Origin of the sequence: Tsukamurella ocularis (genome assembly GCF_965138335.1) — a bacterium.
GTDB classification, from domain to species: domain Bacteria; phylum Actinomycetota; class Actinomycetes; order Mycobacteriales; family Mycobacteriaceae; genus Tsukamurella; species Tsukamurella ocularis_A.
In genome coordinates this window covers 54694-110138 of record NZ_CBCSDV010000013.1, presented here as the reverse complement: position 1 = coordinate 110138, position 55445 = coordinate 54694, and the positions used below count along the sequence as shown (strand labels likewise).

Below are 55445 nucleotides of genomic sequence, written 5' to 3'. Positions count from 1 at the left end.
GGTGATAACGGCGAAACCGTTGACCGACAGCGTCGAGGCCGGATGGGCGGAGGCCCTCGCACCGGTGGCCGCGGAGATCGCCGCGATGGGCGACTTCCTGCGCGGCGAGATCGCGGAGGAGCGGGGATACCTGCCCGCCGGCGCCGACGTGCTGCGGGCCTTCCGGCAGCCCTTCGACGACGTGCGCGTGCTCATCGTCGGACAGGACCCGTACCCCACGCCCGGTCACGCCGTGGGGCTCTCCTTCTCCGTCGACCCGGCCGTGCGGCCGATCCCGCGGAGCCTGCAGAACATCTACCGCGAGTACTGCGACGATCTCGAGCTGCCGATGCCCGCCAACGGCGACCTCTCGCCGTGGTCCGAGCAGGGCGTGCTCCTGCTCAACCGCGTCCTGACGGTGCGCCCGGGCACGCCCGCCTCGCACCGCGGGAAGGGCTGGGAGAAGGTCACCGAGTGCGCGATCGACGCGCTCGTCGCGCGCGACGCACCGCTCGTCGCCATCCTGTGGGGCCGCGACGCCGCGTCGCTCGGCCCGCGGCTGGGCGACGTCCCGCGCATCGAATCGGTGCACCCCTCACCGCTGTCCGCGTCGCGGGGCTTCTTCGGCTCCCGGCCCTTCTCGAAGGCGAACGCGGCTCTGGTGGAGCTCGGTGCGGAACCCGTCGACTGGCGCCTGCCGCACCTGGCTCAGGTGCGCTGACGCCACGACGCGGCGGTCGTATCCGCGTACTCGGGCGCCGGTCGACGGAGACGCCGAAGGCCCGCGACCGAGGAGGTCACGGGCCTTCGACGGAAACTCTCGCGTACTAGCCGCGAACGACCTTGCCGGCCTTGATGCACGAGGTGCACACGTTCAGGCGCCGGGTCTGGCCGGGCGCGACCTGGGCGCGCACGGTCTGGATGTTCGGGTTCCACCGGCGGTTGGTACGCCGGTGCGAGTGCGAGACCGACTTACCGAAGCCGGGGCCCTTGTCGCAGACGTCGCAGACGGCAGCCATAGTCGTGTACTCCTCGTATCGTTGAAAACCAGTGCTTCGCCCCGCCGGTCGCGGACGTGAAAGATCACGCTCGGACGCGAGGCAACCCTGCAAGCATAGCCGAGCCCGGCGGCGGAGCCAAACCGCTCCGGGGCCCGTACCGGGAGAGCGCGCCTACTAGGCTGGCAGCTGTGACGGGACCGAATGCGGAGGACGGCCGCGTGGTGGTGGCGTGGCTGCGGCGCGCCGTCCTCGGACTCGAGCGCGCCGTCGATGAGATCAACACCCTCAACGTCTTCCCGGTCGCGGATGCGGACACCGGTACGAACATGCTGGTCACCCTCCGGGCCGCGGCCCGCTCGGCGGAGGAGGCGGACCGGGACGAGGGACCGCACGCCGTGGCCAGGGCGACGGTCGCGGGAGCGGTCGCCGGCGCGCGCGGCAACTCGGGCGTCATCGTCTCGCAGATCATGCGCGGACTCGCCGCGCAGCTCGGCCCCGACGCGGACCTCACCGCCCAGGGGCTGGCCACCGGCCTCCGCAACGCGACGGACCTGGTGACCACGGCCGTCGCCGACCCGATCGAGGGCACCATCCTCTCCGTGCTGCGGGCGGCCGCCGACGGGGCCGGTGCCGCCCTGGCGGGCGGCGGCGACCTCGCGGGCTGCGCCCGGGCCTGCGCCGACGCGGCCTTCGACGCCCTCCTCCGCACCCGGGACCAGCTCGCGGACAACGCCGCCGCGGGCGTTGTCGACGCGGGCGGCCGCGGGCTGCTGGTGCTGTTGGACGCACTCGTCGAGATCACGTCCGGCGCTGCGCCCGAACGCCCGCGGTTCGGCCGGCAGATCGCACCGCACGTCCAGGTCCACGTCGATGCCGGCCACGGCCACGCGCACGGGCCGCACGACGACCCGCCCCGCGGCCCCCATGCCGACTACGAGGTGATGTATCTCCTGCCGGACGCCACCGACGCGGCCGCGACGCGGCTGCGCGGCGAACTGCAGTCCTTCGGCGATTCGGTGGTCGTGGTCGCGGCCGCGGACCCGGATCCGGTCGCGACGTGGTCGGTGCACACGCACACCACCGAACCGGGCCGGGCCATCCAGGCGGGCCTCGCGCACGGCAAGCTCCGCAGCATCGCCGTCAACGTCCTGCAGGAGACGGGGCACACCGAGACACCGCTGCAGGCGCTCCTGGACGCGCCCCGCGCCATCGTCGCGCTGGTCTCAGGCGACGGCGCGGCGGAACTGTTCGCCGCCGCGGGCGCGGAGGTGATCCGTTGCGACACCGGGATGACCCATGCCGAGCTGCTCGCCGCGCTGCACCGGTTCGAGGGGCGGGAGGTGCTGCTCATGCCCAACGGTGCGCTGCCCACCCCGGAGCTCCTCGCGGTGGCGGCGCGGTCGCGCGAATCGGGGGTGCTGGTGACGCTGCTGCCGACCTCGTCCATGGTGCAGGCGATCGCGGCGCTGGCCGTCCACGAGCCGAACGGCCACGCCGCCGACGACACCTACTCGATGGCGGAGGCCGCCGCGGGGGCGCGGTGCGGTTCCGTGGTGGCCGTCACCGAGGACGCGCTGACGATCCTCGGGCCCTGCGGCCCCGGCGACTACCTGGGGATGGTCGGCGGCGAGGTGGTGGTTCTCGAGGAGGACCAGTACTCCGCCGGCGAGGCCCTCGCCGAGCTGCTGCTGGCGACCGGCGGCGACATGGTCACGGTGCTGCTGGGCGACGCCGGCGACGGCGACTTCCCCGATCGGGTCAGCGCCGCCCTCCGCCCGGATCGTCCGGAGGTCGAGGTCGTCGGTTACGTCGGCGGGCAGACCGCGAGCGTGATGGAGATCGGCGTCGAATGACCGCTGCGCGCACCCTCACGCTGCAGACGCCGCTCGCCGAGGCCGTCGACCCCGAGATCGCCGAGGCGGCGACGGCCGAGCTCGGGCTCGCCACCGTCGGCGACCTGCTACGGCACTTCCCGTTCCGGTACGAGGGCGGTGCCGTCGAGGACGACGGGACCCGGCGCTCCGAGCCGCGTATCGGCGACGACATCGTCGTGATCGGGACCGTCACCGCGATCACCCCGCCGCGGGCCCACCACCGCGGCAAGAAGATGTTCAAGGTGCAGGTGGTCAACAAGGTCCGGGCCTACGACGTGACCTTCTTCAACTACCTGCCCAAGCCGATCCAGCCCGACCGGCAACTGCTGCTGATCGGCCGGCTCGGCGAGTTCAACGGCAAGCTCCAGCTGACCCATCCGGAATGGCTCGTCCTGCCGGACACCACGATCACCTCGGCGGAGGCCCTCGCCGCCAACGAGGCGGGCTCGACCAAGGCCGGCTCGAAGCGGCTCAAGTTCGCCGACCTGAGCCTGCTGATGCAGCCGACCGTGCCGATCTACCACGGCACGAAGAACATGCCGACGTGGCTCATCCTGTCGCTGGTCGACAGCGTGCTCAAACGCCTTGCGCCGGTGCCCGAGTCGTTGCCGCCCGCGTTCCTCGCGCTGCACGGGCTGATGAGCCTCGACGATGCGGTGCGCGCCGCGCACAAGCCCGACGGTCGCGCGCAGGCCGACCGGGCGCGGCGTCGCCTCGCCTTCGACGAGGCCGTCGCCATCGAGACCGCGCTCGCGCGCCGGGCGCACGACGTCGGCATCGTCGGGGCGCCGCCCCTGCACACGCCCGACGGTCCGCTGCAGGCGGGGCTCCGGGAGCGGCTCCCGTTCTCGCTCACCGCGGGTCAGGAGGGCGTGCTCGCCGAGATCCTGGATGACATGGCCCGCGACCACCCGATGACCAGGCTGCTGCAGGGCGAGGTCGGCTCCGGCAAGACGCTCGTCGCGCTGCTGGCGATGCTTGCCGCGGTGGATGCCGGCCACCAGGCGGTGCTCCTGGCCCCCACCGAAGTCCTGGCGACGCAGCACCTCCTGTCGATCACGACGATGCTCGGCGATCTCGCCGAGGCCGGTCAGTTGGGTGCGGCCGAGGAGGCGACGACGGTGACCCTGCTGACGGGCTCGATGACCGTCAAGCAGCGCCGGGCGGCGCTGTTGCGCATCGTCACCGGCGAGGCCGGCATCGTGATCGGCACCCACGCGCTGCTGGAGGACACCGTCGAGTTCTTCCGGCTGGGCCTGGTGGTGGTCGACGAGCAGCATCGGTTCGGCGTGGAGCAGCGCGACCGGCTGCGGCGCAAGGGCACCGGCGAGAGCACCGACGACGACTCCATGCCCCACCTGCTCGTGATGACGGCGACGCCGATCCCGCGGACCGTCGCTCTGGCCCAGTTCGGCGACATGGCCACGTCGGTGCTGCGGGAGCTGCCGCGCGGGCGGCAGCCGATCCAGACCTCGGTGGTCCCCGAGGACCGGGAGGCATGGGTCGCGCGGGCCTGGGCGCGGGTCGACGAGGAGGTCCGCGCGGGGCGACAGGTCTACGTGGTGTGCCCGCGCATCGGTGACGACGCCACCGGCGAACAGGCCAAAGCCGGGTTCACCGACGAGGACTACGACTTCGACAAGCCGCCGTCGGCGCCGAAGGCGCAGGCACGGAACTCTTCCCGCGACGATCCTGACGAAGAGGAAGCGAAGCCGAAGACCGTCTCGGCGATCGAGATGTACGACCAACTCGCCGCCGGTCCGCTCGGCGAGCACCGGATCGCGTTGCTGCACGGCCGCCTCCCCGCCGAGGAGAAGTCCGAGATCATGGCGGCCTTCGCCGCCGGCGAGATCGACGTGCTGGTCGCGACCACCGTGATCGAGGTCGGCGTCGACGTCGCGAACGCCACCACGATGGTGGTGCGCGACGCCGACCGCTTCGGCATCAGCCAGCTGCACCAGCTGCGCGGCCGCGTCGGCCGTGGCGGCCTGCCGGGACTCTGCCTGCTCATCACCGCCACCGGGTCCGAGCGCACGCTGGAGCGGCTGAACAAGGTCGCCGAGACCGTCGACGGTTTCGCGCTGGCGCAGCTCGACCTCGAGTACCGCGGCTTCGGCGACATCCTCGGCGTCGATCAGTCCGGCCTCGCACGGCGCCTGAGCTTCCTCGATCTCGCGCAGGACGGCGACGTGCTCGCCGCCGCCCGGGACCTCGCCTACGAGATCGTCGGCGAGGACCCGGATCTCGAGCGCCACGAGGCCCTGCGGAGCATGAACGAGGTCATCCTCGGCGGCGACCGCGGCGACTACCTCGACAAGGCGTAAGGCGGCGAAGCGACCGGCTCAGCGTGCCGCGAAGACGGATGCCAGCTGCCGGCCCCAGAAGTCGACGACCTGCTCGCGCCGGGCCTCGTCGTCGGAGAGCAGGTCCGCGAGGCCGAGGCCGCGGGCGAGGTCGAGCGTCGCCTGCACCGCGCGGCGGGCCTCGTCGTCGTCCCGGTCCACGCCGAGCAGGCGCATGGCGAGGGCGAAGACCTCGCGGGAGTGCTTGTTCTCGAAGGGCAGCATCCGCTCGCGCAGGGCGTCGTCGCTCGCGGCGGCCGTCCACACGTGCAGGGCGGCCTTGAACAGGTCGTCCGTGTAGTACTCGACGATGAGCCGGGCCACCGCGTACGGGCGGTCGGGGCCGGCGGGCACCGCCGCACCCGCCTGCGCCACCTGCGCGAGCCGCTGCTCGCCCATGTACTCCAGCGCGGCACTGATCAGGTCCTCCCGCGTGGGGAAGTGGTGCTGCGCGGCGCCGCGCGAGACCCCCGCCTGCCGCGCCACGCTGCCCACCGTGGTGGCGGTCCACCCGCGTGCGGCGAGCGACGCGATGGTGGTCTCCAACAGGCGCTGCCGGGTCTCCCGGCTGCGGGACTGTTGGGGGGCGCGGATGGGCGGGCGGAGGGGAGTCATCGGATGCAGCCTATTCCGCCGCTACCGGTTCGGCCCAGCTCGGCGCGCGCTTCTGCAGGAACGCGGTGATCCCCTCGACGGATTCGGCGGAGCCGAACAGCCGCGCGGACTGCTCGCCGAGGGCGTCGGCACGCTCGTCGAAGGAGCGCAGCACGTCGTGCCACAGGATCTGCTTCGTCTCGCGCAGGCCCTGCGGGCTGCACAGCTGCAGCTCGGCGAGCTGCTCGGCGACCGCGGCCGCGGGATCCGCGACCGCCGCGGTGATGAGGCCGTACCCGGCGGCCTCGGCACCGTCGAACTTGCGGCCCGTGAGCAGCAGGGTGGAGGCGACCCGGGAGGGCAGGTGCGGCAGCAGGACCAGCGAGACCATCGCCGGTGCCACGCCGATCCGCGTCTCCGTGACCGCGAACGACGCCCCGGGCCCGGCGAAGACGAAGTCGCAGGAGCCGATGAGGCCGAAGCCGCCGGCCCGGACGTGTCCGTCGACCTGGGCGATCACCGGCTTCGGGCATTCGATGATGCCGCGCATGGCACCGATCATGGCCAGCGTGCGCGACTTCGGGTCCGAGCCGGCGCCGTTGGCCGCCGCCTCCTTGAGGTCCGCGCCCGCGCAGAACGTCGTGCCGGTGTGCGTGAGCACCACGGCGCGGGCCGCATCGTCCGCGGCCGCCCGCTCCAGGCCGGCGCTCAGGTCGGCGAGCAGCCGCTGCGAGATCGCGTTCCGGTTGTGCGGGCTGTCGATCGTGAGATACGCCGCACCGCCGCGCGTCTCGTATCGGACCAGGGAGTCGTCGGTCATCGAGCGCCTCCTAGTAGCTCTTGGGCAGGCCGAGCGAGTGCTCGGAGATGAAGTTGAGCACCATCTCGCGGCTGACCGGGGCGATCCGGAACAGGCGCGAGGCCACCAGCATCTGCGCCAGGCCGTACTCGGTGGTGAGGCCATTGCCGCCGAGCGAGTGGATCGCACGGTCGACGGCCTTCGCGCCGGCTTCGCCGCCGGCGAACTTCGCCATGTTCGCGGCCTCGGCGGCGGCGAACTCCTGTCCCGCGTCGTACAACGTCGCGGCCTTCTGCAGCATCAGCTTCGCCAGCTCGGTCTCCACCTTCAGCTCGGCGAGCGGGTGGGCGATGGCCTGGTGCGCGCCGATCGGCACCTTGAACACGGTGCGCTCCTTGGCGTACGCCACCGCGCGGTCGATCGCGTAGCGGGCCGAGCCCACCGAACCGGCCGCGGCCATGATGCGCTCGGGGTTGAGCCCGGCGAAGAGCTGCGCGATGGCGGCGTCGGGCTCGCCGACGAGCGCCTCGGCCGGCAGGCGCACGTCGTCGAAGAACAGCGTCCACTGCGACTCCGGCAGGCCCACCTCCATGGGGATCTTCGTCTTCTGCAGGCCGGGGGAATCGGTGGGCATGAGGAACAGCGCGGGGCGCAGCTTGCCGGTCTTGGCGTCCTCGCTGCGCGAGACCACGAGGATCACGTCGGCCAGCTCGATACCGGAGATGAAGGTCTTCTGGCCCGAGATGATCCAGTCGGAGCCGTCGCGGCGTGCGGTGGTGGTGATCCGGTGGCTGTTGCTGCCCGCGTCGGGCTCGGTGATGGCGAACGCGGCGATGGTCTCGCCGGAGGCGATGCCCGGCAGCCAGCGCTGCTTCTGCTCCTCGGTGCCGAACCGGGAGATGATGGTGCCGTTGATGGCGGGGGAGACCACCAGCATGAGCAACGACGAACCGACTGCGGCCAGCTCCTCGCCGACGATGCCCAGCTCGTACATGCCGGCGCCGCCGCCGCCGTACTGCTCGGCGATGTTCACGCCGATGAGGCCGAGGTCGCCCGCGGCCTTCCACAGCTCGGTCGGGCCCTCGCCCGCGGCGATCTTCTCGCGCATGTACTCGGGGCCGAACTTCTTACCGAGCTCGGAGACGGTCGTGCGGAGCGCCTGGCGCTCCTCGGACTCGATGACGTCCATTGCGATGCTCATGTGTTCCTACTCCTGGTCTTCCAGCACGGCGACGACGGCGCCGGCATCGATGTTCTGGCCCACCTCGACGGCGATGGAGGTGATCACGCCGTCGGCGGGGGCGGAGATGGCGTGCTCCATCTTCATCGCCTCCATCCACAGCACGGGCTGCCCGGCGGTCACGGAATCGCCCTCCTGCGCGCCGATCCGGGTGATGACGCCGGGCATCGGGGCGAGCAGTGAGCCCGCAGCCGCGGCGGCGTCCGCCGAGGGCAGCGGGTCGACGAGCGTCAGCGTCGCAGCGCCGCGCGCCGTCTCCACCTCCACCACGGTCCGATCGCCGGGATAGGCGGTGACGGCGACGGTGCGCCGGATCCCGTCGCGCTCGACGGCGACCGTCGCGCGGTCACCGTCGTCGACGACGGTCGCGACCTGCCCGCCGTCGGCGCGGAACTCCCGCTCGTCGGCGGTGCGGAACTCGGGCACCAGAGTTCGCGAGCCGAGGTTGCGCCAGCCGGGCGCGACGTGCGGCAGCGGGCTCGCGGCGGCGCCCCGTCGATCCAGCACCGCTCCGGCGGCCGAGGCGGCCTCCGTGAGCTCGGCCTCGTCCAGCAGGGGTGCGGCCAGGCGTTCCAGCCGCTCGCCGGTGAGGAAGTCGGTCGCGAAATCGCCGGCCTTGAAGTCGGTATCGGCGAGGATCCGCACCAGCAGGTCGCGGTTCGTGGTGACGCCGTGGATCACCGACTTGCGCAGCGCGGCCTCGGTGATCGCGAGTGCCTGCGCGCGGGTGGGCGCGAAGCCGATCACCTTGGCGAGCATCGGATCGTAGAAGACCTCGACGACGCTGTCGCGCGGGGCGAGGGCGCTGTCGAGCCGGATGCCGGGGCGGTCCGGCCCCGAGAACTCACTCACGACGCCCGGCACCTCGAAGCGGTGCACGGTGCCCGCGGCGGGGCGCCAGTCGTTGGCGGGGTCCTCGGCGTACAGCCGGGCCTCGATGGCCCAGCCGCGCGTGGCGGGCGGCTCGGTCGACGGCAGCGGCAGGCCGGCGGCCACGTCGAACTGCAGGCCCACCAGGTCGAGGCCGGTGGTGGCCTCCGTGACCGGGTGCTCCACCTGGAGGCGCGTGTTCACCTCGAGGAAGAAGAACTCGCCGGCGTCGGTCGCGAGGAACTCGACGGTGCCGGCGCCGGTGTAACCGATGGCCTTGGCGGCGTTGGCCGCCGCCTCGTACAGGGCGGTGCGCATCGCCGGGTGGCGCTCGACGAGCGGCGACGGGGCCTCCTCGAGCACCTTCTGGTGCCGGCGCTGGATCGAGCACTCGCGCTCGCCCACGGCCCAGACGGTGCCCTGCGAGTCGGCCATCACCTGGACCTCGATGTGCCGACCGCGCTCGAGGTATCGCTCACAGAAGACGGTGCCGTCGCCGAACGCCGACTTCGCCTCGCGTTCCGCCGCGTCCAGGTTGTCCTGCAGCTCGGCGCGGGTGCGGACCACGCGCATGCCGCGGCCGCCGCCGCCGGCGGAGGCCTTCACGAGCACGGGGAAGTCGCTGTCGGACACCTGGTCCGGGGTGAGGTTCGTGAGCATCGGCACGCCGGCCTCGGCGAGCCGGGCCTTCGCGGCGACCTTGGACCCCATGGCGGTGATGGCCTCGGGGGAGGGGCCGATCCAGACGATGCCGGCGGCCTGCACCGCGGCGGCGAACTCGGCGTTCTCGGAGAGGAAGCCGTACCCGGGGTGGATCGCCTGCGCGCCGGTGGCCTTCGCCGCGGCGATGATCTTCTCGCCCTGCAGGTACGTGTCGGCGGGGGACTCGCCGGGGAGGCGCACGGCCTCGTCGGCCTCGGCGACGTGCGGCGCGTTCGCGTCGGGGTCGGAGTAGACGGCCACGGCACGCAGGCCGCGGGCGTGGGCCGCCGCGATGACGCGCCGGGCGATCTCGCCGCGGTTCGCGACGAGGACGGAATCGAACGAAGTCATGCTTTCCTCACATCCGGAAGACGCCGAAGGCGTCGGTGCCGTGGACGGGGCCGTTGTTGATGGCCGAGAGGGCCATGCCGAGCACCGTGCGGGTGTCGCGGGGGTCGATGATGCCGTCGTCGTAGAGCATCCCGGACATGAAGGCCGGCAGGGACTCCTTGTCGATCTGGCTCTCGATGGCCGTGCGCATGCCGTCGACGAAGGCGGGATCCATGGCCTGGCCACGGGATGCGGCGGAGGCCGCGGCGACCTCGGTGACCACATCGGCGAGCTGCTTGGCGCCCATGACCGCCGAGCGCGCACTGGGCCAGGAGAACAGGAACCGGGGGTTGAAGGCGCGGCCGGCCATACCGTAGTGACCGGCACCGTAGGAGGCGCCCGCGATGAGCGACAGGTGCGGCACCTCCGAGTTGGAGACGGCGTTGATCATCATCGAGCCGTGCTTGATCATGCCGCCGCGCTCGTACTCCGCGCCCACCATGTAGCCGGTGGTGTTGTGGATGAACAGCAGTGGCGTGTCGTAGCGGTTCGCCAACTGGATGAACTGCGTGGCCTTCTGCGCCTCCTCGGAGAAGAGGACGCCACGGGCGTTGGCGAGGATGCCGATGGGGTAGCCGTGCAGGTCGGCCCACCCGGTGGTGAGCGACCCGCCGTAGAGCGGCTTGAACTCGTCGTAGTCGGAGTCGTCGACGATGTGGGCGATGATCTCCCGCGGGTCGAAGGGGATCTTCAGATCGTCCGGGACGATGTCGAGCAGACCCTCGGCGTCGTAGCGCGGGGGCTTGACCAGGCTCGACGGTGCCGTGCCCTGCTTGCGCCAGTTGAGCCGCTTGACGATCGAGCGAGCGATCCGCGCCGCGTCCAGCTCGTCGCTGGCCAGATAGTCGCCGAGACCCGAGGTGCGCGAGTGCATCTCGGCGCCGCCGAGCGTCTCGTCGTCGGAGATCTCGCCGGTCGCGGCCTTCACCAGGGGAGGACCCGCCAGGAAGACCTTGGAGCGCTCCTTGATCATCACGACGTGATCGCTCATGCCGGGGATGTACGCGCCACCCGCGGTGGAATTGCCGTACACGACGGAGATCGTGGGGATGCCCGCCTTCGACAGCTGCGTGAGGTTGCGGAACATCGCACCGCCGGGGACGAACACCTCCTTCTGCGTGGGGAGATCGGCGCCGCCGGACTCGACCAGCGAGAGCACCGGCAGGCGGTTCTCCTTCGCGATGTCGTTGAGGCGCAGCGACTTGCGCAGCGTCCACGGGTTGGACGTGCCGCCCTTGACGGTGGGATCGTTGGCCACGACCATCACCTCGACACCCTCCACCACGCCGATGCCGCCGACGAGGGAGGCGCCCACCTGGAAGTCGCTGCCCCAAGCGGCGAGCGGCATCAGCTCGAGGAACGGGGACGCCGGATCGAGCACGCTGTCGATGCGCTCCCGGGCCGTGAGCTTGCCGCGCTGACGGTGCCGCTCGACGTACTTCTCGCCGCCGCCCGCCAGGGCCTTGTCGAACTCGGTCGTGAGGTCGGCCAGCTTGTCGAGCATGGTCTTGCGGTACGCGGCCGCGTCGGGGGCCGGGGTGCTGCGGAGCACCGTCATGAGTGTGTTCCTTTGCCTTCGTCGGTGGCGGAGCGGGGTGCCTGGGTGGGGGATCACTTGTAGCCGAGGCGGTTGGCCGCGAGCGTGGTGAGGATCTGGGTGGTGCCGCCGCCGATGCCGAGGATGCGGACGTCGCGGTAGTGCCGGGACACCTCGTACTCGGACATGTAGCCGTGGCCGCCGAAGAGCTGCACGGCCTCGTTCGCGACCCATTCGCCGCACTCGACGGCGGTATTCTTCGCGAAGCAGGCCTGGGGCACGAGCTCGGCGGCCGCCGCCGGGCCGCCGGATTCCAGCGCCTCGGTGTACAGGTCGGCGACGTGCCGGCTGTAGACGCGGGCCACCTCGATCCTGCGCCGCATCTCGGTCACGGTGTTCTGCACGGCCTGCCGAGTGATGAGCGGCGCGCCGAAAGTCTCGCGGCCACGCACCCAGTCGAGCGTGAGGTCGAGGCAGCGCTGCGCGTGCGAGTAGGCCTGCACCGCGAGCGCGAGGCGCTCGGTGACGAACGCCGCGCCGATGAGGAGGAAGCCGCTGCCCTCGGGGCCGATGAGGTTCTCGGCCGGCACGCGGACGTCGGTGAAGGAGAGCTCGGCGGTGTCCGAGGCGTGCCAGCCCATCTTCTTCAGCGGGGCACTCACCTCGAAACCGTCCAGGCCCTTGGGGATCACGAGCAGGCTGATGCCGCCCGCCCCGTCGCCGCCGGTGCGGACCGCGGTGACGACCCAGTCGGCGCGGATCCCGGACGTGATGAAGGTCTTGGCGCCGTTGACGATGTAGTGATCGCCGTCCTTGCGCGCGGTGGTCGTCAGGTGGCCCACGTCGGAGCCGCCGCCCGGCTCGGTGATGGCGAGCGAGCTGATCTTCTCGCCGGCGAGGACGGGTGCGACCCACTTCTGCTTCTGCTCGTCGGTACCGGCGAGGATGATGTGCGGCACCGAGATCCCGCAGGTGAACAACGAGGCGAACAGGCCGCCGGAGCCGCCGGCCTCGTGCATCGCCTCGCACACGATGAGCGCATCGCGCGGGTCACCGCCCCCGCCGCCGACCGACTCGGGGAACGAGACGCCGAGCAGGCCGAGATCGCCGGCCTTCTTGTGGAGCTCGCGGGGCAGCAGGCCGCCGGCCTCCCAATCGTCGAGGTCCGGCAGGATCTCGCGCTCGGTGAACGCCGTCACCGTCTTGCGCAGCGCGAGCCGCTCCTCGGACTCCCACAGGCCGGTCATGCGATCTCCTTCGTGCTGTGGCTCGCGGGCAGCAGCCCCGCGGGCAGGTCGATGTAGCGGCCACGGAGCCACTCGCCGACCCCCTTGGCCTGCGGGTCGAACCGGTAGCCGTGCGCGACGCCCTTCCCGAGCAGGTCCTCGATGACGAAGTTGAGGGCCTTGAGGTTGGGCAGCTCGTAGCGCCGCACGGGGAGGTCCGCGGTCTCCGGAAGGAGTTCCCGCAGAGCCTGTTCGGTCAGATTACTGCGCAGCCATTCGTAGGCCGCGTCGGACTCCGCCCAGACGCCGACGTTGGCGCTGCCGCCCTTGTCGCCGCTGCGCGCGCCGAAGACGGTCCCGAGCGGGACGCGGACCGTCGGGCCGGCCGGGATCGTGCCGTCGTCGCCGGGCTGGGAGGGGTCGACGGCGAGCTCCTGGACCACGTCCGGTGGCGCGATCTCGACGACGGTGCCGTCGGGCCGGTGGGCCCGGTGCGGGACGTCGCCGTTGGGCACGTACACGGCCCGGTACACGCCGTACGGGCCACCACTCGACGGCGGCGCCATCGGGGAGGCGCCGGGGTAGGTGGCGAGCGCCAGTTCCACGGCGGCGGAGCTGAAGGCGCGGCCGACGCGGTTCGGGTCGGCGTCCCACGCCACCGCGGTCAGGGTGGCCGAGGCGGCCGCCTCGGTGGGCGCATCGGGGTGGTCCGTGCGCGCGAGGCGGAACTGCAGGTCCGCCGGCGCGCCGCCGCTGCGGTCGAGCGCGTCGCGGAGCTGTGCCTCCAGTAGCGCGGCCTTGCGCTCGACGTCGATGCCCGTGAGCAGGAAGGCGATCTCGTTGCGGAAGCCGCCCAGCGTGGTGGTCGCGACCTTGGTGGTGGTCGACGGTGCCTCGCCGCGGACGCCGCGCACGGTGACCCGGTCCGGGCCGTCCTGGGCGAGGGTCATCGAATCGAGCCGCAGCGTGACATCCGGGTTCGCGTACCGCTGGCCGGTGACCTCGTAGAGCAGCTGCGCGGTGACGGTGCCGACCTCGACGACGCCGCCCGTGCCCGGCTGCTTGGTGATGGCGAAGGAGCCGTCGGCGGCGATCTCGGCGATGGGGAAGCCGGGGTGCAGCAGCTGCTCGATCGGGTGCCGGTCGAAGAAGGCGTAGTTGCCGCCGGTGGCCTGGGTGCCGCACTCGATGATGTGGCCCGCGGCGACGGCGCCGGCGAGCGCGTCGAAGTCGGTGCGCTGCCAGCCGAACTCGGCGATGGCGGGGCCGAGGATGACGGAGGCGTCGGTGACGCGGCCGGTGATGACGATGTCGGCGCCCGCAGCGAGGCAGTCGGCGATGCCGAAGGCGCCGAGGTAGGCGTTGGCGGTCACCGCGTTGGGCACGCCGAGCTCGGCGGACCGGGCGAGGAGATCGTCACCGTCGACCCAGCCGACCTTGAGGTCGGTGCCGGACTCGGCGACGGCCTTCTCGACGGCGGCGGCGAGGCCGCCCGGGTTGAGGCCGCCGGCGTTGACGACGACCTTGGTGCCGCGCTCGGCGAGCAGGCCGAGGTGCGGGGTCAGGTGCCGCAGGAAGGTCTTGGCGTAGCCGAGGTCCGCGTCCTTGAGGCGGTCGCGGCCGAGGATGAGCATGGTGAGCTCGGCGAGGTAGTCGCCGGTGATGTAGTCGACGCGCGGCCCGGCGAGCATCTCGCCGATCGCGGCCGCGCGGTCGCCGTAGAAGCCGGAGACGTTGGCGATGCTGATGGTGCGGGTCATGGACGTCCCTCCTGCGGGGCGCGGCCGGCGCCGGGGGCCCCGGCGAAGCATTGCGCGATGGTGAGCCAGTGCGCGGCGTCCGCGCCCGTGGCGACGAGATCGGTATCGGCGACGTTGACGCGCTGGGTCGCGAGCCGGCAGAAGTCCTCGAGCGAGCCGTTCACGTGCTGTGCGGCGTCGCCGGGGCCGAAGCAGACCTCGGAGCCGTCGGCGGCGACGAGGAAGACGTCGAAGGGTTCGGAGGGCGGCGTCTCGCCGTTCACGGTGTACGCGAAATCCCGGGTCTTGTAGGCGATCTTGGCGACGTGGGGAAGCGCCTCGGGGGTGTCGAGCTCGGTGCCGGCGGCGTCGGCGATGTCGAGGCCGTGCGCCCAGGTCTCCATGAGGCGGGCGTTGGCCATGGTGGCGGGCCGCATGGGCGGGCCGAACCAGGGGAGCGGCGTGCCGGGATCGGCCTCGCGGAGCGCGACGGCGAGGGCGGCGCGGGCGCGATCCCAGCGGGCGCGAAGGTCGGGGTCCGCGGCCAGCTCGGCGGCGCCGGCGTCGACGAAGCCCATCGGGTCCTGCATCGCGTCCCTCAGGATCGCGGCGAAGCCGTCGGGATCGGTCGCGGAGACGAGCGAGACCTCGTCGGTCCAGGCCAGGTGGGCGACCTGATGGGCGACGGTCCAGCCCTCGGCGGGCGTGGAGATCGACCAGTCGGGGAGCGAATCCGCGATGGCGGCGACGGCGGCCGAGGTGGACTCGAGCGCGTCGAACACGGGGGCTGAAGTGGGCACGCCCACACTCTGTCAGCCGGTGACGAAAAAAACAAGCAGCAATGCTTGTTTGCCTATCCAGGTCTAGGTGACGGTGATGTTGAAAAAACGACGAATCTGTTGACATGTAGCCGGCGCGCTGAGATGCTTCCAACGCACACGGCGAAAATACGACGTGCGTGTCGATATCAGGCGTTGAGGAGCCTCATGGCCAACAGTTCATCTCTCTCCGATTCCCGCCGCCGGTACGCGGTCGTCGCGGTGTGTTTCGCCGCGATCGTGTACGACGGCTACGACCTGATCGTGTACGGGTCGACCATCCCGGCGGTACTCGCGTACGAGCCGTGGGGCCTCACCCGCGCCGAAGCGGGGGCCATCGGGAGCTATGCGCTGATGGGCATGTTCTTCGGGGCGATCCTCGCCGGCACTCTCACCGATCGGTTCGGTCGGCGGAAGCTGTTCATCGGGTGCCTGGTCTGGTACTCGGCGGCGATGATCGCGGTCGCGCTGGCGCCGACCCCCGCCCTCCTCGGAGTGTTCCGCTTCGTCGCGGGCCTCGGGTTCGGCGGAGTGGCGCCGGTCGCGATCGCGCTCGTGGTCGAGGTGGCGCGTCCGCGGGAGAAGAACCTGCTCAACGCGCTGATGCTCGCGGGCCTCCCGGTCGGCGGGATCATCGCAGCCCTGTGCGCGCTGTGGTTCGGGGACGCGATCGGGTTCCGTGGACTCTGGGCGATCGGGGCTTCGGCCCTGGTGTTGGTCGTGCCGGTGGCCTGGAAGGTGATCCCGGAGACGGCTCCGGCGACCGCCCACTCCGGACACGCGGCCCGTGGGGCGGAGGGGGAGCCCGGCGTGGTGCGCCGGCTCGGGTCCGGGTCCGCAGCGGTTGCGCTGAGCCTGTTCGCGGTCGCCAACTTCGCGGGCTTCCTACTGGTGTTCGGGCTCAACACCTGGTTGCCCGAGATGATGCGCAAGGCCGGCTACAGCCTCGGCTCCGCCCTGACTTTTCAGGTGCTGCTCAACGTCGGGGCGGTCGTCGGCGGCGTCATCGGCGCCGTGCTGGCCGACCGGTACGGGAACCGGATCGTGGGCGCCGTGTACTTCGTGGTCGCCGCCTGCGCGATCGGCGGGATGGCGATGATGCCGGGTACCGCCGTGATGTACGTCGTCGTGCTGTTCGCGGGCGCGGGTTCGATCGGCACACAGATCGTGCTCTTCGGCTACGTAGCCACGTACTACCCTGCGGAGGTGCGCGCATCCGCGCTCGGGATCAGCACCGGGATCGGCCGGCTCGGCGCAGTGACCGGCCCGCTGGTGGGCGGTGTGCTGCTCACCGCGGGCGTCTCGTTCGCGGGGATCGCGGTGATGTTCGGAGCGGTCGCCGCCGCGGGCGGGGCGGCTTGCCTCCTGGTTCCGCGTCGCGGCGAGGAGGTCGGTGTGCCGGTCGTGCCCGCGCGCGCCGTCGGGGCGTAGTCCGCCGGCCGTGTCAGGAGCAGCTCTTCGCGGCCTGGTCGACGACGGCCGCGGAGGAGCGGTCGACGGACAGGCCGTACTCGCGGGCGACGAAGGAGAACTGGCGCGCGTACTGGCAGTGGAAGCGCTCGTTCGACGGCATCCAACGGCCCGGCGGAGAGTCGCGCTTGTTCTCGTTCGCCGGACCGTCCACCGCGACGAGGTTGCGCGGGTCGTTGGCGAACGCCGCGCGTTTCGCGTCGTCCCACGACCACGCACCCATGTCCCAGGCGTAGGCCAGCGCGATCACGTGGTCGATCTGGACCTTCGCGGAGGTCTTCGCGCCGCGCTCGAAGCGGATGGTCGTGCCGCCGTACGGGTCGGCCAGTACGCCCGTCGCGACGGCCCGGGGGCACGCCGAGGTGCGGACGTAGGTCTTGTCCTTCAGGTCGCGGTCGAGCACGTCGTTGCGGGTGTCGCAGCCGTTGTGCCCGAGCGGCGCCGACTGGTCGTCGGTCCACGCCTTCCCGAAGGCGGCGCGCCGGTAGGGCTGCGGGGCGCGTTCGCGGGCGGCGACGATCCGGACGCCGGCGAGCGGCGCACCGTCGGACATCGTGGTCGAGGGGTCCGCCGGGCCGGCGCCGGGCTCGGCGCCGGACCGGTCCAGGTACGCCCCGATCGCGACGAAGACGGCCGTGGACGTGACGAGGACGAGCGCGAGCCACGACCGCCTGGACAGGCTGCGAGTGGTTCTCCGGCGGGACACGAGCGCAACGTAACACCGGCCACCGACGATTCCTGCGGCCCCGTATTCTCGGACCATGAGCACGCCCACCGCCTCCGACGCCACCGCCGACGCCGAACTGCAGGCCGCGACCGCCGCGGTCGAGGAGGCGGCCCGCGCCGCCCGCGCCGCCTCGAAGCAGCTGATCACGCTGACCACCGAGCAGAAGAACACCGCGCTGCACGCCGCCGCCGACGCCCTGCTGGCGAACAAGGAGCGCATCCTCGCGGCGAACGCCGAGGACGTCGAGCGCGCGCGTGCCGCCGGCACCGAGGAATCGCTCATCGACCGGCTCGCGCTCACCGAGGCCCGGGTCGACGGCATCGCCTCCGGCCTGCGCCAGGTCGCCGGCCTGCCGGACCCCGTCGGGAACGTCCTGCGCGGATCGACCCTGCCCAACGGCCTCGAGCTGCGGCAGGTCGCCGTGCCGCTCGGCGTGGTCGGCATCGTCTACGAGGCGCGGCCGAACGTCACCGTCGACGCCTTCGGGCTCACCCTCAAGTCGGGTAACGCCGTGCTGCTGCGCGGGTCCAGCTCGGCGGCCTCGTCGAACGCGGCCCTAGTGGCCGTGCTGCGCGAGTCCCTGGCGGCGAGCGGCATCACGCCCGACGCGGTCGCGCTGCTCTCCGCCGACTCCCGCGCCAGCGTCACCGCGCTGATCCGTGCCCGGGGCCTCGTCGACGTGGTCATCCCGCGCGGCGGCGCCGGGCTCATCGCGGCCGTGGTGCGCGACGCGACCGTGCCCACCATCGAGACCGGCACGGGTAACTGCCACATCTACGTCCACCCCGCCGCCGACCTCGACATGGCGGAGGAGATCGTGCTCAACGCCAAGACCCGCCGCCCCAGCGTGTGCAACACCGTCGAGACCGTGCTCGTGGATCGCGCGCTCGCCGACACCTTCCTGCCCCGCCTGCTCGGCACCTTCCAGGCCGAGGGCGTGATCGTGCACGGCGACGAGACCGGCATGGTGCCCGCCACCGAGACCGACTGGGCCGACGAGTACCTCAGCCTCGACATCGCGGTGAAGCTCGTCGACGGGCTGGATCAGGCGATCGAGCACATCGACCGGTACGGCACCGGGCACACCGAGGCGATCGTCACCGGCGACCTGGCCGCTGCGCGCGCCTTCACCACCCGCGTCGACGCCGCCGCCGTCATGGTCAACGCCTCCACCGCCTTCACCGACGGCGAGCAGTTCGGCTTCGGCGCCGAGATCGGGATCTCGACGCAGAAGCTGCACGCCCGCGGCCCGATGGGCCTCCCGGAACTCACCTCCACCAAGTGGATCGCGTGGGGTGACGGGCACGTCCGGCCCCGGTAATCCCGACCCCGCTCACACCCGGCGCGCGGCCCGGTAGGTTGTCGCCATGGCAATCAACGAGTCCCTCGAATTCGACATCGACGCCCCGGTCACGCTGGTCATCGACACGCTCGCCGACGTCGAGGCCCTGCCGGACTGGTCGTCGGCGCACAGCAACGTCAAGGTCGTCGAGCGCGACGCGAACGGCCGGCCCAGCGTGGTCGACGCCTCCGTCGGTCTCATGATGTTCAGCGACAACCTGACCTTCGACTACGTCTTCACCGACGTCAGCTGCAAGTGGGACACCCGCAACGAGGGCACCGCCGTGCGCAGCCAGGGCGGCATCTACGAGCTCTCGCCCAAGGGCGACGACCAGACCCACGTCAAGGTCACGATGTACCTCGACCCCAAGGTCAAGGCGCCCGGCTTCGTGGTGAAGAAGGGCATCAAGCTCGCCATGGACATCATCAAGAACGGCCTGACCAAAGAGGTCATGAAGCGCAAGGCCGCCGCCTGACGGTCCGCCGCCGGGCTCCGTTCGGTGGGCCCGGCGGCACCGCTAGATTGTTGCAATGGCAATCAATGAGAAGGTCGAGTTCGAGATCGACGCCCCCGCGGCACTCGCCTACGCGACGCTGCTGGACGTCGAATCCCTCCCCGCATGGTCGTCCTCGCACAAGAGCGTGACCGTCGTCGAGCGCAACGCGGCGGGCGATCCCAGCCTCGTCGCGGTCGAGGCCGGCATGGTCGGCATCAGCGACAGCATGCGCTTCCACTACGAGTTCACGCCCGAGACCAGAGTCGCCTGGCAGTCGGCGGGCGAGGGCAGGGCCGTCCGGTCCCAGGGCGGGTACTACCAGCTCACGCCCATCGGTGACGACAGGGTGCACGTCGTCTGCGATATGAACATCGACCTCAAGATCACGCTGCCCGGCTTCGTCGTGCGCAGGGGTGTGAAGATGAGTGCAGAGATCGCGTCGAAGGGCTTCTCGAAGGAGGTCCTCAAACGGAAGGCTGCACGCTGAGCATCGACATCACGACCCCCGCGCCCACGGCCCTCTTCACCAGCGTCGACGACGTCGCCGCGGCGCTGCGCGAGACGGGCTACATCCCCTCGGTCGCCACCGCCACGGCCGTCTTCCTGGCCGACAAGCTCGGTAAGCCGCTGCTGGTGGAGGGTCCGGCCGGCGTCGGCAAGACCGAGCTGGCCCGCGCCTGCTCGCAGGCCCGCGCCGCCCGCTTCGTCCGGCTGCAGTGCTACGAGGGCATCGACGAGGCGCGTGCGCTCTACGAGTGGAACCACGCGAAGCAGATCCTGCGCATCCAGTCCTCGGGGAACGACGGCGACTGGGACGACACCAAGCAGGACGTCTTCTCCGAGGAGTTCCTCCTCCCGCGGCCGCTCCTGCAGGCGGTGCGCGAGGGCGGTCCGTCGGTCCTGCTGATCGACGAGGCCGACAAGGCCGACCTCGAATTCGAGGGCCTGCTGCTCGAGGTCCTCTCGGACTACGCGGTGACGGTGCCCGAGCTCGGCACCATCGTCGCGCAGCGCAAGCCGCTGGTGTTCCTCACCTCCAACGCCACCCGCGAGCTGTCGGAGGCGCTCAAGCGCCGCTGCCTCTACCTGCACATCGACTTCCCGGACGCCGAGCTGGAGCTGTCGATCATCCGCAGCCGGGTCCCCGACCTGCCGACCGAGGTCGCGCAGCAGCTGCTGCGGGTCATCTCCACGCTGCGCGCGCTGGACCTGAAGAAGAAGCCCTCCGTCTCCGAGACGCTGGACTGGTGCCGCACGCTGCTCGCGCTCGGCGTGACGGGCAGCGCGAGCGGGTCCATCGACAAGGCGGCGCTCCGCTCGACGCTCGGCGTGGTGCTCAAGCACCAGGTCGACATCGAGACCGCCGCCACGGCGCTGGGCCTGTCATGACGTCCACCGTCGGCACGCCGCTCGATCAGCATCTGCACGCCTTCGTGCGGACGCTGCGCGAGCGCGGCATGGCCATCGGCCCGGGTGAGGCGATCACCGCCGCCGAGGTGCTGACGGTGCTCGACCTCACCGACCGCGGCCAACTCCGCGAGGGCCTCGCCGCCGTGCTCCTGCGGGAGCAGATGCACCGCAAGACCTTCGACGTGATCTTCGACCTGTACTTCCCGGTCCGCGGAGGCTTCGGCGCCGCGATCGGGCCCGACGGTGCCTCCGGGTCCGGCGGGGAGGGCTGCTCCGGCGCCCCGGGCGAGGCGCCCGATCAGGCCGACCCGCTCAAGATGCCGGCCGCCGACACCCCACCCGACCCGGACGCCGTCCGCGAGGCGCTGCGCCAGGAGGCCGTCGCCGCGCTCGTCGCCGGCGGCGACCACGACGGCATCGCGAGCCAGATCGTCGAGCAGCTGGGCGAGTACAACTCCGCCACGGGCACCGCCTTCTCCTCGTACCAGGCGCTCAAGGCCCTCAACCCGCAGACGCTCATCGCCGCCATCGCCAACGGCCTGCTCGCCGCCGCGGGCGAGGACGGCGCCGCGCCCGGCAGCTTCGAGTACGAGTCCGCCCGCCGGGTCGCACGCTCGCGCGTCGCCGGGCTCACGGAGCGGGTGCAGGAGCTCACGTCCGTCGCCATGGCCGCCCGACGGGGCCCCGAGGCGGTCGCGCAGTACGCCGCGCCGCAGCTGCCGGAGAACGTCGCCTTCTTCGCCGCTACCCGTACGGAGCTGCACCGCATGGAGCAGACCGTCCGGCCGCTCGCCCGACAGCTCTCCACCCGCTTGCTCGTGCGGCGGCGTCGCGCCCGCCGCGGCCCCATCGACCTGCGACGCACGCTGCGCAAGTCGATGTCGACCGGCGGCGTGCCGATCGATCTGGCGCACCGTCGACCCCGGCCCACCAAGCCCGAGCTCGTGCTCCTGTGCGACCTCTCGGGCTCGGTCGCGGGCTTCTCCAACTTCACGCTGCTGCTCACGCACGCGCTGAGCGCCGAGTTCTCCAAGATCCGGGTGTTCGGCTTCGTCGACTCCGTGGACGAGATCACCGACTACATCGACCCGTCGCGCACGCTCACCGTCGACACCGTGGTGGACATGTTCGACCGGGTGATCCGGGAGACCAACGTCGCGCGGTTCGGCGGCTCCGACTACGGCAACGTCCTGCGCACCTTCGTGCGTGACTTCCCCGACGCGGTCACCCACCGCGGCACCCTGCTGATCCTCGGCGACGCCCGGTCGAACCACACGGACCCCGCGCTCGCGGAACTCGATGAGCTCGTCGAGAAGGCGCGGCACGCCTTCTGGCTCAACCCCGAGCGGAAGGCGTCGTGGGGGACGGGCGACTCCGTCGCGGACAAGTACGGGCGGCTCATCGACATGTACGAGTGCCGCACCGCGGGGCAGCTGGCCGAGGTCATCGGGCGCCTGCTGCCCGTCTGACCCGGCAGGGGGATGCATAGGATGGTCCGTTATGCGTGAGTCCAGCACCGCCGGGCACCGCCGCGCCGGTGACAACGGTCGCCGCCGCGTCGGCGTCATGGGCGGGACCTTCGACCCGGTCCACCACGGCCACCTCGTGGCCGCGAGCGAGGTGGCGGACCGGTTCGACCTCGACGAGGTGATCTTCGTCCCCACCGGACGGCCGTGGCAGAAGAGCGAGGTCACGCCCGCCGAGGACCGGTACCTGATGACGGTCATCGCGACCGCCTCGAACCCGCGCTTCTCCGTCAGCCGCGTCGACATCGACCGCGGCGGCGACACCTACACCGTGGACACGCTGCGGGACCTGCACCGGCAGAACCCCGACACCGACCTGTTCTTCATCACGGGCGCCGACGCCCTCGCGTCGATCCTCAGCTGGCAGGACTGGGAGGAGCTGTTCGGCCTCGCGACCTTCATCGGCGTCTCCCGGCCGGGTTACCAGCTGGGCGCGGATCACCTGTCGGACGTGCCGAAGGATAGATTGTTCCTCGTGGAGGTGCCCGCGCTGGCCATCTCGTCGACCGAATGTCGCGCGCGCGCCGACTCCGGGCGGCCCGTCTGGTACCTGGTGCCCGACGGCGTGGTGCAGTACATCGCCAAGCGCGCTCTATACCAGAGCCGCCCGGCACCGGACAAGACCGTGAACCCAGGAGGATCATGACCGCATCCGATCAGGCCCGTACCCTCGCCGCCGTCGCGGCCCGTGCGGCCGACGACAAGCTCGCGACCGACGTCGTCGTGCTGGACGTCTCCGAGCAGCTCGTGCTGACCGAGGCCTTCGTCATCGCGTCCGCGGGCAACGAGCGGCAGGTGAACGCCATCGTCGAGGAGGTCGAGGACCAGCTCCGCGAGGCCGGCGTCAAGCCCACCCGCCGCGAGGGCGCCCGCGAGGGCCGCTGGGCGCTGCTGGACTTCCTCGACATCGTCGTGCACGTCTTCCACGAGGAGGAGCGCGAGTACTACGCCCTCGAGAAGCTGTGGAAGGACTGCCCGCGCATCGAGGTCGAGGGCCTGGGCGAGCACGCCCGGACCGAGGGTTCCGCGGGCACCGACGGGGACCGCGAGGGCGCCTGATGCACGTGGAGGACGGGCTCGACTCGTCGGTCGAGCGTCTGACCCCCATGGTGCGTCGGCTCATCCTGCTCCGGCACGGCCAGACCGCGTCGAACGCCGAGGGGCGCATGCAGGGCCAGCTCGACACCGATCTCACCGACCTCGGGCGGCGGCAGGCCCGCGCGGCGGCCGCAGCCCTCGCGGACCGCGACCCGATCGCGATCATCAGCTCGGACCTGCGCCGCGCCCGCGACACCGCGGACGCCGTGGCGGACGCGACGGGCGGCACCGTCGAGACCGACGTCCGGCTGCGGGAGACCATGCTGGGCGATTGGCAGGGCCGCACGCACGTCGAGGTGGACACCTACATGCCCGGAGCTCGCCGACGGTGGCGCGACGCCCCCGAGTGGGCGCCGCCCGGCGGCGAATCGCGGGTGGACGTGGCCGCGCGGTCGTACCCGCTGGTGACGGAGCTGACCGAGCGGCTGCCGGAGTGGGGATCGAGCGAGCGGCCCGTGATCCTGGTCGCGCACGGCGGGCTGATCGCCGCCCTGACGGCCCGGCTGCTGGACCTGCCCGTCGATCACTGGCCGGTGCTCGGCGGCCTCGGCAACTGCAGCTGGGTGCAGCTCTCCGCCCACGGCGACGCGACGCGGTGGCGGCTCGACGTGTGGAACACCTCGTCGGACGTCGACACCGCGCCCCAGTCGGTGCCCGAGGTCCAGTGAGCGATTCCCCGACCGGCACGCTCCTGGTGCTCAGCGACTCCCTGGGCTTCTACGGGCCCGAGGGTGCGCTGCCGACCTCCGACCCGCGGATCTGGCCCAATCTGGTGGCCGCGGAGCTGGGGCTGCGCTGTGAGCTCTTCGCCCGCGTCGGCTGGACCACGCGCGACGGCTGGTGGTGCGTGACGCAGGACCCGCGCGTCTGGGCGGCCGTGCCGACCGTCGAGGCGGCGGTGCTGGCGCTCGGCGGCATGGACTCGCTGCCCTCGCCGCTGCCGACCGCGATCCGCGAACAGATCCGCTACCTGCGGCCCGCGTCGCTGCGCGCTCGCGCCCGCGACGGCTACGCCGCGATCCAGAAGGTCTTCTCTCCGGTGGGCTGGCCGATGGCGCTCCCGCCGAAGGTCACCGTCGACTACCTCGGCAAGACCTACGACTCGCTGCGCTCGCTGCGGCCGGAGGCGCCGATCGCGCTGCTCGAACCGCCCACGCACCGGGCGCTCGCGTATTCCTTCGCGCATCCCGGGTGGGCGCGTACGCGGGAGGCGATGCGGGACTGGTCCGACGGCGCCGGCGTGCCGGCCGTCCCCCTGCGTGACCTGTGCGAGTGGTCGTTCGACCTGGGTATCAATAACATCGACGGGATCCACTGGTCGTTCGAGATGCACGAGCAGGTGGCGCAGCGGGTGCTGTGCGCGCTGCGGGGTGCGGAAGGGGGCGCGTCATGAGCGTCGTCGTGGTGACCGACGCCTCGGCCGCGATCGTCCCCGAGCGGGCCGCCGAGCTGGGCATCCGCATCCTCCCGCTGCACGTCCTGGCGGGCGAGAGCGAGTACATCGACTACGGCACCGGCTACCAGGCGGACCGGTTCGTCAAGGAGGGCGTGACCACCTCGGGACCGTCGGTGGGCGAGGTCCGCGAGGTGCTGGCCGCGGCGGTCGCCGAGGCGGAGGGCGACGGGGTCGTGGTGATCACCATGAGCTCGCACCTGAGCTCGACGTACTCGACGTCGGTGGCGCAGGCGGCGCTCATGGACGCCGGCATCACGGTGGTCGATTCGCGCAGCATCGACATGGCGATGGGCTTCGGCGTGCTGGAGGCCGCGCGGCTGGCCCGCGCCGGCGCGTCCGCCGACGAGGTCGCCGAGGCCGCGCGCCAGGTGCTCGACGGTGCGGAGGGCTTCTTCTGCGTCGCGACGCTCGACCACCTGCGGGCCGGCGGCCGCGTGAGCGCCCTCGCGAAGCTACTGGGCGGGGCGTTGCAGATCGTGCCCGTGCTGCGGCTGCAGGACGGGCGGATCGTCTCGGAGCGCAAGACCCGCACGGTCTCCCGCGCGCGCGACCAGCTCGCCGCGCTGGCCTCCCAGCACCTCGGGAACCGGCCGGCGCGGGTCGCGGTGCACCACGTCGAGGCGCTGGACGCGGCGGAGCACGTGGCGGAGCTGGTCCGCGGCGAGTTCCCGCAGCTCGAGGAGCTGGTGATCGGGCCCTTCGGCGGCACCATCGCGGCGCACCTCGGCCCCGGCGCGGTGGGCGTCGCCGTCGCTCCGGCGCTGGTCGACGAGGCGGGCCCGGCCTAGCACACCGCGCCGACGGCGCCGCCGCTTCTCGGCGGGTCATCCACAGGTTCGGGGTTATCCACAGGCGCCGCTGATTCCCGGTCCTCGGCGGGCTGTCCGACGGTGCCCTCGTCCTACGGTTCGACGCATGAACGGCGAACGAGAAGCGACCGAGGGTGGCGTCGCGGACGAGCAGATCTTCGCGCGGCCGGCGTGGCTGGACGAGTTCGCGCCCGATCGGCGCGGCGTCGACGGGCGGGACGGCGGCGGGCAGGACGAGGGTGGATTCGACCGCGGGGCCGCGCCGTCGCGCCGGGTGCGCATGGAGGACGACGACTTCTGGGACGACCAGGAGCCCGCGGGGTGGCGCTCCACGGTCGAGCGGGTGCGCACGACGCCGCGGGCCGCCGTCGCGCTCGTCGTGGTGGGGCTGATCGCCGCCGTCGTGGCGGCGGTGGCAGTGCTCGGGCCGGCGCGCGGCGGGGGCGGCGGCGCGTACCCCGTGGTCGATTTCGCGGGCGCTTCGTCGTCGGTCGAGCCGTCCGCCGCGGGACGGTCGGCGGCACCGGACGGATCCAGGACTGCGCCGGCGCCTGCTGCGGCGCCGTCGGAGCTGGTGGTGGCGGTCGTCGGGCTGGTCCGGGCGCCCGGCCTGCATCGCCTGCGGCCCGGCGCGCGGGTGGCGGACGCGCTCACCGCCGCCCGCGGCGCACTCGGCGGCGCCGACACCGCGAGCCTGAACCTGGCACAGCCGCTGCGTGACGGCGATCAGGTGGTCGTCGGTGCGGTGGATCCGAAAGCGGGAGTGACGCTGCGTAGTTCGGTCCGGTCGGGGTCCGCGGTCGCCGGTGCGCCGTCGGGTGCGCCGGGCGGCTCGGCGGGCGGCACCGGGGCCGCGGCGGTCGGTGCGGTCAACATCAACACCGCGACCGCGACGGAGCTGGACCGGTTGCCCGGGGTCGGCGCGGCGACGGCGGCCGCGATCATCGCGTACCGCGACAAGAACGGGCCGTTCCGCACCGTCGACGACCTCGGGAAGGTCAGCGGGATCGGCGACGCCAAGCTCGCCAAGATCAAGCCGATGGCCACGGTGTGACGTGCGCGAGCAGCTCGATCTGCGTCTGCTCCCGGCGGCGATCGTCTGCTGGGCCGCCGCGGCGATCGCGCTGATCTCCGCCGCGGCCGCCTGGTGGTCGGCCTCCGTCCTGGCGGCGGTGGCGGTGGGGGCCGCTACGGCGCTGCGGCGGGAGCCGCGGCCGGCAGTGCACGCGATCTGCCTCGTGATGCTGGCCGCGACCGGGTTGGGCGCGGGCGTCGCGGCGTCGGTCGCGGTGCGGGTGCACGACCGGGAGCGCGCCGCGATCGCCGACTACGACGGTGCGGGCTCGGTCGAGGTGGTGCTCGAGGTCGACGAGTGGCCGCGGCAGCGGTCCGGTGATCCGGGCGGGCATCTCGACGCGTCGCGGGTGCTGGTGCCCGCCACCGCGCTGGCGGTGCGCACCGACGCCGAGGTGCCGGCGCACGGGGGAGTCCTCCTGCTCGGCGCGACGCAGGACCTCGGCGGGCTCGTCCCGGGCGAGACGGTCGCGATCCGCGCGACGGTGCTCCGCAGCACCCGGCCGGGCCTCGTCGCCGCCGTCCTCGTCGGGTCGGGGGAGCCGACGACGCTCGGCCGCGCGCCGCCGTACTTCCGGGCGGCCGCCGCGGTTCNNCGNGCGNTGGCGGCGNTCGCCGCGGCCGCGCTGCCCGTGGACGCCGCCGGGCTCCTGCCCGCGCTCGTGCTGGGTGACGAATCCGCGACGCTGCCGACGGTGCGCGGCGACTTCCAGGACTCGGGCCTCACCCACCTGACGGCGGTGAGCGGCGCCAACTTCGCGATCATCGCGCTGTGCGTCCTCGGCCTGTGCGCCGCGGTGGGCCTCCCTCTCGCCGCCCGTGCCGCGGTCACGACGGTGGCGATCGTCGCCTTCGTGGGGCTGGTGGGGCCGACCGGGTCCGTGGTGCGGGCCGCGGTGATGGGGCTCGTCGGGGTGGCGGCGCTGGTGCTGCGCCGCGGGCGGCAGCCGCTGGTCGCCCTGTTCGCCGCGGTGGTGGTGCTCATGCTGGTGCGCCCGGCGTTGGCCCGCGACATCGGCTTCGCGCTGTCGGTGGCGGCGACGGCCGGGTTGGTGCTGTGGTCGCCGCTGCTGCGCGATCGCCTGGTGGTGGCGCGGGTGCCGGACACGCTCGCAGGCCTGCTGGCGGTCGCCCTCGTGGCGCAGGTGGTCACGCTGCCGCTCGTGATCGCCTTCTCCGGTCGCGTGCCGCTGGGCGGGGTGGCCGCGAACCTGTTGGCAGGGCCGGTGATCCCGGTGATCACGGTGGCGGGGACCCTCGCGGCCGTGGCGGCCCCGATCGCGGCGTCCGTGGCCGCGCTGGCGGTGCGGGCGACGGGCCCGGAGTTGTGGTGGGTGATCGCGGTCGCCCGGTGGTGCGCGCGGATCGGCGTCGTCGACGTGCCGGGTGGCGCGGCCACGGGTGTCGCGCTCGTCGTGGCGTGCGTCGTCGTCGGTGGGGTCTGGAAGTATGGGAGCCGTGGTGGACAGCGCGCGCGTACACGTGGTGGTGGGGACCGAGGGCCTCCTGGTGGAGCGGGCGGTCTCGGCGATCGTCGAGTCGGCGCGCGCGGCCGCGGGAGACGGCGGTATGGGGCTGCCCGGCGGGGCGGGTGACGCCGTGCCGGTCACCCGGATCCGCGCCGGCGATGTCGACCAGTCCGAGCTGGTGGAGCTGCTGAGCCCGTCGCTGTTCGCCGAGGAGCGCATCGTCGTCCTCGAGTCCGCGGGCGAGGCCGGCAAGGCCCCCGTCGACCTCATCGTGGAGGCGGCGAAGAACCCGCCGGACGGCATCACGCTGGTGATCGAGCACAGCGGTGGCGGCCGCGCGAAGTCGATGGTCGCGGCGCTGAAGAAGGCGGGGGCGGAGCTGGTCGAGGTCCCGACCATCACCTCCGCGCGCGACCGCGCGGACTTCGCCAAGTCCGAGTTCCGGGCGCAGAAGGTGCGCGTCTCCGACGAGCTGGTGGATCTGCTCGTGGACTCGGTGGGCAAGGACCTGCGCGAGCTCGCGGCGGCGATCGCGCAGCTCGTCGCCGATACGGGAGGCCGCGTGGACCTGGCCGCGGTGCACCGCTACTACGCGGGCCGCGCCGAGGTCACCGGCTTCGAGATCGCCGACAAGGCCGTCGCCGGGCAGGTCGCGGCCGCGCTGGAGGCGCTGCGCTGGGCCCAGCACCGGGGCACGCCGCACGTCCTCATCGCCGACGCGCTCGCGGACGCGGTGCACTCCGTCGCGCGGATCCGCGGCCTGGGCCGCACCCCCGACCAGTACCGGGACGCGGGGGAGCTGGGCATGGCGCCGTGGAAGGTGAAGAAAATGACGCAGGTCGCGCGACGGTGGCGCGCCGAGAACGTCGCCGGAGCGCTGCAGGCCGTGGCCGCCGCGAACGCCGACGTGAAGGGCCAGGCGGCGGATCCGGACTACGCGCTGGAGATCGCGGTCCGCAGGGTCGCCACGCTCGCGGGCTGATCCTGGGCGCGCCGGTCCGGGCCGGGTTCGGATACGCGAAAACCGCGCCGCTCCAGTCCCGGCCCGCGTGGTGCCGGTGGGTGGTGCGGCGCGGTGATACGCGCGTCTAGCGGAAGATCAGAGCTTGTTGAGAGCCAGCGAGAGCGCCGACTTCTTGTTGGCGGCCTGGTTGGCGTGGATGACGCCGGCGCTGGCGGCCTTGTCGAGCTGGCGGCTGGTGCTCACGAGGAGCTCGCCGGCCTTGGCCTTGTCCCCGGCCTCGACGGCCTCGCGGAAGTGGCGGATGGCGGTACGCAGCGACGACTTCGCCGACTGGTTGCGCAGGCGGTTGCGCTCGTTGGTCTTGATCCGCTTGATCTGGGACTTGATGTTGGCCACGCGTTCAAACTCTCTTGTCTCGAAAGGGGCAGCCGGTACTGACTGCCGACGTACCAGGTTACCAGCGGCCCGGACACAACCCAAATCGCGGCACCGCCTGCGGGAACGCCGTTCGACACCCACATTGCCACGGCGTGAACGAGAGCGCTGCCGAAACCGCGCCGGTGCGGCACGATGGCCGGGTGACCCCGCAGAAACAGGCCAAGTCCGGCACCACGGGACGCACGTCGGCGTCCGCGACCCGGAAGCAGGCCGCCTCCCCCCGATTGTCCGACGAGGCGTCCCTGTTCGGCGGCTACGACGGCGCTCCGTCGTTCGGGCGGGCGTTCGACGAGATGTTCGCCGACGACGGCACCGTCCGTACCCCGTACAAGCGGATCTTCGGCGCCCTCTCCTCGGCCGACGAGTCGGACCTCGCGGCCCGCGTCGACGCCCTCGGCGCGGCCTTCATCGACCAGGGCATCACGTTCTCGCTGGAGGGCCGCGAGCGGCCCTTCCCGCTCGACCTCGTGCCGCGCGTGATCGCCGCCGCCGAGTGGAACCGCCTCGAGAAGGGCATCAAGCAGCGCGTGCAGGCGCTGGAGATGTTCCTCGACGACATCTACTCCGAGCAGGAGATCCTGCGCGACGGTGTGGTCCCGAAGCGCCTGGTCACCTCGTGCGCCCACTTCCACCGGCAGGCCGCCGGCATCCGCCCGCCCAACGGCGTGCGCATCCACGTCGCCGGCATCGACCTCATCCGCGACGCGGAGGGCACGTTCCGCGTCCTCGAGGACAACCTGCGGTCCCCGTCGGGCGTGAGTTACGTCATGGAGAACCGCCGGACGATGGCGCAGGTCTTTCCGGACCTGTTCCAGCGGCACCGGGTGCGCGCCGTCGCCGACTACAGTTCCCACCTCCTCCGGGCCCTGCGCCGCTCGGCCGCCTCCAACGAGGCCGACCCGACGGTGGTGGTGCTCACCCCCGGCATGGCGAACTCCGCCTACTTCGAGCACTCGCTGCTCGCCCGGCAGATGGGCGTCGAGCTGGTCGAGGGCCGCGACCTCTTCTGCCGCGACAACGTGGTCTACATGCGCACGACGAGCGGCGAGCAGCAGGTCGACGTGATCTACCGCCGCATCGACGACGAGTTCCTCGATCCGATGCAGTTCCTCCCGAACTCGGTGCTCGGCGTCGCGGGCCTGCTCAACGCCGCCCGCGCGGGCAACGTGGTGATCAGCTCCGCGGTCGGCAACGGCGTCGCCGACGACAAGCTGACCTACACCTACGTGCCCGACATCATCGACTACTACCTCGGCGAGAAGCCGCTGCTGCAGAACGTCGACACGCTGCGCTGCTGGCTCGACGACGAGCGCGAGGAGGTGCTCGATCGGATCGACGAGCTGGTCATCAAGCCCGTCGAGGGCTCGGGTGGCTACGGCATCGTCTTCGGCCCCGACGCGAGCGAGAAGGAGCTCGCGACGATGCGCCGCAAGGTGACGTCCGACCCGCGCGGCTGGATCGCCCAGCCGGTCATGCAGCTGTCGACGGTGCCGACCAAGATCGGCGAGCAGGCCCGCCCGCGACACGTCGACCTGCGGCCCTTCGCGGTCAACGACGGCGACGACGTCTGGGTGCTGCCCGGCGGCCTCACCCGCGTCGCGCTGCCGGAGGGCTCCCTCGTCGTGAACTCGAGCCAGGGCGGCGGTTCCAAGGACACCTGGGTCCTCGCGGCCCGGTCCTCGGCCGCCGAGGCGGAACTCGAGGGCGTCGAGGTGGTACCGAGCCGGGACCTCGCCGAGCAGCAGCAGGTGGAGCTCGGCCCCGAGCTCAGCTCGCAGGACCAACAACAGCAGCAGGCGCGTGGGGCGACGGAGACCGAGCGCAGTCCGCAGGACCACCCGCAGCAGGCACACGTCGAGAAGGGAGCCGCTGATGCTCGCCCGTAACGCCGAGGCGCTGTACTGGATCGGCCGGTACGCCGAACGCGCCGACGACACCGCCCGCATGCTCGACGTCACCGTCCATCAGTTCCTCGAGGACGCCACCGTCGACGAGGACCGGGTCTCGCGTCAGCTCGTCCGCGTCCTCGGCATCCCCGAGCCACCGGCGGACCAGCCGCTCGACCTGCGGTCCGTCACCGAGGTCGTCGCGTACAACCGGGACCCGGGCAGTGGGTCGATCGCCGCCACCGTCGCCTCCGCCCGCGAGAACGCCCGCGGCGCACGAGAGGTCACCAGCTCCGAGATGTGGGAGTGCCTCAACGCCACCTACAACGGCCTCGCCGAGCGCGAGCGCGCCGCCCGTCGCCTGGGCCCGCACGAGTTCCTCAACTACATCAAGAACCGCGCGGCGATGTTCTCCGGCCTCACCGACTCGACGCTCTCGCGCGACGAGGGCTACCGCTTCCTGCTGCTGGGCCGGTCCATCGAGCGGATGGACATGGCGGTGCGCCTGCTCCTCTCGCGCGCGGGTGACCGGGCGAACGCCCCCACCTGGGTCACGGTGCTGCGCGCGACCGGCGCGCACGACACCTACCTGCGCACCCACCGCGGCGTCCTCGACGCCACCCGCGTCGTCGAGTTCATCCTGGTCGACCGGCTGTTCCCCCGGTCGGTGATCCACGCGCTCACCACGGCGGAGGACTGCCTGAACGCCATCGAGGGCGGGCGCGAGGGCCGCCTCGGCACCCGCACCGAGGCGCAGCGCCTCCTCGGCCGCGCCCGCGGCGAGCTCGAATTCCTCGCCCCTGGCGAGCTTCTCGAGGACCTCCAGCGGCGCCTCCTCGCGCTGCAGGAGCTCGGGCAGGCCGCCGGCGAGGCCGTCACCGCCCGCTACTTCCACGTGACGCCGTACGTCGCCTGGACCGACGCCCGCGCCCGGGGCGACATCGACACCATCCTGGAGGGGGAGCTGTGAGCTGGCGTCTTCGAGTCGTTCACTCCACCGGTTTCGGCTACAACGCGCCGGTCACCTCGTCGTACAACGAGGCCCGCCTGACGCCGCGCAGCGACCAGCGGCAGAACGTCATTCTCAACCGCGTGGAGACGGTGCCCGCCACCCGCGCCTACCGCTACACCGACTACTGGGGCACCGCGGTCACCGCCTTCGACCTGCACGCCCCGCACACCGCCCTCGAGGTCACCGGCGCCTCCGTCGTGGAGACGGAGGCCGCCGNCGNCGCCGGAGAGGTGGTCGGCTGGGACGAGCTGGAGACCGACCGCGTGCGCGACCGGTTCGACGAGCTGCTGAACTACACCGACTACGTGCCCAAGCACCGCAAGCTCACTGCCCAGGCGAAGAAGCTGGTCAAGGACCTCGAGCTCGACGAGGCCGTGCTCGCGGTGTGCCGCTGGGTGCACGAAGAGCTCGATTACGTGCCCGGAACGACGGGCGTGCACTCGTCGGCGATCGACGCCTGGGACGAGCGCAAGGGCGTCTGCCAGGACTACGCGCACCTCACGCTGCTCCTGCTGCGCAGCGTCGGCATCCCGGCGCGCTACGTCTCGGGGTACCTGCATCCGCAGCGCGACGCCGAAGTCGGTTCGACGGTGGCGGGGGAGTCGCACGCCTGGATCGAGGCGTGGACGGGGCAGTGGCGCAGTTACGACCCGACCAACGACGTCCCCATCGGCGAGCGGCACGTCTCGGTGGGCGTGGGTCGCGACTACGCCGACGTCCCGCCCCTGCGCGGCGTCATCGCGGGCGGCGGCGCCTCGGATCTCGACGTCGTCGTGGAGATCACCCGCCTCGCATGACGGCTCGCCGCGCATGACCGCCGACGCCCCGCTGCGCATCGCCGTCCGGGTGCTCCGCGTCCTCCAGCGGCTGGTCGAGCGCGGGGCGACGGTCGTGATCGTCGAGCACGATCACGACATGATCGCGAACGCCGGCCACGTCGTCGACACGGGGCCCGGGGGCGGTGCCGCGGGCGGCACCGTCGTCGCTGAAGGGACGCCCGAACAGGTGGCGGCGGCACCGTCGAGCGTGACGGCCCGGTACCTGCGCGCCCACCTGCAGGACACCGGGCTCAACTGAGCGGGATGCCCTTCGTCTCGGGCATGAGGTACACCGCAGCCGCGGTCGCCCCGCACAGCACCATGATGTACACGCTCGCCATCCAGCCCACGCCCAGCTGGTTGACCAGCTGGTTGAAGTACGGCGCCGTGCCGCCGAACACCGCCACGGACACCGAGTAGGCGAATCCGATGCCCTGCGTGCGGATCCGGGTCGGGAAGATCTCTGACATCGTCGACGACAGGATCGCGCCGGGGGCGGCGACGAGGACCAGGGCCACAGCGGACGCGGCGAGCAGCGTCCAGCCGTGGGAACCGATGAGGGCCATGAGCGGGACCTGCAGCACGATCATCGCCCCCGCGAATCCGAGGATGACGGGCCTGCGGCCGACGCGGTCGGACAGCCTGCCCCAGAAGGGGAGCGTGCACAGCGCGATCACCTGTGCTGCGACCGTCGCCCAGTACGCGGCCTGCGGCGACATTCCCTGCCGGCTGATCGCATACGTCGAGGCGTACGAGGTCCACGTGTAGTGCGCGGCGGTGATGCCCGAGGTCATCGCGACGACGAGCAGGACGGACTTAACGAGGGTCCTGCGGTCGACGGGCTCGCGGGCCGCGGCGGACGCGTCCTCCTCGAAGACCTCGCTCTCCTCCATGCTGCGGCGCAGCCACAGGGCGGCGACGGCGAGCAGCGCGCCGAGCAGGAACGGGATGCGCCAGCCCCACTCGGCGACATCGCCCTTCGGTAGGACGGTGGTGACGACGCCGCCGACGGTGTACGCCACGACGGAGCCGCCGAAGATCGCGGCGAAGACGACGCTGCCCCACAGTCCGCGGCGGTGGTTCGGTGCGATCTCCGCGACATAGGTGTTGGCCGTGGCCGATTCGCCGCCGTGCGCGAAGCCCTGGGCGATCCGGCAGAGCAGGAGACCCAGCGAGGCGCCGACGCCGATCGTGTCGTAGGAGGGCAGGAGGCCGATGATCAAGCTGCCGGTGGCCATCGTCAGCATCGTGGTGACGAGGACGAACTTGCGGCCCTTGTGATCGGCGATGCGGCCGAAGACGATTCCGCCGAGCGGGCGCATGAGGAAGCCGACGGCGAACACGCCGAGCGTCGAGAGCAGCGCGGAGACGGGGTCGGACTTGTCGAACATCGCCGCGGCGATGAACGGCGCGAACACCGCGTAGGCGCTCCACTCGTACCACTCCATGACGTTGCCGACGGAGCTCGCGAGGAGCGACTTGCGCTTGTCGGCGAGGCCGGCCGACGCCGTCTCGGCGGGGCGCTGCAGCACGGGGTCCTGGGTCATCGGTCGCTCCTCGAGGAATCGCGCAGGTCGGCGCGGCGGATCTTTCCGGTGGGGGTCTTCGGTAGTCGTCGGACGATGCGCACGGCGCGCGGCGCCTTGTACGCGGCGAGGTGTTCGCGGGAGAAGGCGATCAGTTCCTCGCTCGACGCCTCTTTGCCGTTCTGCAGCGCGACGTAGGCGACGACGGCCTCGCCGCGATAGTCGTCGGGTTCGCCCACGACGGCGGCCTCGAGCACCGCGGGGTGGGCGCACAGCGCGTCCTCGACCTCGCGAGGCCAGACCTTGTACCCGGACGAGTTGATCTGGTCCTTGAGCCGGTCGACGAGGTAGACCCAGCCGTCGGCGTCGATGATCGCCACGTCGCCGGTGCGGAGCCGGCCGTCGGGCATCGTCGATGCTGTGGCGTCCGGATTGTTCCAGTAGCCCGGGACGATCTGCGGGCCGGACAGTTCCAGCTCACCCTGCTCGCCCGAGGGGAGCGGCGCACCGTCGGGCCCGATGACCCGCGCGGCGACCCCGGGCAGGGCCCGCCCGATGGACAGGGTGCCGCTGGGGCCGTGGACGGGCGCCCGCTCGCCCGGCGGTACGGCGATGACCGCGGAGGTGGTCTCGGTCATGCCGTAGCCGTTGTGGATGTACGGGCCGAACCGCTCCTCGAACCGCGTGACCGTGGCGGGCGGGATCGGGGCTCCGCCGGAGTAGAGCCGTTCGGTGCTGCGGAAGTGCTCCGCGGAGGCGCCGGGTACCTGCGACATCGCGTTGTAGGCGGTGATGGAGCCGATCGTGTAGGTCACGCCGTGCTCGACGAAGGCGTCGAGCGCGACCGCCGGCTGGAAGCGCCCGGTGAGAGCGAGGACCGTGTCGCTGAGCAGCGCGAGCGCGGCGTTCACGACTGCGCCGGTGATGTGGAAGAGCGGCGCCATCCCGTAGACGACGTCGCCGGGCTCCAGCCCGGCCCAGTCGCGGAAGGAGGAGGTGACGGCGAGGACGTTGCCGTGGGTGTTCATGGCGCCCTTGGGCGGCCCCGTTGTTCCGGACGTGTAGGTCAGCAGTGCGAGGTCATCGGCGGTGATGGCCACCGGGTGGGGCACCCGCCCGCGGTAGCGGCGGACGAGGTCGACCAGGTCGCCATCGGGCGCGGCGGCCGGGCGCTCGGTGCTCGGGAAGGCCCGGGGGTCGTTGCGGGTCTGGTAGTCCAGCGCTGAGGTGCTCAGGTGCCAGCGCACGTCGCTCCCCGCGAGATCCTCGCGTATCCCGGCGGCGTCGACGTCGGCACTCACCACACCGGTCGCTCCGGCATCGTCGAGGAGGCGTCGCAGTTCCGGGCCCCGGTACATCGGATTGAGCACCAGCGCCGCCGCCCCGAGCTTCCACAGGGCGAGCAGTAGCACGGCGTACTGCGGAATGTTCTGCAGGTGGATCCCTACCCGGTCGCCCCGCGCGGTGCCGAGCTCGCTGAGCGCGACCGCGAGCGCGTCGGACTCGGCGTCCAGCTGCTGTGCGGTGAGGCGGCCGTCGAAGTAGGCGATCGCGGGTGCGTCGGGATCGCGGGCGACGCGATCGTGCCATGCCGCGACCAGGGAATGTGCGAGGTCCATCGGGATTGATCCCTCCGTCGAAATAATATGTGGAGCAACCGACCGAGCGATCGCTCGGTAGCTATAGTGGTGGGGATCACACTCGAATGTCAAGCCCGAGTGGCGGGCGCCGTTCCCGCAGATGGAGGAGGTAGGGCATCATCGCGATTGCTATGACTGACATCGAATCCGGCTGGCGCGCGTTCACTGCGGACCCGCTGCCGCAGCTCCTGCGCGGCGCGTTGGCGCACTTCGTCGCGCAGGGCTACAACGGCACGACGATCCGGCAGCTCGCGGCGGCCGTCGATCTCTCGGTGCCCGGCCTGTATCACCACTACGCGTCCAAGCAGGAGCTGCTCGTCGCCATCGTCGATGCGGCGATGGCGGACCTCTGGTGGCGCAGCGAGGCCGCCCTCGCGGAGGCCGGCGACGATCTCCTGCGGCGCCTGGACCTGCTCGTCGAATGCCTCGTGCTCTTCCACGCCAACCGCCGCGAGCTCGCCTTCATCGCCGTCAGCGAGATGCGCAGCCTGGAACCCGAGGCGCGCGCCCGGTACATCGCCAACCGGGACCGTCAGCAGGCACTGATGGACGGCGTCGTCGAGCAGGGCGCCTCCGCCGGGGTGTTCACCACGCCGTTCCCGCACGAGGTGAGCCGCGCCGTGGTCACCATGTGCACCGGTGTGGCGCAATGGTTCCGGCACAGCGGCTCCTTCACTCCCGAGGAGCTCGCCGAGCGCTACCGCGTGATGGCCCGGATGGCCGTCGGCGCACCGACGGTGCCGTAGCGCGTCACCGTCCGGGTCGAAGCCGTTCGTGGGTGGCGCTCCTCGGGGGTGAGGGGGTTCAGCGTGCGCCGACGGACTTCCAGATGCGCAGCGCCGTCGTGATCGTGGGCGCCCAGAGCTTCCACGGCACGCCGGCGGGCGGGTAGAAGTTCAGGCGCGCCTGGTGTGCGATGGTCTGCGCCTCGGTGTACTTGAGGAGCCCGTCGACGCCGTGCCTGCGGCCGAGGCCCGAATCGCCCATGCCGCCCATCGGGGAATCGATGCTGCCCCAGGCCGCGGCGAAGGCGTCGTTGATGTTCACGGTGCCGGTGTGCAGCCGGGCGGCGACCGCGCCGGCGCGGCGTGCGTCGCGCCCCCACACGCTGCTGTTGAGGCCGTAGACGGTGTCGTTGGCCCGCGCGATCGCCTCCTCATCGCCCGTCACCGTGTAGATCGACACGACGGGGCCGAAGGTCTCGTGGGCGTACAGGGTCATCTCGGGGGTGACGCCCGTGAGAATCGTCGGCTCGTAGAACAGCGGGCCGAGGTCCGGGCGGGGGCGGCCGCCGGCGAGGACCGTCGCGCCCTTCGCGACAGCGTCGGCGACGTGCTCGGTCACGGTGCGCAGCTGCTTCTCGGTGGTCAGGCTGCCGACGTCCGTGGTGAAGTCGTAGGCGGCGCCGATCTCGAGGGCCTTCGTCCGCTCGACGAACTTCGCGACGAACTCCTCACGTACCGATTCGGCGACGTACATCCGCTCGACCGAGACGCACAGCTGGCCGGCGGACGGGAACGCCGCGGCGACGGCGCCCGTGGCGGCGCGGTCGAGGTCGGCGTCGTCGAGGACGAGCATCGCGTTCTTGCCGCCCAACTCGAGCGACGCACCGATGAGGCGCTCGCCTGCATCGCGAGCGATCTGGCGACCGGTGGCAGTGGATCCGGTGAACATCATGTAGTCCGCGCCCGCCATGAGCGCATCACCGATCGAGCTGCCGCGGCCCACGACCATCTGCCAGACATCGGCGGGGAGGCCGGCCTCGTACATCAGGTCCATCGCCCACAGCGCGGTGAGTGCGGTCTGGGTGTCGGGCTTCTGGATCACGGCGTTGCCGGCCATGAGCGCGGCGATGGCGTCGGTCGCCGCCATCGACAGTGGATAGTTCCACGGCGAGATGATGGCCACCACGCCCTTGGGGTGATGCAGTTCGGTGGTGCGGGTGAGTAGGGGGAGCGCGCCGCGCCGTCGCTGCGGTGCGAGGGCCTTGGGGCCGGTCCGGGCGTAGTACCGCGCGGCGATCGCTGCGTCGGCGATCTCGAGGTAGGCGTCGCGCCGGGTCTTGCCGTTCTCAGCCTGCATGACGTCGAGCCCGGTCGCCTGTCGCTCCAGGACGAGGTCGTGGAAGCGGAGCAGGATCTTCGCGCGGTCGGTGGCGGGCGTCGCCGCCCAGCGGTCCTGGGCACGCCGGGCGCGGGTGTGCGCCTCCTCGACATCGGCAGGGGTCGAGACGGGGAGGTCCGCGAGCGGCGCGCCGGTGTAGGGCGCGGTGGTGACGGTGCGCTCGGCGTCGGTCCCGGCGCTCACGCGGGCGGTGAGACGGTGCAGTGCTGCGGCCGTCAACGAGGCGGGCGGTGCCGTCGTGGCGGGGGTCGTGGTCGATGCTGTCGAGGTCATGGTCTCCGGGCTCCTCGCCGGTCGATGTATGCGATGCTTACATGAGGCTAAGCAGGCGATGTAAGCACTGTCAACACCTGAGGGGTATCTCACGTTCCGATTGACGAATCTGCAGTCCACGCCTAATGTAAGCGCTGCACACATTGCAGGTCGCGTCAGTTCCGGCGATCGGAAAGATCCATTCTCAGGAGGCACCGCCCCATGTCGAAGCGCATTCTCAATGTCGTCACCAATGTCGGCCACTACGACGATCCGTCGCACGAGACGGGGTTGTGGCTCTCCGAGCTCACCCACGCCTGGCACGTCTTCGAGGAGGCCGGCTACGAGCAGGTTCTGGTCAGCCCGCAGGGCGGCGCGGTGCCGCTCGAGCCCCGGTCGCTCAAGTTCCCCAACTACGACAAGACCGCCAAGGCCTGGCGTGCCGATCCCGCGAAGATGTCGCTGCTCGAGACCACGCGCAGCCCCGAGGAGATCGATTCGTCCGAGTTCGACGCGATCTACTTCACCGGCGGCCACGCCGTGATGTACGACTTCCCGGGCAGCGAGGGCCTGCAGCGGATCACGCGCGAGATCTTCGAGCGCGGCGACATCGTCTCCTCGGTGTGCCACGGCTACTGCGGCCTGCTCGACACGAAGCTGTCGAACGGGGAGTACCTGATCGCCGGACGCAAGATGACCGGCTTCGCGTGGCAGGAGGAGGTCCTGGCCCGCGTCGACAAGGTGGTGCCGTACAACGCCGAGGAGCGGGCGAAGGAGCGCGGCGCGCTCTACGAGAAGGGCAAGCTCCCGTTCGTCTCGTACACGGTGGTCGACGGCAACCTCGTCACCGGCCAGAACCCCGGATCCGCCAAGGCGACCGCGCAGAGGGTCGTCGAGGCGCTGGGCTGAACCTCTCCTGTGGCATGGTCGGGGAATGCAGGACCACGTGCGGTTGATCCGGTCGATGTCGCTCAGCGACGTCGCGCAGTACGCGTACGCGTCTTCGGTGCAGCCTGACTCCCGGCTGGTGTTCCCGGCGGGAGCCTGTCCGCTCGACGGTGACGGGCACACCGTCGCTCCCGGTGACTACGCGGCGCAGGCCGCCGCATGCGTCGAGAACCTCCGACTGGCGCTGGATGCCGCAGGTGCGCGGCTGGAGGACGTCGCCTACACCCGCGTCCTCGTTGCGTCGACGCAGCAGCGAGATCTCGTGACGGCATGGGACGTGGTCCGCGCGGCGTTCGGCGACCACGATGTGCCGAGCACTCTGATGGGCGTGACAGTGCTCGGCTACGACGACCAACTCGTCGAGATAGAGGCTGTGGCCGCTGTGGCGGGCTGACTCAGCTCCAGCCGTAGTCGTCGCGCAGGCGTTGGGCGACGGCTTCGAAACGGCGACGATCGAGCACGGCGCCCTCGCGGCGGATGCCGTCCTCGGGGACGTCGAGGACGCGGTCGAGCCGCACCCATGATGGGCGCTGGTCGGCGTCCCACGGCCCGGAGCCGATGCCGACCCAGTCCGGATCGCCCATGTGCCGCTCCTGGCTGGAGAGCATCAGCCCGAGCAGGCTGTTCACCGACCGCCCGACGACCAGCACCGGCCGGTCCTTGCCCTGGCCCGCGTTCGGCCCCGTCGTCTCCTCGAACTCCACCCAGGTCCACACGATCTCGCCCGGGTCGGCCTGGCCGTCGAGCTGCGGGGCGTAGAAGACGCCCCGCGCCATGAGCGCGGTGGGCGTGAAGGTGCGGGTGACGGGCCTGCCGGGCGTGAACTCCTTCGGCTCGGCCGGTGCCTCCAGGCCGAGCGCCTGATTCACCGTCTGCGTCACCACCTGGGTGATCGCCTCGCGGCCCGCCCGGACCGGAGGGCTGTTGACGACCTGCGCGGCGAGGCGTGGTCCGTGCTCGCGCGCGAGCTTGGCCGCCACGGCCGCGAAGCGGGTGAAGTCGTTCGCCATGCCCCCAGGATAGGCCCGCGCCCGCGGCGGCCGCCCGCGACGAATTCCGGCGACCCCGATCGTATGTACCTGTGACGACCGATCACGAGCACAGGAGACCGCCATGACCAGCCTCACCGATACCGACCTGTACGACGCCACCGTCGCCGAGCGCACCCGCATGGCCGCGCTGCTCGACGGCCTCACGCCCGACCACTGGGCCGCCGACTCGCTGTGCGCGGGCTGGCGCGTCCGCGAGGTGGTCGCCCACCTGAACATGACGGACACGCAGACCCAGGACGACTTCGTCGCGGCCTTGACCGAGGCGGGCGGGGACGTGAATCTCGCCGTCGATCGCACCGCCCGCGCCGACGTCGTCCGCTTCTCCGACACCGAGCTGCTCGCCATCCAGAAGGCCCGCGTCGCGAGCCGGTGGACGCCCGGCCCCGGGGCGACCCAGGGCGCCCTCGCCCACGAGGTGATCCACGGCCTCGACATCACGATCCCGCTCGGCCTGCCAGGTCCGGCACCCGAGGTCCTCGCCGCCACGGTGGCCGGGTCGACGGCGGAGGGGCTCGGATTCTTCGGCGTCGACCTCACCGGCCTGCGGCTGACGGCCGAGGACTCGGACCTGGCCCTCGGCGACGGTCCGCGCGAGGTCTCGCTGCCGACGCTGACGATCGTCCTGATCGCGACGGGCCGACACCCGGTCCCGGCGCGCGCCGACGTGGGATGATCGCGGGTGTGGCGGAGGTCGACGAGGCATCGATCGACGAGGGCGTCCTCGGCGCGTTGCGCCCCGAGCTGGTGCGCTACTGCTACCGGATGATCGCGGACGGCGCCGGGGCGGAGGACGCCGCGCAGGAGGTGCTCCTGCGGCTGTGGCGCGCGCGGGAGAGCTACGACCCGGCGCGCGCGAGCGTCCGGACCTGGGCGTACGCCATCGCCTCGCGGTACTGCATCGACCTGCTGCGCGCGGCCCCGCGCAAGGCACTCCCGACGGACCTGTCCGAGCGGAACGGGGCGGGGGATCAGGCCTACGCGCAACTACGGCCGGGCAGCTGGGTGACGCCCCTGCCCGACGCCGGCGACGATCCGGCGGCGGCCGCCGAGCGGCACGAGACGATCCGGATGGCGTTCGTCGCGGCGCTGCAGCACCTCACGCCGGCGCAGCGCGCCGTGCTGGTGCTGCGCGACGTCTACCGGCACAGTGCCGCCGAGACCGCGTCGATCCTGGGCATCAGCGCGGCCGCGGCGCACTCCTCGCTGCAGCGGGCGCGGAAGGTGCTCGCGGGCGCCGGGCCGGCACCGTCGGACGTCCCGGTCGGCGAGGTCGACGCCCGGCTGCTCGAGGGCTTCGTCCGCGCCTTCGAGCGGCACGACGTCGCCGGGCTCGCCGCCCTGCTCGCCGAGGACGTGGTGTTCTCCATGCCGCCGGTCGCCTTCTGGCTGCGGGGCGCGGACGACTACGCGGCACTGTTCGGCTCGGGTGACGCCTGCGTCGGCCACCGCCTCGTCCCGACGACGGCGAACGGTGCTCCCGCGTTCGGGCAGTACGAGCCGGGCGACGAGGGCGGCATGCGCCCGTTCGCGCTGGTCGTCGTCGAGTCCGACGGTGCCCGGATCACCCGGGTGACCACGTGCCTGGACCAGGCGGACCGGTTCGAGTCCTTCGGCCTCCCGGCCCGCCTGGCGCCCTCGGCGTGAGCCCCGCAGGGGCCGGGGTCAGCGGCTCGCGGACACCAGTTCCGCGCAGCGCTCGCCCACCAGCATCACGGTGATGTTCGGGTTCACCGTGGTGTGCTCCGGGAAGACGGACGCGTCCGCGACCCGCAGGCCCGCGGTGCCCTTGACGCGCAGCTCGGGATCGAGCGGCGACATCGGGTCGTCGGCGGCGCCCATCCGCACCGTCCCGGCCGGGTGGTACACGGTGTTGTGCGTGCGCCGGATGTAGTCGGCCAGCTCGGCGTCGGTCTGCGCACCCGGCCCCGGGTACAGCTCCCGCTCGATCCAGTCCTTGAGCGGCCCCGCCTCGGCGATCTCGCGCGCCTTCCGGATGCCCGCGATCATCACCTTCATGTCGTGCCCCTCGGGATCGGTGAAGTACCGCGGGTCCACCTTGGGCTTGTCCCGGAAGTCCCGCGACCGTAGCCGGACGGTGCCGCGCGAGCGCGCGTGCGTGACGTTGGGGGTGAGGCAGAAGGTGTTCTCCGCCGTAGGGTAGCCCTGGCGCAGCGTGTGCATGTCGAAGGGCACGCTGCCGTAGTGCATCATCAGGTCCGGTCGGTCGAGGCCGTACTCGGTGGGGGTGAAGATGCCGATCTCCCACCACTGCGTGGACTCGCGGACCATGGGCCGGGTGGTCTCGAAGCCGATCACGCCCTCCGGGTGATCCTGCAGGTGCGCGCCCACGCCGGGGGAGTCGACGAGGACGTCGACGCCCGTCTCGCGCAGGTGATCCGCCGGGCCGATCCCGGAGAGCATGAGCAGCTTCGGCGAATCGATGGCCCCCGCGCTCACGATCACCTCGCGGCGCGCGGCCACGAACGTGGTGCGGCCGAAGGCGTTGTCGGTGATGTCCACCCCCGTCGCGCGGGGGGTGCCGTCGGCGGTGTCGAAGACGACCCGCTTCGCCCACGCCCCGGTTCGGATCGTGAGGTTCTCGCGGTCCAGGATCGGGTGCAGGTAGCTCACGGACGACGACGAGCGCGTCCCGTCGGCGCGGCGGTTGATCTGGAAGAAGCCGGCGCCGTTGATCACCGTTGTGCCCGTGTTGAACTCGGCCCGGGGGATGCCCACCTCGGCGCAGGAGTCGAGCAGCGCGACGCCGCACGGATCCTTGGGCGGCACCGACATGATGTGCACCGGCCCGGACCGTCCGTGGTGCTCGCCAGGGGCGTCGTTGGTCTCGATCGTCGGGTACAGCCGGTAGACCGAGTCCGCGCCCCACCCGGCGGCGCCGTGATCCCGCTCCCACGAGTCCAGATCCTCCCGCGGTGCCCAGAAGGCGATGCAGCTGTTGTGGGAGCTGCAGCCGCCCAGCACTTTCGCGCGGGCGTGCCGCATGAAGGAGTTGCCGTTCTCCTGCGGCTCGATGGGGTAGTCCCAGTCGTAGCCGGATTCCAGCAGTTCCATCCACCGGTCCAGCTGCAGGATCGCCTCGTCGCCCACGTCCGACGGTCCCGCCTCCAGCAGGCAGACCGTCACCGTCGGGTCCTCGGACAGGCGCGCGGCGACGGCGGCCCCGGCCGATCCGGCGCCCACCACCACGTAGTCGAAGACGTCCTCGTCCCGTGCGTCCCCAGAGGTCACTAGGCGTCCTTCCGCTCGGCGAACCACCCGGTCACGGATGGCCGCAGGTTCTCGTACACGTGCTTGGCCTCGAGGTACTCGCCGAGGCCGGTGGGCCCGAGCTCGCGCCCGATGCCCGAGGCGCCGAAGCCGCCCCACTCTGCTTGGGGGAGGTAGGGCCCGAAGTCGTTGATCCAGACGGTGCCGTGCCGCAGCCGGCGCGCCACGCGCTTGGCCCGACCGCCGTCGGCGGACCAGACGGCGCCCGCGAGGCCGTACTCGGTGTCGTTGGCGATCGCGACCGCCTCGTCCTCGGTCTCGAAGGTCTCGACGGTGACGGTCGGCCCGAAGGCCTCGTCGTGCACGCAGGCCATCGACGGGTCGCAGTGGTCGAGCACCGTCGGGAGGTAGAAGAATCCGGCGTCGAGCGAACCCGAGCCCTGGTCGCCCGTGGCGAAGGCGCCGCCCGTGCGGACGACGGCCCCGTCCTCCCGCGCCTTCTCGACGTACGCGTGCACCTTCTCGCGGTGCGCGGCGGAGATCAGCGGACCGGTCTCGGTGCCCTCGGCGTAGGGCAGACCCTGGCGGATCCCCTCGGCGCGCCGGACGAGTTCGTCGACGAACTGGTCATGGACGGACGCCTCGACCACGAGACGTGCGCCGGCGGAACACACCTGCCCGGAGTGCAGGAAGGCGGCGTTGAGCGCGTTGTCGACCGCGGCGGCGAAGCCCTCGGGCGTGGCGCAGGCGTCGGCGAAGATCACGTTGGGGTTCTTGCCGCCCAGCTCGAGCGCCACCTTCTTGACGGTGCCGGCGGCGTTCGCGGCGATGACGCGGCCGGTGACGAGGCCGCCGGTGAAGGAGACCAGATCGACGTCGGGATGGGTCGAGAGCGGCGCGCCCGCCTGCGCCCCCGCGCCGAGCACGAGGTTGGCGACCCCGTCGGGCAGGCCGACCTCCTGCAGCACCTGCATCAGCAGGATGGAGGTGTGCGGGGTGAGCTCGGAGGGCTTGAGTACGAAGGTGTCTCCGGCGGCCAGCGCCGGCGCGACCTTCCAGGCGGCCTGGAGGAGCGGATAGTTCCAGGGCGTGATCATCCCGCACACGCCGACGGGCTCGTACACGATCTGCGAGGCGATATCGGCGGAGCCGGCGTCCACGATGCGGCCGCTGTCCTGCCCGGCGAGCTTGCCGAAGTAGCGGAAACAGGCGGCGATGTCGGCCATGTCGAGCTCGGACTCGTAGAGCCGCTTGCCGGTGTCGAGCGTCTCGGCGCGGGCGAACTCGTCGCGGCGGCGGTCGAGCGTGTCGGCGACGGCGAGCAGCAGGTCGCCCCGTGCGGCCGCGGGGGTGTGCGGCCAGGGCCCGGTGTCGAAGGCGCGCCGGGCGGCGGCGATCGCGGCGTCGGTGTCGGCGGCGGTCGCCTCGTCGACGACGGCGACCTCGGTGCCGTCGGCGGGGCAGACGATGGTGCGCGTGCCGCCGTCGGCGCTGTGGCGCCAGGCGCCGTCGATGAACAGGGTGGGTTCGGTCATGCGGGTGTCCCTTCGGGTTCCGTGGACGCTTCAGGATCGGGGTCGGGATCGGTTCGGGGGTCGGCGGATTCGTCGTGGCCGTCGTGATGGTCGGTGGCGGCGCGGCGCAGGTGCAGGTAGCCGAGGTGCCGTTCGTACTGGTCGAGGATGTCGCCGATGATCTGCTCGCGGGTGTAGCCGCCCAGCGTGTAGCCCTGCGAGCCCTCGGCGAGGTACACCTCGCAGCGGAAGTAGCGGTCGTCGGAGCGCTGCGCGAGGATCGCGTAGCTCGGGGCCGGTGCGGATACGGGCCACACGCAGTACTCGAAGTGCGGCTCGCCCGCCAGGTCGACCTTGAGCGTGGGCGAGGGCAGCGACTCGCTGCGGCCCGATTCGTCGACGGTGGCGGAGATGCCCTCGGCGGCGAATTCGGCCGCCACGTCCCGCATTGCGGGCGCGACCGAGTTCTCCAGGAAGCGCAGCGTCGCCGCGCGCCCCGGGTACTGGACCGTCGCGAGGAGTCGGCGTCGCCAGCTACCCGACTCGCCGCCACCGCGCCCGGCCGCGAGCGACTTCGGCAGGGCGGTGCGGTAGCTGTCCAGCTTGTACGACTCGGTGTGCAGCGCCCGCAGCAACGCGAGGCCCACCAGGGCCAGCACGAACGAGAAGGGCAGGCCCATGATGATCGTGGCCTTCTGCAGCGTCACGATCGAGCCCTCGTTGCCTGCAAACAGCATCGCGAGCGTGAGCAGGCCGATCGCGAAGGACCAGAAGATGCGGGTGCTGCGCGCGCAGTCCGCCATCGGGTCCTCGAGCTTCGACGTGAAGTTGCCCATCACCAGGGAGCCGGAGTCGGCGCTGGTGACGTAGAACAGCAGGCCCGTGACGGTAGCGATCGCCAGCAGGAGGGGCGCGCCGGGGTACTTCTCGAGCAGCGAGTAGAAGCCGACCTCCGGCATCGAGGCCGTGGCCTCGGCGAAGTCCTTGTCGCCGCGGGCCACCTCGAGTGCGCTGTTCCCGAACACCGAGATCCACAGCAGGATGAAGCTGAAGGGCACGACCAGGACGCCGAAGACGAACTGGCGCAGGGTGCGGCCGCGCGAGATCCGGGCGAGGAACAGCCCGACGAACGGCGCCCACGCCACCCACCAGGCCCAGAAGAACAGTGTCCACGAGTCGAGCCAGCCACGGGGGTCGTTGCCTGCGGTCTCGGGGTTGATCTGGCCCCACGCGAAGGTGTCCATGGTGCGGTCGAGGAAGGTCGAGAGGTAGTCGCCGATGTTCTGGACCAGGCCGTTGAGCAGGAAGTCGGACCGGCCCGCGACCAGGATGTAGACCAGCAGGAGGATCGCCAGGATCACGTTGAGCTCGCTGAGCCGCCGGATGCCCTTGTCGACGCCGGAGGTCGCGGAGATCGTCGCGACGATGACCGACAGCACGATGAGACCGATCTGCGCGGCCTTGCCCTGCGGGACGCCGAACAACTCGTGCAGGCCGTAGTTGAGCTGGACGATGCCGATGCCCAGCGACGTGGCGATGCCGAAGATGGTGCCCAGCACGGCGGCCACGTCGACCGCGTCGCCGAGCCGGCCGTGGACGCGCTTGCCCAGGATCGGGTACAGCGCCGCGCGGATCGTGAGCGGGAGGTTGTGGCGGAACGCGAAGTACGCCAGGGCCCCGCCCATCAGCGCGTACATCGCCCAGCCCGTGATGCCGTAGTGGAACACCGTCCAGGTGACGGCCTCGCGCGCGGCGTGGTTGTTCTCGCCCGCGCCGACCGGGGGGTTGAGGTAGTGGCTCACGGGCTCGGCGACGGAGAAGAACATCAGATCGATGCCGATGCCCGCTGCGAACAGCATCGAGGTCCAGGTGAACAGGCTGTACTCGGGCCGCGACTCCTCCGGACCGAGGCGGTAGGTGCCGTACCGGCTCAGGCCGATGAAGACCACGACGCCGACGATCGCGGTCGCGAGGAGGAAGTACCACCAGCCGAACCAGGTGGTGATGAAGTCGACCACGCCGCTGATCACGCTCTCCGCGGTCCCGGGAGAGGCGAGCGCCCACAGGGCGAGGGCGAGCACCGAGCCGGCGGCGGCGATGAAGACTCGGCGGTTCAAGGAGCTCGTCGGTGTCGGTGTGGTCTCTACTGGTTTCGATGTTCGTGAGGATTCAGAATCACTCATGTCGTTCGACGTTACCGTGGTGGGCGTGAAACCGGACGAGGTCGGTCATTCCCCGGCGGTCGCGCGATGGCCGTGATCCGTACCTTCCGCGACGGCGACGAGGCCGCGTTGCACGCCCTGTTCGTGCGCGCGGGGGCGGGCTCGCCGTCGGGGGAGCTGTGGCGCCACCCGGCGTCCGAGCGGGCCGTCTACCTGGACCCCTACGTCGAGCACTGCCCGGAATCGCTCTTCGTCGCGGAGGCCGACGGCGCGCTCGTCGGCTATCTGACGGGCTGCCCGCCGGCGTCGTCGCTTCTGCCGGAGGACGACCGGCTGGTCGCCGCGCTCCGCAGCCCGGCCGTTCTGCTGCGCCCGGCGACGGCGCGGTTCCTCGGGCGCGCCGCGCTCGACCTCGCGACGGTGTGCCGCCGCGAACCGTCGGCCTCGGGCGAGCTGAAGGACGAGCGCTGGCCCGCCCACCTGCACATCGACGTGGCACCCGAGGCGCGCGGGACGGGCGCGGCGTACGGGCTCATGGCGGCGTGGACCGAGGCTCTGGGCGGCGCCGGTTGCCACCTGCAGACGCTGGTCGAGAACGTCCGGGCGGTGCGGTTCTTCGAGCGCTGCGGGTTCGTGCCGCACGGCCCGACCCCGACGGTCCCCGGTGTCCGCTACCGCGGCGCGCGGGTCCACCAGCTCACCATGGTGCGCCCGGTCGCGGCGGCATGAGAAACTGAAAGGTGACGTGTGCCGGGAACCCGGCCAGCCGCCCGAGGAGTGAGACCGATTCCCAGCTTCGCCGACGAGACCTTCACCGAGCCCTCGCGTATCCGCAACTTTTCGATCATCGCCCACATCGACCACGGCAAGTCCACCCTGGCCGATCGAATGCTGCAGATCACGGGGGTTGTCGAGGCGCGCGCCATGCGGGCGCAGTACCTCGATCGGATGGACATCGAGCGCGAGCGCGGCATCACCATCAAGGCGCAGAACGTGCGGCTGCCGTGGTCCGTCGGGGACGAGGACTACGTCCTGCACATGATCGACACCCCGGGCCACGTGGACTTCACGTACGAGGTCTCCCGCGCGCTGGAGGCGTGCGAGGGGGCCATCCTGCTGGTCGACGCGGCGCAGGGCATCGAGGCGCAGACCCTGGCCAACCTCTACCTGGCGATGGACAAGGATCTGGAGATCATCCCGGTCCTCAACAAGATCGACCTCCCCGCCGCCGACCCGGACCGGTACGCCGAGGAGATCGCGCACATCATCGGCTGTGAGCCCGGTGACGTGCTGCGCGTCTCGGGTAAGACCGGCGAGGGCGTCGACGCCCTGCTCGATCGCGTGGTGAAGAAGGTGCCGCCGCCCGTCGGCGACGCCGACGCCCCCGCCCGCGCCATGATCTTCGACTCGGTCTACGACACCTACCGCGGCGTCGTCACCTACATCCGCGTGGTCGACGGCAAGATCGTCCCGCGCGAGAAGATCAAGATGATGTCGACGGGCGCGACCCACGAGTTGCTCGAGGTGGGCATCGTCTCGCCGGAGCCCAAGCCCACCAAGGGCCTCGGTGTGGGCGAGGTGGGATACCTGATCACGGGCGTGAAGGACGTGCGCCAGTCGAAGGTCGGCGACACCGTGACCACCGCCCGGAACGGTGCCGAGGAGGCCCTGACCGGCTACCAGGAACCGCGACCGATGGTCTACTCCGGTCTCTACCCGGTGGACGGCTCGGACTACCCGGCGCTCCGCGAGGCGCTCGACAAGCTGCAGCTCAACGATGCCGCGCTCACCTACGAGCCCGAGACCTCGGTGGCGCTCGGCTTCGGTTTCCGGTGCGGTTTCCTCGGCCTGCTCCACATGGAGATCACCCGTGAACGCCTCCAGCGCGAGTTCGGCCTCGACCTGATCTCGACGTCCCCGAACGTCGTCTACCGGGTCGTCGGCGAGGACGGCAAGGAACTGATCGTCACCAACCCGTCGGACTGGCCGGACGGGAAGCTGCGCGAGACCCACGAGCCGATCACCAAGACCACGATCATCGCTCCCAGCGAGTTCGTCGGCACCATCATGGAGCTGTGCCAGTCGCGGCGCGGCGAGCTCGGCGGCATGGACTACCTGTCCGAGAGCCGGGTGGAGCTGCGCTACACGCTCCCGATGGCGGAGATCATCTTCGACTTCTTCGACTCGCTGAAGTCGCGCACCCGCGGCTACGCCTCGCTCGATTACGAGGAGGCCGGCGAGCAGGAGTCCGATCTGGTCAAGGTCGACATCCTGCTGCAGGGCGAGGCCGTCGACGCCTTCAGCGCGATCGTGCACCGCGACGGCGCGCAGGCCTACGGCAACAAGATGACGGTCAAGCTCAAGGAGCTGATCCCGCGCCAGCAGTTCGAGGTGCCGGTGCAGGCCGCGATCGGCTCGAAGATCATCGCCCGCGAGAACATCCGCGCCATCCGCAAGGACGTGCTGGCCAAGTGCTACGGCGGCGACATCAGCCGTAAGCGCAAGCTGCTCGAGAAGCAGAAGGAGGGCAAGAAGCGCATGAAGACCATCGGCCGGGTCGACGTGCCGCAGGAGGCCTTCGTCGCCGCGCTCTCCTCCGACGCCTCGGCGGACAAGCCGAAGGGCAAGTAGTTGTCCCGACGGTGCCGGACTGTCCGGACCGGACGGTGACCGCACCGTCGGATTCGGCGTCCCCCGGGCCCGCGCCACGGGCCCGGGAGGACCTCTCTCGCTTCGCCCTGCTCTCGATCGCGACCTCGCTGGTCGTGATCGGGCTGAAGATTCTGGCCTGGCGCCTCACCGGATCCGTGGGCCTGCTCTCGGACGCCGCTGAGTCGTCGGTGAACGTGGTGGCGGCGGTCGCCGCCTACGTCGCGCTCAAGGTGGTGGCCAAGCCCGCCGACGACGACCACAACTTCGGGCACACCAAGGCGGAGTACTTCTCGGCCGTGCTCGAGGGCGTGATGATCGTCGTCGCGGCCATCGTCATCCTCGCCTCCGCGGTCGACCGGCTGCTGAGCCCGCAGGCGCTCGAACAGGTCGGCCTGGGGCTGGGGATCTCGGTGCTGGCGACGGTGCTCAACGGCCTCGTCGGGTTCTACCTGATCCGGGTGGGTCGCCGGCATCGCTCGCTGGCCCTGCAGGCCGACGGGAAGCACCTGCTCACCGACGTCTGGACGACGGTCGGGGTGATCGTCGGCGTGCTGCTCGTCGCGCTCACCGGGTGGCTGCCGCTGGATCCCCTCATCGCCATCGCGGTGGCGGTCAACATCCTCGTCGTCGGCGCGCGTCTGGTGTGGGAGTCGGGCGCGGGCCTGATGGACGCCGCGCTCCCCGTGGAGGAGCGCGCCCGGATCGACGCCGTGCTCGACCGCCACCGGGCCGACGGGATCGACTTCCACGACGTCCGGACCCGCGAGTCCGGGCACGAGCGTTTCCTCCAGCTGCACATGCTCGTGCCCGGCGACTGGACGGTGCAGCGCGCCCACGACGAGACCGAGGAGGTCGAGGCGGACCTCGCCGCCCTCTTCGACGACCTGCGGATCACGATCCACGTCGAGCCGATCGACGACCCGAGGGCGTACGAGGACTGGCGTCTCGACTGAGCCCTCAGCCGTTGAACGCGGCGGGATGCGGTCCGGTGCGGCCGTCGGCCTCGAGCGCGTCGATCGCGGCGATCTCGCCGTCGTCGAGCGTGAAACCGAAGAGATCGAGGTTCGCGGCGATGCGGCTGGGCGTCACCGACTTCGGGATGACGACGGTGCCGTGCTGCAGGTGCCACCGGAGCACGACCTGGGCGGGGGTCACGCCGTGACGCGCCGCGGCAGCGGTGACCGCGGGGGAGTCCAGCGCCGCGCCCTGCGCGAGCGGGCTCCAGGCCTCGGTCGCGATGCCGAGGCGGCGGTTCGCGGCCGTCGTCGCGCGGTTCTGCAGGGCCGGGTGCAGCTCGATCTGGTTGACGGCGGGCAGGATCCCGCCGAGCGCCGCGATCCGGTCGAGGTGCTCGGGGAGGAAGTTCGAGACGCCGATCGAGCGGGTGCCGGCGCCGCGGAGGCCCTGCAACTCCTGCCACGTGTCGAGGTAGGCGTCGGTCTCCGGTGCGGGCCAGTGGATCAGGTACAGGTCCACGTGGTCGAGGCCGAGACGCTCGAGGCTCGCGTCGAGCGCGGGGCGGGCGCGCCCCGCGCCGAGGTCCGCCACCCACAGCTTGGTGGTGACGAAGAGTTCCTCGCGCGGGACGGCCGCGGCGGCGAGTGCCCGGCCCACGCCCGCCTCGTTGCCGTAGATCATGGCGGTGTCGATGCAGCGGTAGCCGGCCTCGAGGGCCGCCTCGACGGCGCGCTGGGCCTCGTCGTCGGGGACCTGGAAGACGCCGAAGCCGACCTGCGGCATAGGGATTCCGTCGTTGAGCGTGACGGTGGGGACGGTGGTCATGGGATTCTCCTCGATGGGTGGAACAGATCGGTGGAACGTGGGGGTCACGCGGCGACGGGGATCGGGGCGGGCGTCGGCGCGGAGGCGTGCTCGCCGCCCGGCACCCGGGTCGCCACGACGTAGGCGACGAGGCCCGCGAGGGTGATGCCCGCGCCCACCCACAGTGGTGAGACGTAGCCGAGCCCGGCTGCGAGGGTGAGGCCGCCGGCCCAGGCGCCGACCGCGTTGCCCAGGTTGAACGCGGCGATGTTGGCGCCCGAGGCGAGTGTGGGTGCGTCGGCGGCGTAGTTCATGATGCGCATCTGCAGGCCTGGTACGGTCGCGAAACCGAAGGCGCCCATCAGCACCAGGGCGATGACCGTCGCGACCTGCGACGTGGCGGTGAGCGCGAAGACCCCGAGCACGACCGTCAGCGCGGCGAGCAGGACGATCAGCGTGCGCGGCAAGTTCCGGTCGGCGGCCCGCCCGCCGAGCAGATTGCCGACGAACAGCCCGGCGCCGAACAGGACGAGCAGCCACGGCACGGACGACGAGGCGAAGCCGCCGACCTCGGTGAGGGTGAACGCGATGTAGGTGAAGGCGCCGAACATGCCGCCGTAGCCGAGCACGGTCACGAGCATCGACAGCCACACCTGGCGGCTGCGGAAGATCCGGAACTCGGCGAACGGATGGGAACCGGTCGCGGGGGCCGGAGTCGGCCGGACGAGCACGGCGATGCCGAGGAGCGCGACGATGCCGATCACTGTGATAGCCCAGAACGTGGAGCGCCAGCCCGCGGCCTGACCGAGGAAGGTGCCCAGCGGCACGCCGAGGACGTTGGAGACGGTCAGGCCCGCGAACATGATGGAGATCGCTGCGGCGCGCTTGTTCTCGGGCACGAGATCCGCGGCGACGACCGCGCCGATGCCGAAGAAGGCGCCGTGGCACAGGGCGGCGACGATGCGCCCGGCGAGCATGAGCTCGTAGCTGCCGGCGAGGGCCGACATCATGTTGCCGACGATGAACAGGACCAGGAGGCCGAGCAGGGCGTGTTTGCGGTTCACCCGTCCGAGGGCGGCGGTGAGGATGATGCCGCCGATCGCCACGGAGAGCGCGTATCCGGAGATGAGGTAACCGGCGACGGTCTCGGTGACGCCGAAGTCGGCGGCGACCTCGGGCAACAGGCCCATGATGACGAACTCGGTCAGTCCGATGCCGAAGCCGCCGAGGGCGAGCGCGAGGAGCGCGAGGGGCATGAGAAGTCCTTAAACTCGATGAGGAACAGGTGGCGCGTCTGCAATCACCAGCGTCTGCAGTAGTTGCACACACAACGAATAGATAGTTGCACACGCTGGTAATCGTCGCAAGGTGTTATGCTGGGTGTCACGACGGAAGGGGCGCCGGCCATGGGTATCGCCGACGATGCGGTGGAGATCCGCGCGCAGGGCTGGCGCACGCTCGTCGCTCTGCACGCGCTCATCGAGAACGAACTCGAGCGATCCCTGCAGTCGGGCCACGACCTCTCGGTCGTCGAATTCACGGTGCTCGACGCGCTGAGCCGCCAGGACGGCTGGCACATGCGGATGCGGCAGCTCGCCCGTGCCGCCGCGCTGTCCAGCAGTGCCACCACGCGCTTGGTCACCCGGCTCGAGGATCGGGGACTGCTCACCCGGATCCTGTGCGCCGATGACCGTCGTGGCATCTACACCGAACTGACCCCGGCCGGGTGGGAGCTCCTCGCTGCGGCGCGCCCGACGCACGAGCGGGTGTTGCGTGACGCCCTCGCCGAGGCCGCGGAGCAGCCGGAGCTGCGGGTGCTGGTCGACGCCGTGCAGGTGAAGCCCGTCCTCGGATGAGGCGCCTCATCCGAATCACGCAGAACATTCGAAACTTGCGCCTCGTGCACGGTGGAATTCATTGGCTTTTCCCCTGATTCGCGCGACAATGTGACTGGTGTCATAGTGATGCCGGGCCGCCTCGGCGGTCGCAGGACGGCCCTGGCCCGCTACCCCGCGGCCGGGGCCGTTGTGCGCGGTCGGTCACGCGGTGATGACGATGAGATCACGGAATCCATTGGCCGTGAACCCGAATCGTTACCCGACGGCCCGTAACGACGGACGAGGCGTGGCCGACGACACAGACAGCGCCGCTGAACGGCGCTCGCGGTCGAAAATGCGCCGCGTCCGAAGAAGTTCGATCGGGGAACAGGGGAATCGAATCATGAGGAAGATTGCATTGGCGGCCGCGTCGGCCGCGATCGCCGCAGCCGCGTCGCTGGCAACCGCGCCGTCCGCCAGCGCCTTCGTGCCCATCGTGGATCTCCAGGTCACAGGAGGGATCTCGTGCGGGGGCCCGCTGCCGGGCCGGCCGGAGACGAACTCCCAGACCGACCACGGCTACGTCCGCAACAACGGTAACGTGCCCGCGGTGAACGTGTGGCTCGGCTTCGGTGGGGGCGGCGGGGAGGGGCGCGCGACACTCGCGCCCGGTGAGGGATTCGCGGTCACGCGGACGGTGCCGACGTGGGGCTGCCCGTTCCGGTCGACCTGGGTGCACACGGCGACCAGTAGTTTCGACATCAACTACAGCAACAACTACTTCGTCGCGCGTAACTGAGGGCGCGCCGCCCCGCGCTCAGGCGAGCGTCGCCTCGAGGTCGAGGAACCGTCCGTAGTCGCGGACGGGACCGGCGAGGCGGCGCTTCGCCGCGGCCGCGATCTTCGTGAACGGTTCGACGGTGACGGTCACCGACTTCGCCGTCGCCTTCTTGCTCCACACACCGACGATCTCGCCGTCGATCACGACCATCGGCTTGAACACGCCGTTGCGTCCCGGCACGATGCGGGCGAGGTGCGCCTCGTCGAGCTGCGGTGCGCGCGAACCGTACCCGATGATGTACTCGTCGAACGCGGGGAGCAGCAGGGCCGGCGCGAGGGCCTCGTCGACCTGCGCGTCCGTGAGGTCGACGGTGTCGGGCGCCACCAGGTAGTCGCCGCCCGCCAGGCGCACGTACTCGACGGCGTCCCCCGCCGCCTCGACGCCCTCGTCGACGGCGCCCATCGGGAGGTACGCCCACTTCCCGATGTCCTGCCGGGTGACCGGTCCGCGGGCGGCCACGAACCGGGAGACCACCTCTCCGAGGGCGTGTTCCGGCTCGCGCCGCTGCGCGACCCAGTCGTCGGCGAGGGCGAAGACGTCGGTCTTCTGTGCGGGATCGGCGAAGACGACGGCCATGAGCTCGGTGAGATCCCGCAGGATGTGGCCGGTCTGCGAATTGTCCAGGGGCAGGCCCGCGGCCGCGCACGCGGTGACGAGTTCGGGGCGGGTCCTCGACGCGCCGTCCGCGAGCTCGGCGCGGATGATCCGCTCGGCGTCCGCCATCATCGCCTCGGTGATCCCCAACTGCGGGCGTCGCTTCGCGGCGTCCGCGCGCGAGCGCACCGTGAGCGCGGCGCTGAGCCAGTGCAGATCCTCCGGCAC

Annotated in this window: 52 protein-coding genes and 2 pseudogenes (2 of these 54 only partly in view); 33 read left to right on the top strand and 21 right to left on the bottom strand. The window is 71.5% G+C overall.

Annotated elements, in window-relative coordinates:
- Window positions 1-5, top strand: partial view of a thiamine-phosphate kinase gene (locus ACNAYW_RS13615; RefSeq protein WP_415850220.1) — the end only. Its footprint begins 1009 nt before the window's first position; the window shows 5 of its 1014 coding nt (coding positions 1010-1014); its start codon lies off the left edge, out of view; it ends in the stop codon at window positions 3-5.
- On the top strand, window positions 5-700 hold the full coding sequence (locus ACNAYW_RS13610; protein ID WP_415850243.1) for a uracil-DNA glycosylase: 696 nt from the start codon (window positions 5-7) through the stop codon (window positions 698-700). The genes ACNAYW_RS13615 and ACNAYW_RS13610 overlap by 1 nt, the downstream gene beginning before the upstream one ends.
- 106 nt (window positions 701-806) lie before the next feature.
- Here ACNAYW_RS13610 and rpmB read toward each other — a convergent pair whose 3' ends face one another.
- Window positions 807-998, bottom strand: coding sequence for a 50S ribosomal protein L28 (gene rpmB, locus ACNAYW_RS13605; RefSeq protein ID WP_068521417.1), 192 nt, complete (start codon window positions 996-998; stop codon window positions 807-809).
- Window positions 999-1168: 170 nt separating this feature from the next.
- On the opposite strand from rpmB, the gene ACNAYW_RS13600 reads away from it, so the two are divergent.
- Together ACNAYW_RS13600 and ACNAYW_RS13595 are read left to right on the top strand one after the other, a co-directional pair.
- Window positions 1169-2833, top strand: a complete 1665-nt coding sequence (locus ACNAYW_RS13600) for a DAK2 domain-containing protein (protein ID WP_415850219.1) — start codon at window positions 1169-1171, stop codon at window positions 2831-2833.
- On the top strand, window positions 2830-5178 hold the full coding sequence (locus tag ACNAYW_RS13595) for an ATP-dependent DNA helicase RecG (protein ID WP_415850218.1): 2349 nt from the start codon (window positions 2830-2832) through the stop codon (window positions 5176-5178). Before ACNAYW_RS13600 ends, ACNAYW_RS13595 begins: the two co-directional genes overlap by 4 nt.
- A gap of 18 nt (window positions 5179-5196) precedes the next feature.
- Here the strand turns inward: ACNAYW_RS13595 and ACNAYW_RS13590 are convergent, their stop codons facing one another.
- The 8 genes from ACNAYW_RS13590 to ACNAYW_RS13555 are packed head-to-tail and all read right to left on the bottom strand — an operon-like array spanning window position 5197 to window position 15093.
- Entirely contained in the window at window positions 5197-5811 is a 615-nt protein-coding gene (locus tag ACNAYW_RS13590; RefSeq protein WP_415850217.1) for a TetR/AcrR family transcriptional regulator, read from the bottom strand.
- Window positions 5812-5821: 10 nt separating this feature from the next.
- Window positions 5822-6610, bottom strand: coding sequence for an enoyl-CoA hydratase family protein (locus ACNAYW_RS13585; protein ID WP_415850216.1), 789 nt, complete (start codon window positions 6608-6610; stop codon window positions 5822-5824).
- A gap of 10 nt (window positions 6611-6620) precedes the next feature.
- Window positions 6621-7790: an acyl-CoA dehydrogenase family protein gene (locus tag ACNAYW_RS13580; RefSeq protein ID WP_415850215.1), complete on the bottom strand. Its 1170-nt coding sequence runs from the start codon at window positions 7788-7790 to the stop codon at window positions 6621-6623.
- A 6-nt stretch (window positions 7791-7796) separates the two neighbouring features.
- Window positions 7797-9752 (bottom strand): acetyl/propionyl/methylcrotonyl-CoA carboxylase subunit alpha, encoded by a 1956-nt coding sequence (locus ACNAYW_RS13575; protein ID WP_415850214.1) that lies wholly within the window; start codon window positions 9750-9752, stop codon window positions 7797-7799.
- A gap of 7 nt (window positions 9753-9759) precedes the next feature.
- The gene (locus ACNAYW_RS13570; protein ID WP_415850213.1) at window positions 9760-11349 is read right to left on the bottom strand and encodes an acyl-CoA carboxylase subunit beta; all 1590 of its coding nucleotides are present in this window, start codon (window positions 11347-11349) and stop codon (window positions 9760-9762) included.
- Window positions 11350-11402: 53 nt separating this feature from the next.
- The gene (locus ACNAYW_RS13565) at window positions 11403-12575 is read right to left on the bottom strand and encodes an acyl-CoA dehydrogenase family protein (protein ID WP_415850212.1); all 1173 of its coding nucleotides are present in this window, start codon (window positions 12573-12575) and stop codon (window positions 11403-11405) included.
- Complete coding sequence (locus ACNAYW_RS13560) at window positions 12572-14314, bottom strand: acyclic terpene utilization AtuA family protein (protein ID WP_415850211.1); 1743 nt, start codon at window positions 14312-14314, stop codon at window positions 12572-12574. The genes ACNAYW_RS13565 and ACNAYW_RS13560 overlap by 4 nt, the downstream gene beginning before the upstream one ends.
- Entirely contained in the window at window positions 14311-15093 is a 783-nt protein-coding gene (locus ACNAYW_RS13555) for a TIGR03084 family metal-binding protein (protein ID WP_415850210.1), read from the bottom strand. Before ACNAYW_RS13555 ends, ACNAYW_RS13560 begins: the two co-directional genes overlap by 4 nt.
- 186 nt (window positions 15094-15279) lie before the next feature.
- Here ACNAYW_RS13555 and ACNAYW_RS13550 point away from each other — a divergent pair, with 186 nt between their 5' ends.
- Window positions 15280-16542: an MFS transporter gene (locus ACNAYW_RS13550; RefSeq protein ID WP_415850209.1), complete on the top strand. Its 1263-nt coding sequence runs from the start codon at window positions 15280-15282 to the stop codon at window positions 16540-16542.
- A 13-nt stretch (window positions 16543-16555) separates the two neighbouring features.
- On the opposite strand, the gene ACNAYW_RS13545 is transcribed toward ACNAYW_RS13550, so the two are convergent.
- Window positions 16556-17260, bottom strand: a complete 705-nt coding sequence (locus ACNAYW_RS13545; protein ID WP_415850242.1) for an HNH endonuclease family protein — start codon at window positions 17258-17260, stop codon at window positions 16556-16558.
- Between the two features lie 82 nt (window positions 17261-17342).
- Between ACNAYW_RS13545 and ACNAYW_RS13540 the strand changes: the two genes are divergently transcribed.
- From ACNAYW_RS13540 to holA, 13 genes and pseudogenes are all read left to right on the top strand, one after another.
- Complete coding sequence (locus ACNAYW_RS13540; RefSeq protein ID WP_415850208.1) at window positions 17343-18629, top strand: glutamate-5-semialdehyde dehydrogenase; 1287 nt, start codon at window positions 17343-17345, stop codon at window positions 18627-18629.
- 46 nt (window positions 18630-18675) lie between these two features.
- Window positions 18676-19125 (top strand): SRPBCC family protein, encoded by a 450-nt coding sequence (locus ACNAYW_RS13535; RefSeq protein ID WP_415850207.1) that lies wholly within the window; start codon window positions 18676-18678, stop codon window positions 19123-19125.
- Window positions 19126-19180: 55 nt separating this feature from the next.
- The gene (locus ACNAYW_RS13530; RefSeq protein ID WP_415850206.1) at window positions 19181-19633 is read left to right on the top strand and encodes an SRPBCC family protein; all 453 of its coding nucleotides are present in this window, start codon (window positions 19181-19183) and stop codon (window positions 19631-19633) included.
- Window positions 19634-19635: 2 nt separating this feature from the next.
- Window positions 19636-20535, top strand: coding sequence for an AAA family ATPase (locus ACNAYW_RS13525; protein ID WP_415850241.1), 900 nt, complete (start codon window positions 19636-19638; stop codon window positions 20533-20535).
- A complete protein-coding gene (locus tag ACNAYW_RS13520) occupies window positions 20532-22025 on the top strand; it encodes a vWA domain-containing protein (RefSeq protein ID WP_415850205.1) in 1494 nt (497 codons plus the stop codon). The genes ACNAYW_RS13525 and ACNAYW_RS13520 overlap by 4 nt, the downstream gene beginning before the upstream one ends.
- A gap of 31 nt (window positions 22026-22056) precedes the next feature.
- Complete coding sequence (gene nadD / locus ACNAYW_RS13515) at window positions 22057-22728, top strand: nicotinate-nucleotide adenylyltransferase (protein WP_415850204.1); 672 nt, start codon at window positions 22057-22059, stop codon at window positions 22726-22728.
- Entirely contained in the window at window positions 22725-23141 is a 417-nt protein-coding gene (gene rsfS, locus ACNAYW_RS13510) for a ribosome silencing factor (protein WP_415850203.1), read from the top strand. The genes nadD and rsfS overlap by 4 nt, the downstream gene beginning before the upstream one ends.
- Window positions 23141-23848 (top strand): histidine phosphatase family protein, encoded by a 708-nt coding sequence (locus ACNAYW_RS13505; protein WP_415850202.1) that lies wholly within the window; start codon window positions 23141-23143, stop codon window positions 23846-23848. The genes rsfS and ACNAYW_RS13505 overlap by 1 nt, the downstream gene beginning before the upstream one ends.
- Window positions 23845-24573 (top strand): diglucosylglycerate octanoyltransferase, encoded by a 729-nt coding sequence (gene octT / locus ACNAYW_RS13500; protein ID WP_415850201.1) that lies wholly within the window; start codon window positions 23845-23847, stop codon window positions 24571-24573. The genes ACNAYW_RS13505 and octT overlap by 4 nt, the downstream gene beginning before the upstream one ends.
- On the top strand, window positions 24570-25424 hold the full coding sequence (locus tag ACNAYW_RS13495; RefSeq protein WP_415850200.1) for a DegV family protein: 855 nt from the start codon (window positions 24570-24572) through the stop codon (window positions 25422-25424). The genes octT and ACNAYW_RS13495 overlap by 4 nt, the downstream gene beginning before the upstream one ends.
- 127 nt (window positions 25425-25551) lie before the next feature.
- Entirely contained in the window at window positions 25552-26499 is a 948-nt protein-coding gene (locus tag ACNAYW_RS13490) for a helix-hairpin-helix domain-containing protein (RefSeq protein WP_415850199.1), read from the top strand.
- Window positions 26500-27151: 652 nt separating this feature from the next.
- A pseudogene (locus tag ACNAYW_RS13485) lies at window positions 27152-27955 on the top strand (ComEC/Rec2 family competence protein); the annotation flags it as partial.
- Between the two features lie 25 nt (window positions 27956-27980).
- The gene (gene holA / locus ACNAYW_RS13480; protein WP_415850240.1) at window positions 27981-28970 is read left to right on the top strand and encodes a DNA polymerase III subunit delta; all 990 of its coding nucleotides are present in this window, start codon (window positions 27981-27983) and stop codon (window positions 28968-28970) included.
- Between the two features lie 117 nt (window positions 28971-29087).
- Here the strand turns inward: holA and rpsT are convergent, their stop codons facing one another.
- The gene (rpsT, locus tag ACNAYW_RS13475) at window positions 29088-29348 is read right to left on the bottom strand and encodes a 30S ribosomal protein S20 (protein WP_068572410.1); all 261 of its coding nucleotides are present in this window, start codon (window positions 29346-29348) and stop codon (window positions 29088-29090) included.
- A gap of 335 nt (window positions 29349-29683) precedes the next feature.
- Between rpsT and ACNAYW_RS13470 the strand changes: the two genes are divergently transcribed.
- From ACNAYW_RS13470 to ACNAYW_RS13450, 5 genes and pseudogenes are all read left to right on the top strand, one after another.
- Window positions 29684-31276 carry a circularly permuted type 2 ATP-grasp protein gene (locus ACNAYW_RS13470; protein ID WP_415850239.1) on the top strand — a complete coding sequence of 531 codons (1593 nt, stop codon included), beginning with the start codon at window positions 29684-29686 and terminating at the stop codon, window positions 31274-31276.
- Window positions 31263-32246: an alpha-E domain-containing protein gene (locus ACNAYW_RS13465; RefSeq protein WP_068521368.1), complete on the top strand. Its 984-nt coding sequence runs from the start codon at window positions 31263-31265 to the stop codon at window positions 32244-32246. Before ACNAYW_RS13470 ends, ACNAYW_RS13465 begins: the two co-directional genes overlap by 14 nt.
- A pseudogene (locus tag ACNAYW_RS13460) lies at window positions 32243-32504 on the top strand (transglutaminase N-terminal domain-containing protein); the annotation flags it as partial. The gene ACNAYW_RS13465 and the pseudogene ACNAYW_RS13460, both read left to right, overlap by 4 nt.
- A gap of 4 nt (window positions 32505-32508) precedes the next feature.
- The coding region (locus ACNAYW_RS13455; protein ID WP_415850198.1) for a transglutaminase-like domain-containing protein at window positions 32509-33085 on the top strand (577 nt) is incomplete at its 5' end.
- A 13-nt stretch (window positions 33086-33098) separates the two neighbouring features.
- Window positions 33099-33365 (top strand): hypothetical protein, encoded by a 267-nt coding sequence (locus ACNAYW_RS13450; protein WP_415850197.1) that lies wholly within the window; start codon window positions 33099-33101, stop codon window positions 33363-33365.
- On the opposite strand, the gene ACNAYW_RS13445 is transcribed toward ACNAYW_RS13450, so the two are convergent.
- Window positions 33358-34653 (bottom strand): MFS transporter, encoded by a 1296-nt coding sequence (locus ACNAYW_RS13445; RefSeq protein WP_415850196.1) that lies wholly within the window; start codon window positions 34651-34653, stop codon window positions 33358-33360. The genes ACNAYW_RS13450 and ACNAYW_RS13445 overlap by 8 nt on opposite strands.
- Window positions 34650-36251 (bottom strand): class I adenylate-forming enzyme family protein, encoded by a 1602-nt coding sequence (locus ACNAYW_RS13440; RefSeq protein ID WP_415850195.1) that lies wholly within the window; start codon window positions 36249-36251, stop codon window positions 34650-34652. Before ACNAYW_RS13440 ends, ACNAYW_RS13445 begins: the two co-directional genes overlap by 4 nt.
- Window positions 36252-36403: 152 nt before the next feature.
- Here ACNAYW_RS13440 and ACNAYW_RS13435 point away from each other — a divergent pair, with 152 nt between their 5' ends.
- Window positions 36404-37018: a TetR/AcrR family transcriptional regulator gene (locus ACNAYW_RS13435; RefSeq protein ID WP_415850194.1), complete on the top strand. Its 615-nt coding sequence runs from the start codon at window positions 36404-36406 to the stop codon at window positions 37016-37018.
- A gap of 58 nt (window positions 37019-37076) precedes the next feature.
- Here ACNAYW_RS13435 and ACNAYW_RS13430 read toward each other — a convergent pair whose 3' ends face one another.
- Window positions 37077-38669, bottom strand: a complete 1593-nt coding sequence (locus ACNAYW_RS13430) for a succinic semialdehyde dehydrogenase (RefSeq protein ID WP_415850193.1) — start codon at window positions 38667-38669, stop codon at window positions 37077-37079.
- A 201-nt stretch (window positions 38670-38870) separates the two neighbouring features.
- Between ACNAYW_RS13430 and ACNAYW_RS13425 the strand changes: the two genes are divergently transcribed.
- Together ACNAYW_RS13425 and ACNAYW_RS13420 are read left to right on the top strand one after the other, a co-directional pair.
- Window positions 38871-39557 (top strand): type 1 glutamine amidotransferase domain-containing protein, encoded by a 687-nt coding sequence (locus ACNAYW_RS13425; RefSeq protein WP_415850192.1) that lies wholly within the window; start codon window positions 38871-38873, stop codon window positions 39555-39557.
- A 25-nt stretch (window positions 39558-39582) separates the two neighbouring features.
- Window positions 39583-39990 carry a RidA family protein gene (locus ACNAYW_RS13420; RefSeq protein WP_415850191.1) on the top strand — a complete coding sequence of 136 codons (408 nt, stop codon included), beginning with the start codon at window positions 39583-39585 and terminating at the stop codon, window positions 39988-39990.
- A 1-nt stretch (window position 39991) separates the two neighbouring features.
- On the opposite strand, the gene ACNAYW_RS13415 is transcribed toward ACNAYW_RS13420, so the two are convergent.
- Window positions 39992-40606 (bottom strand): type II toxin-antitoxin system PemK/MazF family toxin, encoded by a 615-nt coding sequence (locus ACNAYW_RS13415; protein ID WP_415850190.1) that lies wholly within the window; start codon window positions 40604-40606, stop codon window positions 39992-39994.
- 103 nt (window positions 40607-40709) lie between these two features.
- On the opposite strand from ACNAYW_RS13415, the gene ACNAYW_RS13410 reads away from it, so the two are divergent.
- A complete protein-coding gene (locus ACNAYW_RS13410; protein ID WP_415850189.1) occupies window positions 40710-41321 on the top strand; it encodes a maleylpyruvate isomerase family mycothiol-dependent enzyme in 612 nt (203 codons plus the stop codon).
- A gap of 8 nt (window positions 41322-41329) precedes the next feature.
- Window positions 41330-42292 carry an RNA polymerase subunit sigma-70 gene (locus ACNAYW_RS13405; RefSeq protein ID WP_415850188.1) on the top strand — a complete coding sequence of 321 codons (963 nt, stop codon included), beginning with the start codon at window positions 41330-41332 and terminating at the stop codon, window positions 42290-42292.
- An 18-nt stretch (window positions 42293-42310) separates the two neighbouring features.
- Here the strand turns inward: ACNAYW_RS13405 and ACNAYW_RS13400 are convergent, their stop codons facing one another.
- Genes ACNAYW_RS13400 through betT form a run of 3 tightly spaced genes read right to left on the bottom strand, consistent with a single transcriptional unit; the run spans window position 42311 to window position 47573 of the window.
- A complete protein-coding gene (locus ACNAYW_RS13400; RefSeq protein WP_415850187.1) occupies window positions 42311-43897 on the bottom strand; it encodes a GMC family oxidoreductase in 1587 nt (528 codons plus the stop codon).
- A complete protein-coding gene (locus ACNAYW_RS13395) occupies window positions 43897-45411 on the bottom strand; it encodes an aldehyde dehydrogenase family protein (RefSeq protein WP_415850186.1) in 1515 nt (504 codons plus the stop codon). Before ACNAYW_RS13395 ends, ACNAYW_RS13400 begins: the two co-directional genes overlap by 1 nt.
- Window positions 45408-47573 carry a choline BCCT transporter BetT gene (betT, locus tag ACNAYW_RS13390; RefSeq protein WP_415850185.1) on the bottom strand — a complete coding sequence of 722 codons (2166 nt, stop codon included), beginning with the start codon at window positions 47571-47573 and terminating at the stop codon, window positions 45408-45410. The genes ACNAYW_RS13395 and betT overlap by 4 nt, the downstream gene beginning before the upstream one ends.
- Before the next feature lie 66 nt (window positions 47574-47639).
- Here betT and ACNAYW_RS13385 point away from each other — a divergent pair, with 66 nt between their 5' ends.
- From ACNAYW_RS13385 to ACNAYW_RS13375, 3 genes are read left to right on the top strand one after another with little or no spacing between them, the layout of a single operon-like run.
- Window positions 47640-48281 carry a GNAT family N-acetyltransferase gene (locus ACNAYW_RS13385; protein WP_415850184.1) on the top strand — a complete coding sequence of 214 codons (642 nt, stop codon included), beginning with the start codon at window positions 47640-47642 and terminating at the stop codon, window positions 48279-48281.
- 48 nt (window positions 48282-48329) lie between these two features.
- Window positions 48330-50183: a translation elongation factor 4 gene (lepA, locus tag ACNAYW_RS13380; protein ID WP_415850183.1), complete on the top strand. Its 1854-nt coding sequence runs from the start codon at window positions 48330-48332 to the stop codon at window positions 50181-50183.
- A gap of 35 nt (window positions 50184-50218) precedes the next feature.
- Entirely contained in the window at window positions 50219-51157 is a 939-nt protein-coding gene (locus ACNAYW_RS13375; protein WP_415850238.1) for a cation diffusion facilitator family transporter, read from the top strand.
- Window positions 51158-51161: 4 nt separating this feature from the next.
- On the opposite strand, the gene ACNAYW_RS13370 is transcribed toward ACNAYW_RS13375, so the two are convergent.
- Window positions 51162-51986: an aldo/keto reductase gene (locus ACNAYW_RS13370; RefSeq protein ID WP_415850182.1), complete on the bottom strand. Its 825-nt coding sequence runs from the start codon at window positions 51984-51986 to the stop codon at window positions 51162-51164.
- Between the two features lie 44 nt (window positions 51987-52030).
- A complete protein-coding gene (locus tag ACNAYW_RS13365; RefSeq protein WP_415850181.1) occupies window positions 52031-53221 on the bottom strand; it encodes an MFS transporter in 1191 nt (396 codons plus the stop codon).
- A gap of 150 nt (window positions 53222-53371) precedes the next feature.
- On the opposite strand from ACNAYW_RS13365, the gene ACNAYW_RS13360 reads away from it, so the two are divergent.
- Complete coding sequence (locus ACNAYW_RS13360) at window positions 53372-53821, top strand: MarR family winged helix-turn-helix transcriptional regulator (protein WP_415850180.1); 450 nt, start codon at window positions 53372-53374, stop codon at window positions 53819-53821.
- A 364-nt stretch (window positions 53822-54185) separates the two neighbouring features.
- Window positions 54186-54581: a hypothetical protein gene (locus tag ACNAYW_RS13355; RefSeq protein WP_415850179.1), complete on the top strand. Its 396-nt coding sequence runs from the start codon at window positions 54186-54188 to the stop codon at window positions 54579-54581.
- 18 nt (window positions 54582-54599) lie between these two features.
- Here ACNAYW_RS13355 and ACNAYW_RS13350 read toward each other — a convergent pair whose 3' ends face one another.
- Window positions 54600-55445 carry the 3' portion of a winged helix DNA-binding domain-containing protein gene (locus ACNAYW_RS13350; RefSeq protein ID WP_415850178.1) on the bottom strand. It continues 264 nt past the right edge of the window, so only the last 846 of its 1110 coding nucleotides appear in the window; its start codon lies off the right edge, out of view; it ends in the stop codon at window positions 54600-54602.

What these genes read in the sequence shown, in the direction of transcription:
- rpmB (WP_068521417.1), bottom strand. Translation starts at nt 998, where the DNA reads ATGGCTGCCGTCTGCGACGTCTGCGACAAGGGCCCCGGCTTCGGTAAG.
- ACNAYW_RS13595 (WP_415850218.1), top strand. Translation starts at nt 2,830, where the DNA reads ATGACCGCTGCGCGCACCCTCACGCTGCAGACGCCGCTCGCCGAGGCC.
- ACNAYW_RS13590 (WP_415850217.1), bottom strand. Translation starts at nt 5,811, where the DNA reads ATGACTCCCCTCCGCCCGCCCATCCGCGCCCCCCAACAGTCCCGCAGC.
- ACNAYW_RS13585 (WP_415850216.1), bottom strand. Translation starts at nt 6,610, where the DNA reads ATGACCGACGACTCCCTGGTCCGATACGAGACGCGCGGCGGTGCGGCG.
- ACNAYW_RS13580 (WP_415850215.1), bottom strand. Translation starts at nt 7,790, where the DNA reads ATGAGCATCGCAATGGACGTCATCGAGTCCGAGGAGCGCCAGGCGCTC.
- ACNAYW_RS13575 (WP_415850214.1), bottom strand. Translation starts at nt 9,752, where the DNA reads ATGACTTCGTTCGATTCCGTCCTCGTCGCGAACCGCGGCGAGATCGCC.
- ACNAYW_RS13570 (WP_415850213.1), bottom strand. Translation starts at nt 11,349, where the DNA reads ATGACGGTGCTCCGCAGCACCCCGGCCCCCGACGCGGCCGCGTACCGC.
- ACNAYW_RS13565 (WP_415850212.1), bottom strand. Translation starts at nt 12,575, where the DNA reads ATGACCGGCCTGTGGGAGTCCGAGGAGCGGCTCGCGCTGCGCAAGACG.
- ACNAYW_RS13560 (WP_415850211.1), bottom strand. Translation starts at nt 14,314, where the DNA reads ATGACCCGCACCATCAGCATCGCCAACGTCTCCGGCTTCTACGGCGAC.
- ACNAYW_RS13550 (WP_415850209.1), top strand. Translation starts at nt 15,280, where the DNA reads ATGGCCAACAGTTCATCTCTCTCCGATTCCCGCCGCCGGTACGCGGTC.
- ACNAYW_RS13540 (WP_415850208.1), top strand. Translation starts at nt 17,343, where the DNA reads ATGAGCACGCCCACCGCCTCCGACGCCACCGCCGACGCCGAACTGCAG.
- ACNAYW_RS13535 (WP_415850207.1), top strand. Translation starts at nt 18,676, where the DNA reads ATGGCAATCAACGAGTCCCTCGAATTCGACATCGACGCCCCGGTCACG.
- ACNAYW_RS13530 (WP_415850206.1), top strand. Translation starts at nt 19,181, where the DNA reads ATGGCAATCAATGAGAAGGTCGAGTTCGAGATCGACGCCCCCGCGGCA.
- ACNAYW_RS13520 (WP_415850205.1), top strand. Translation starts at nt 20,532, where the DNA reads ATGACGTCCACCGTCGGCACGCCGCTCGATCAGCATCTGCACGCCTTC.
- nadD (WP_415850204.1), top strand. Translation starts at nt 22,057, where the DNA reads ATGCGTGAGTCCAGCACCGCCGGGCACCGCCGCGCCGGTGACAACGGT.
- rsfS (WP_415850203.1), top strand. Translation starts at nt 22,725, where the DNA reads ATGACCGCATCCGATCAGGCCCGTACCCTCGCCGCCGTCGCGGCCCGT.
- ACNAYW_RS13505 (WP_415850202.1), top strand. Translation starts at nt 23,141, where the DNA reads ATGCACGTGGAGGACGGGCTCGACTCGTCGGTCGAGCGTCTGACCCCC.
- ACNAYW_RS13495 (WP_415850200.1), top strand. Translation starts at nt 24,570, where the DNA reads ATGAGCGTCGTCGTGGTGACCGACGCCTCGGCCGCGATCGTCCCCGAG.
- ACNAYW_RS13490 (WP_415850199.1), top strand. Translation starts at nt 25,552, where the DNA reads ATGAACGGCGAACGAGAAGCGACCGAGGGTGGCGTCGCGGACGAGCAG.
- ACNAYW_RS13470 (WP_415850239.1), top strand. Translation starts at nt 29,684, where the DNA reads ATGTTCGCCGACGACGGCACCGTCCGTACCCCGTACAAGCGGATCTTC.
- ACNAYW_RS13465 (WP_068521368.1), top strand. Translation starts at nt 31,263, where the DNA reads ATGCTCGCCCGTAACGCCGAGGCGCTGTACTGGATCGGCCGGTACGCC.
- ACNAYW_RS13450 (WP_415850197.1), top strand. Translation starts at nt 33,099, where the DNA reads ATGACCGCCGACGCCCCGCTGCGCATCGCCGTCCGGGTGCTCCGCGTC.
- ACNAYW_RS13445 (WP_415850196.1), bottom strand. Translation starts at nt 34,653, where the DNA reads ATGACCCAGGACCCCGTGCTGCAGCGCCCCGCCGAGACGGCGTCGGCC.
- ACNAYW_RS13440 (WP_415850195.1), bottom strand. Translation starts at nt 36,251, where the DNA reads ATGGACCTCGCACATTCCCTGGTCGCGGCATGGCACGATCGCGTCGCC.
- ACNAYW_RS13435 (WP_415850194.1), top strand. Translation starts at nt 36,404, where the DNA reads ATGACTGACATCGAATCCGGCTGGCGCGCGTTCACTGCGGACCCGCTG.
- ACNAYW_RS13430 (WP_415850193.1), bottom strand. Translation starts at nt 38,669, where the DNA reads ATGACCTCGACAGCATCGACCACGACCCCCGCCACGACGGCACCGCCC.
- ACNAYW_RS13425 (WP_415850192.1), top strand. Translation starts at nt 38,871, where the DNA reads ATGTCGAAGCGCATTCTCAATGTCGTCACCAATGTCGGCCACTACGAC.
- ACNAYW_RS13420 (WP_415850191.1), top strand. Translation starts at nt 39,583, where the DNA reads ATGCAGGACCACGTGCGGTTGATCCGGTCGATGTCGCTCAGCGACGTC.
- ACNAYW_RS13415 (WP_415850190.1), bottom strand. Translation starts at nt 40,606, where the DNA reads ATGGCGAACGACTTCACCCGCTTCGCGGCCGTGGCGGCCAAGCTCGCG.
- ACNAYW_RS13410 (WP_415850189.1), top strand. Translation starts at nt 40,710, where the DNA reads ATGACCAGCCTCACCGATACCGACCTGTACGACGCCACCGTCGCCGAG.
- ACNAYW_RS13395 (WP_415850186.1), bottom strand. Translation starts at nt 45,411, where the DNA reads ATGACCGAACCCACCCTGTTCATCGACGGCGCCTGGCGCCACAGCGCC.
- betT (WP_415850185.1), bottom strand. Translation starts at nt 47,573, where the DNA reads ATGAGTGATTCTGAATCCTCACGAACATCGAAACCAGTAGAGACCACA.
- ACNAYW_RS13385 (WP_415850184.1), top strand. Translation starts at nt 47,640, where the DNA reads ATGGCCGTGATCCGTACCTTCCGCGACGGCGACGAGGCCGCGTTGCAC.
- ACNAYW_RS13370 (WP_415850182.1), bottom strand. Translation starts at nt 51,986, where the DNA reads ATGACCACCGTCCCCACCGTCACGCTCAACGACGGAATCCCTATGCCG.
- ACNAYW_RS13365 (WP_415850181.1), bottom strand. Translation starts at nt 53,221, where the DNA reads ATGCCCCTCGCGCTCCTCGCGCTCGCCCTCGGCGGCTTCGGCATCGGA.
- ACNAYW_RS13360 (WP_415850180.1), top strand. Translation starts at nt 53,372, where the DNA reads ATGGGTATCGCCGACGATGCGGTGGAGATCCGCGCGCAGGGCTGGCGC.
- ACNAYW_RS13355 (WP_415850179.1), top strand. Translation starts at nt 54,186, where the DNA reads ATGAGGAAGATTGCATTGGCGGCCGCGTCGGCCGCGATCGCCGCAGCC.